This is a genomic window from Xenorhabdus innexi (assembly GCF_002632485.1).
GTDB classification, from domain to species: domain Bacteria; phylum Pseudomonadota; class Gammaproteobacteria; order Enterobacterales; family Enterobacteriaceae; genus Xenorhabdus; species Xenorhabdus innexi.
Genome location: NZ_NIBU01000018.1, coordinates 1 through 57,671 on the forward strand (window position 1 = coordinate 1; position 57,671 = coordinate 57,671).

Below are 57,671 nucleotides of genomic sequence, written 5' to 3' on the forward strand. Positions count from 1 at the left end.
ACTTGTCATTGTTGCGGTCATAAAACGGAAGATATGCCTTTGTCGGTTCGTCAGTGGGATTGTCCATCTTGTGGCACTATGGATATAGACCGCGACTTAAACGCGGCTCTCAATATCCGTGATAAAGGCATTCTGGAATTAAAGGCGGCTGGACGGTCGTTTCTGCTTATGGAAGCTGCGTAAGTCTCGATACTATCGAGCAACGGCTAACGAAATAAGAAGCATCGCCCGATAGGGTGGTGAGAAGTCACATAATAATCTCAACCTTAAACTTATGGATGCTCAGAGTGGGGAGATTATGAATCCTACTGAGTGGAAAAATAACCCGGATATTATAATAATATGAATTCTATATGCCTGCTGAAGATCGAGTTGCATCTAAATTTCATCATTGAACCCCCGATGACATACATAATTATGTCACCGGGGTTACCGTAGGATGAGAGCGGCTATTTAAATTATTTTGCCTTATCCAATGCCTGTGCCAGATCTGCAATAATGTCATCACTGTGTTCGATTCCGATGGATAAGCGGATCAAATCCCGTGCTGCTCCGGCTTTTATCAATTCTTCTTCATTTAATTGGCGATGAGTTGTGGATGCAGGGTGACAGGCCAGTGATTTTGCATCACCAATATTAACCAAACGTGTAATAAGTTGCAGGGCATCAATAAAACATATCGCTGCTTTTTCCCCTCCCTCAATCCCGAAAGACAGGATAGCAGAAGGCTTACCATTCATATAACGAACAGCCAGATCGTACTCAGGGTGTGTCGCTAATCCTGCATATTTAACCCAGGAAACCTGAGGATGTTGCTCCAGATACTGAGCAACTTTCAGGGCATTTTCAGTATGGCGTTCCATACGAAGAGCTAGTGTTTCAAGCCCCTGTAGGATCAAAAAGGTATTAAAAGGGGAAAGTGCCGCACCAGTACTGCGTAGTTGTCCGACTCGGCAGCGCGCAATAAATGCCGCAGCGCCAAAATGTTCGAGATAATTTATACCATGATAAGAAGGGTCTGGTGTATTTAAAACTGTAAAACGATCCTGATGCGCTATCCAGGGAAATTTGCCAGAATCAACCACTATTCCACCAATAGAATTCCCATGACCGCCAATATACTTGGTCAGAGAGTGGATAATAATATCTGCCCCATGTTCAAACGGACGACATAAATAGGGTGTTGCAACTGTATTATCGACAATTAGTGGAATACCATGCCGATGAGCAATATCAGCAACTGCCCGGATATCAACAATATTTCCACTTGGATTGGAGATCGTTTCACAAAAAACAGCTTTGGTTTTTTCATCAATCATCGCTTCAAGAGCAGTAAGATCGTCATGATCAACGAAGCGCACTTCAATCCCGATATTCGGGAAATGATGTGCCATTAAGTTATAAGTTCCACCATACAATTTTGCTACAGAAACAATGTTATCGCCCAGACCGGTAATTGTCTGAATAGCATAGGTGATTGCAGACATACCAGAAGCAACAGCAAGCGCACCCACTCCACCTTCTAGAGCAGCGATACGTTTTTCCAGTACATCATTGGTCGGGTTCATAATGCGGGTGTAAATGTTGCCTTCAACTTTTAAATCAAATAAATCAGCGCCGTGTTGTGAATCATCGAAAGCATAAGACGTTGTCTGATAGATAGGGACTGCAACAGCTTTGGTGGTAGGATCAGGAGAATAACCGGCATGAACGGACAGTGTTTCTAATTTCATTGTCATTTCCTTCATTGAATTACAAAGTAAGGTCATAATGAAATGGACACTTCTCCAGACTGGTTTCAGCACTCTATGATGAATACATCAGCAGAATATAAAGAAGTGCCCCATGGAACAAATTACCGGATTTGTGACAATGCAACTGAAGAAGCCATCAACTCGGACGATTTGCCCATGAAATAAAAAACAAGCAACCCTCAATATGTAGCATCTTTCAGAATAGGGAACAATAACGATAATATAATAATCGCTTATCATTGTGGAAACTGATCGATAGGTGAAAATACGTTAACTATGCCAATATATTATCATTTACATATATATCGCTCTCTACGGCTCGAGCAATAACTTCAGCTATAACCGATGAAGTTTTTAATGCCCTGATTTGCATAAATAACTCATCAGCTTCATTGTATTCTCTGCGTAGATAACCCAGCCATTGCTTAATACGGGCAACATGATATAAACCGGTATCCCCCTGTTTTTCCAAAAGAGTATACTTCAGCAATAACCGGAGCACTCCATGCCACGGCATTTTCGGTTCATTAAATTTAATCACACGGCTTAAATTAGGCACATGCAGTGCACCACGGCCAATCATCACAGCATCACATCCGGTGACTCTGATACATTCCTGTGCACTGTGCCAGTCCCATATTTCACCATTTGCAATAACCGGAATGGTCAGGCGACGGCGGATCTCGCCAATCGCCTGCCAATTTATGCGTTCTGCTTTATAGCCATCTTCTTTGGTACGTCCGTGTACAACCAGCTCAGTTGCACCTGCCTGCTGAACAGCATCTGCAATCTCAAACTGACGGCTGCCGGAATCCCACCCCAGACGGACTTTGACGGTAACCGGTAATTCTGCTGGCACAGCTTCCCGCATGGCTTTGGCTCCACGGTAGATAAGCTCAGGATCTTTCAATAATGTGGCTCCCCCGCCATTACCATTAACGGTTTTAGAAGGACAGCCACAATTTAAATCAATTCCCCACGAACCCAACTCCACCGCTCTGACTGCATTTTCAGCCAGCCATGACGGATCTTGCCCTAAAAGCTGTATCCTGACCGGTGTTCCCGATGGTGTCCTGCTTTGGCGATACAGTTCAGGACACAAGCGATAAAAAGACCTTACTGGCAGTAAACTATCAACTACTCGCAGGAATTCCGTAATACAGAGATCATAATCGTTGACCTCACTCAGCAATTCCCTGACCAGTGAATCCAGAACACCTTCCATCGGAGCCAGCAAAACGCGCATTGATTACTCTCCTGCTACCGCTTTAGCTGGCCTGCGCTGGCGAGGTTTCTGTGATGAGGTATTTTTTGCCCAGACACTCTTATTGTTGCGTGGGTGCCCCTGATTTTGTCGGTTAGCGCCTTGTTTATCGTTGGCACGCTGACCCCGGGGCTGACTACTGCGCCCGTTGCGACCATTCTGAATAGGCTCTGCTTTAATCGAAGGGTCGGGTTCATAGCCGGGTGTAGTGATACGCGGAATTTCCCGTTTCAGCAGGCGTTCAATATCTTTCAATAACTTATGTTCATCAACGCAGACCAGAGATATTGCCTGCCCGGTTGCTTCTGCACGACCGGTACGGCCGATACGATGCACATAATCTTCTGCAACATTCGGTAACTCATAGTTAACAACATGAGGTAGCTGATCGATATCCAACCCACGGGCAGCAATATCCGTTGCAACTAACACCCGTATCTGCCCGCTTTTAAAATCAGCCAATGCACGGGTTCTGGCTCCCTGACTTTTATTGCCATGAATAGCTGCCGCAGTAACACCGTCTTTATTAAGCTGCTCTGCCAAACGGTTTGCACCATGTTTAGTACGGGTAAATACCAGTACCTGCTGCCAGTCCTGACGACCAATCATATAAGAAAGCAATTCTCCTTTGCGTTTCTTATCGACAAAATGAACAGCCTGTTCAATCTGTTCAGAAGCTGAATTGCGGCGGGCAACTTCTACACTGACCGGATCACGCAGCAATTTATTGGCAAGATTTTTGATTTCATCCGAGAATGTTGCTGAAAATAGCAGATTCTGACGTTTGGCAGGCAGTTTATTCAGAACCCGGCGAATATCGTGAATAAAACCCATATCCAACATGCGATCCGCTTCATCCAGAATCAGAATTTCAACGTGAGACAGATCTACGGCATTTTGGTGTTCTAAATCCAGCAAACGCCCCGGTGTAGCAACTAAAATATCGACTCCACCACGCAATTTCATCATTTGCGGATTGATACTGACCCCGCCAAATACCACAAAAGAGCGCAGACGGAGATATTTGCTGTAATTGCGGACATTTTCCCCCACTTGTGCCGCCAGCTCGCGGGTTGGTGTCAGGATTAAAGCCCTGACCGGACGACGCCCTTTAGATTGAATGGGGGATTCACTCAATAACTGTAAGACAGGCAAGGTAAAACCCGCTGTTTTCCCCGTTCCGGTCTGGGCGCTCGCCAACAGATCTTTACCGGACAACACGACAGGAATTGCCTGTTGCTGAATAGGGGTAGGCTCTGCGTATCCCTGTTCTTCAATGGCACGCAAAATATCAGCCTTCAAGCCGAGTGACTCAAAATTCATAAATAAGAAATACTCCAGACTTCACCATTCCTGATATCAATTCAGGGGCAGTTTTATGGGAAGAGAAAAGACGCGATAAACCGCATAGAAATTACATAAACTGCAATGCACCATAGGAGCGGCATTATAACAGATATGTTTTTTCAAACAGCATGCAACGTAGGTAAATTTATGTCATCTTTACATCAGGTTGCTTTAGTTTTAAAGTTAATCACACGATTGATTTATTTATAACCATTTTTTACTGGTTCTTATCACAGGATATTTTCCAATATGGCAGCAAAAACGGCTCAAACTTCACGAGGCGAACAGGCTAAACAGCAACTTCTTGAATCCGGGTTAGAGATCTTTGGTAAATTAGGTCTGGAAGGCGCAACCACCCGCAATATCGCCCAACACGCAAAACAGAACATTGCTGCCATTGCTTATTATTTTGGTTCTAAAGAAGGGTTATACCTTGCAGTCGCACAACATATTGCAGACAGACTGAAAGCCGAATTTTCCCAGTTGATTGAGTCTATTGACCAATTCTTTATCACCATACCTCAACCTTATCCGCAAGATCGAATACTGGCATTTATTCATCAGGGGCTGATTAGCTATAACCATCTTATTTTCGATAAAAGCAGCCTTAATCTCAGCCGCATTATATCACATGAGCAATTAACCCCTACAGAGGCTTATAGCGTTATCCATGAACAGGGGCTTGCTCCGATTTATTCCCGTCTGAATAAACTGATCGCCCATTATATCGGGGCTGATGAAGGCAAAGTTTCCACCCAAATCCACACACATGCCTTATTAGGGGAAATTCTCTCTTTCCGGTTGGCGCGAGAAGCACTATTACGTCAGACCGGTTGGGATAATATCAGTACCAGAGAATACGAGTTAATTAATCAGGTTTTAACTCAGCATATTAATATATTACTGAATGGCCTGAAGGAAAAATAACCCAACGCAGTACGACCTGAAAATTTAATAATGCATAAAGGATAGTAGTATGAACACTAAAAAGTTTGCTCTTGTCCTGTTAGCGATCATCATTATTACTGGTGTCATTGGTATTTACTATTATCAGGAGCGAAATGACAAAGAATTAACCCTGTATGGCAATGTTGATATCAGAACGGTCAACCTTGGGTTTCGGGTCAATGGCAAACTGGAAACCCTGCAAGTGGATGAGGGAGACACCATCACCGAAGGCCAGCTTCTGGGTCAGCTCAATAATTCCCCTTTTATCAACGCACTGAATCAGGCAAAAGCCAATCGCGATGCTGCCAGAGCAAACCTGATCAAAGCAGAAGCGGGTTATCGTTCGGAAGAAATTGCGCAGGTACGCGCTGAAGTCGCCCAGAAAGAGTCAGCATTCCGCTTTGCTGACAGCTTTCTGAAACGCCAGCAGGAATTATGGCAACGCAAAATGATTGCCGCCAACGATCTGGAAAATGCCAGAACAGGGCAACGTCAGGCATTGGCAGCTTATCAGGCAGCGAAAGATAAATTACGTCAGTTTGAAGCCGGAAATCGTAAAGAAGATATAGCATCTGCCAAAGCCCAGTTTGCTCAGGCTGAAGCAGCGGTTGCTCAGGCTGAACTCAATTTACAGGATACTCATCTTATTTCCCCCTCCTCTGGGGTTATTCTTACCAGAGCGATTGAGCCGGGAACTATTCTGGCCGCCGGAAATACTGTTTTTACGCTATCACTGACTCATCCTGTCTGGATCAGGGCGTATATTGATGAGCCTAATCTCAGTCAGGCAACAGCTGGGCGGGATATCCTGATTTATACTGATGGACGAAAAAATCAGCCTTACCACGGCAAAATCGGTTTTGTTTCCCCGACCGCTGAATTTACCCCGAAAAATGTTGAAACTCCCGACTTAAGAACAGACTTGGTTTATCGCCTGCGTATTATTGTCAGTGACCCTGATGCAGGGTTAAAGCAAGGAATGCCCGTTACGTTACGCTTTACTGATTCACGTTTTACAGACACGAAAAAGTAGGCGCTAATATGACCAGTTCAGCCTATACAATAAAACTGAACGGTGTGGAAAAGACGTTCCCGGGATTAGAAATTCCGGCCGTATCGCGGCTAAATGCAGAACTGTTCGGAGGTTCTGTAACCGGGCTTGTCGGCCCGGATGGCGCCGGAAAAACCACACTGATACGAATGTTGGCCGGGTTACTGAAACCGGATAACGGCAATATTGAAATCATGGGGCTAGACCCTATTAAAAACAGTGTCGAGGTTCGTTCTAAACTGGGTTATATGCCACAAAAGTTTGGTCTGTATGAAGACTTAACCGTGCAGGAAAATCTCAATTTATATGCGGATCTACATGGTGTACTTGGCGACGCACGGCAATCCACTTTCCAAAAGCTACTGACTTTCACTGAGTTAACCCGCTTTACCGGCAGATTAGCAGGCAAACTTTCCGGTGGAATGAAACAGAAATTGGGGCTTGCCTGTACATTGGTCGGCAGCCCGCAAGTCTTATTGCTTGATGAACCCGGCGTCGGTGTCGATCCTATTGCCCGGCGGGAATTATGGCAAATGGTGCATGAACTGGCTTCCGATGGAATGCTGATTCTATGGAGCACCTCTTATTTAGATGAGGCTGAACTTTGCCCTGATGTTTTATTAATGAATCAGGGGGAGTTACTTTATCGCGGTCAGCCGCAGCAACTCACTCAAGGCATTGCCGGGCGATCTTTTCTGCTTGATATCGAACCGGATATCCGCCGGAAAACCCTGCAACATGCACTCACCTTGCCACAAGTTACCGATGGCGTGATTCAGGGTCGATATCTTCGCCTGATATTAAAAGCCGATGCTGACCACACTGAGCTACTCCAACAAATAGGAATGCCCGGCATAAATATTCTGGATGCCGAACCGCGTTTTGAAGATGCCTTTATCGATCTCTTGGGTGGCATCCCTTCCCGCCGCTCCGAATTGGCAGAAATCATGCCGCAGATCCCGCCCAATCCGACAGAAACTGTAATAGAAGCCCGTAATCTGACAAAAAAATTCGGCGATTTTGCCGCGACCGATCATGTGAACTTTCAGGTGAAACGTGGTGAAATCTTCGGTTTGCTGGGGCCTAACGGAGCCGGAAAATCGACGACATTCAAAATGATGTGCGGGTTAATGCTCCCGACGCATGGTAATGCGTTAGTGCTGAATATGGATTTAAAAACCGGTTCAGGTCAGGCACGCCAGCATCTTGGTTATATGGCGCAAAAATTCTCACTCTATGGTGATTTAACCGTGGAACAAAACCTGAAATTCTTTTCCGGTGTTTACGGTTTAAATGGTCGTCATCAACAGAAAAAAATGGCAGAAATGATCAGCGCTTTTAGTCTGAAGCCCATTCTGCATCAAACCACCGACAGCCTGCCGCTCGGTTTTAAACAGCGCCTGGCCCTTGCCTGTGCCCTGATGCATGAGCCGGATATTCTGTTTCTGGATGAGCCGACTTCAGGAGTTGATCCTCTGACCCGCCGCGAATTCTGGCTGCATATCAACGGCATGGTGGATAAAGGTGTTACTGTGATGGTCACAACACATTTCATGGATGAAGCAGAGTATTGTGACCGTATCGGGCTGGTTTTTCGAGGAAAATTAATTGCTACAGGTACTCCCGATGAATTGAAAAAACAGATATCAACCACTGACCGCCCTAATCCTTCAATGGAAGATGTTTTTATCGATCTTGTAGTTAATTACGATCCAGTTAACGACGATAAGGAGCCGCAATGAGTCGCAATGAACGAAACAATGCTGATCCTGATCAAATTCATCCGCACCCAAAAGTAGCCGGTTTTTCATGGCTACGCTTAAAAGCACTTTGTATTAAAGAAAGTAAACAGATTATCCGCGATCCCAGCAGTACCTTAATTGCCGTTGTTATTCCTCTTATGCTGCTGTTTATCTTTGGCTATGGCATTAACCTTGATTCCAGCAAACTGCGTCTCGGGATTCTGATGGAGCAACAAAGCAAAGATGCTCAGGAATTGGTTCATGCGTTTACAGGCTCACCTTATATTGATGCCACGATCAGCAATAATCGCCAGCTTTTGATCAATAAAATACAGGCTGGTGAAATTCGCGGCATTATTGTCATACCGGTTAACTTTGATGCGCAGCTTGCCCGAATGGGTGATTATGCTCCCATTCAGGTGATCACAGATGGCAGTGAACCGAATACAGCCAATTTTGTGCAGGGCTACGCTAAGGGCATCTGGCAAATCTGGTTGCAGCAGCGAGGGCAAAATCAGGGCATATCAACAACACCATTGATTGATATGCAGATCCGCTACTGGTTTAACCCGGCAGCAATCAGCCAGCACTTCCTAATTCCCGGTGCGATTTCAATTATTATGACAGTCGTTGGTGCAATCCTTACTTCTCTGGTGGTCGCACGTGAATGGGAGCGGGGAACAATGGAAGCTCTTTTATCCACTCAGGTTACCCGAACCGAATTATTACTTTCCAAATTACTGCCCTATCAGGTGCTCGGTTCTTTCGTGATGGTGCTTTGCATGGTCTTTGCCGTCTTTATTATGGGTATTCCTTACCACGGTTCACTCTGGATACTGGCTTTAATTTCCAGCCTCTATCTCGCCACCGCGTTGGGCATGGGGCTATTTATCTCAACAGTCACCCGCAATCAATTTAATGCCGCCATGATTTCGCTGAATGTTGCTTTTTTACCCGCCATTATGCTCTCTGGTTTTGTCTTTGAAATAAACAGTATGCCGGTTCTGATTCAGATAGTGACTTATATTGTTCCTGCCCGTTATTTTGTCAGTGGCTTACAGACGTTATTTTTAGCAGGTGATATCGGCACTGTTTTAATGGTCAATTTACTGTTTTTAATTGCCAGTGCCATCGTGTTTATTGGCCTGACTGCATGGAAAACCCGCCGACATCTGGATTAAGAAGGAAAGCGCAATGTTTCATCGGCTCTATACACTTGTCATGAAAGAATTACAGTCTCTCCTGCGAGATCCTCAGACACGGGCCACGCTAATCTTACCCGTTCTATTTCAGATGATCCTGTTCCCGTGGGCTGCAACACTGGAAGTTAAAAATGCCACTATTGCGATTTTCGACGAAGATAAAGGACAGGCTTCCATTGAATTGACTCAGCGACTGGCGAAGTCGAAAGCCTTTCCTGAGGTCATTATGCTGAACAATTCGCAAGAGATCCGCCCGACATTGGATAACCGTGATGCGCTGCTGTTGGTTCGTTTTCCGCAAAATTTCAGTGCCCACATTGCCAGCCACACACCGACTTCAATTCAGGTTCTGCTCGACGGACGCAACTCAAACAGTGCGCAAATTGCTGCTAACTATCTTCAACAGATTGTGATGAGCTATCAGAAAGAGCTACAGGGTAATACTCAGGGATTCAATAACAGCGAACTGATCATCCGTAACTGGTATAACGCCAATCTGGATTATAAATGGTTTGTCGTTCCCTCTCTGGTTGCCATGATCACAACTATTGGTGTACTTATTGTTACCGCCCTTTCCGTAGCTCGCGAAAGAGAACAGGGAACACTGGATCAATTGTTGGTTTCCCCTCTGACCACATGGCAGATCTTCATTGGCAAAGCCATTCCTGCATTAGTTGTAGCAACGGTTCAGGCCAGTATTGTTTTGTTAATCGGGATATTGTGTTACCAAATTCCCTTCTCCGGCTCATTACTACTCTTTTATGGTTGTATCCTGATTTATGGGTTGTCGCTGGTCGGGTTTGGTCTGCTTATCTCAGCCATTTGTTCAACTCAACAACAAGCTTTTATTGGTGTTTTTGTCTTTATGATGCCCGCTATTCTGCTCTCTGGTTATATTTCTCCCGTTGAGAATATGCCGGTTTGGTTACAGGATATAACGTGGATCAACCCAATTCGGCACTTTACTGACATCACTAAACAGATTTATTTAAAAGGTGCTGATTTTTCAGTTATCTGGCAGAGCTTATGGCCTTTGCTGGTGATTATTGTCACAACAAGCGGAATTGCTTACCGGTTGTTTCGAAGTAAGATTGCCTGATGGCAAAGAAGCCGCCGAATAACTATTTTTCTACCCTATTAATTGATACGCGGATTTTTCCTTCTACACTAAATAAGAAGGGTGAATATTTTCGTCTTTTTCTTTTATAGCCTTCACCTTTCAGAGCGCCGCTTTATTGGCAGTGATTGCTCACCCTAACCATTGTAGCTTTTATCTATGTCTTCAAAGATTCATGCACTTGTCGTTGCAACATAACTGTTTCCTCAGCTAAGTGACCAATAGCATAAGAATATAATTAAAGAAGATTCATTCATATTTCCATCTGTTATACAAGAAGTTAAAACCAATTTTATTATTACAAATAACAACACCGTAATCTAAGGGGATAGCTTTATGGATAATATTAAAAAAATTTATCAACCTTCTGATTGGCATGGATTAAATAATATTAAAATAGAACTTTTTCACATGAAAGAAGGTAATAGCACTAATATATTTGCTAACTCAAGAAATAGAGTTGCTGTGATTATTCAAGTACAACCAACTGATCATTCAGGAAATCCAATCTCTATTTCGAGAGAATTCATTTCAGAACACATTTACCTTGTTGACTATAATACAGAAGAAAAACTTATTTATAATGCACAAGAAGATGATAACTTTACTTGGTCATATACCAATGAACCCAACGAGTTTACAGTAGTATCAGAAAATTCATCGGGTATTAAACAACAACATGATAAAACAGAAAATAGTGTGATTTTTTATGTATATTGCTCCCCCAGAGCGAAGAATAAAATTAAACAAATAGCTGTATCAGTTAAGACTCCAAAAGGTAAATATACTACAGCTCATCAGGAAAAAGAGGGGGCATTCATCCAATTAACACCGAATAATGAAATACATTATCACATGTCCGATCTAGATATAAATGAAGTACTTGTCGCAACTCATCAAGAATGGGATGACACCTTCTTCTGGAATCAACTCAATACCTATGTATCTCTTAAACCCAATGATCAGCATGGGAAACTGGATATTATAAAATTAGAAAATTTCGGCGGCCCACTCGATTCAGTTCATCAACTCTATCATATAAGCCCTGGATATTTCCGTTATTATGCACATTTTCTTTGGTCATTAGGTGAATATACAACTGTATCTGTGGGCAATACTAAGTGGTTTAATTTAGATATAAAACATCCTATAGATATAGAAATTAGACAAATAGCTAATGCTCTTTGTTTTACCGTCATTTTTATGGGATTCGATTCTATTGGTAAAACACACGATACTTGGTACAACATGTATATAAGTATCTATGACCAATTCGGTAATAATGGCGTGTTTGATGTCGTACCGAATAATGACAACCACCAAGAAAAACTTAAAGTTCACCTTGAAGATCATGGAATATAGAGTAATCATTAACTATTCTTTCTATATTAAGAACAAGATCTGATCGCCAATTTTTTATTCTTATACTAACCTGAATTCTGGATAAGAAATTGGCGTGATACCTGTTCAGCAAGCTACGTTTTGGTGAACACTGAAAACAGCTCGGGAAAAAGAAGATTTAAGACTGCTTGCTTCAAACTAGGTAACAAACTGATTAACGACCAAATATTACTCAGTTTTTCGAATCGGGGGAAATCAGTTCCCACTTGCCAAACAACGTTAAACCCGAAGCGTTTGCCAATGCTAAAGATGCTGAATTATCGACTTGGCATCGGTATTGAGGTTCATATCCCTGCGAATAAGCAAATTTACTGATAGTACGCACCACTTTTCTGGCGTGGCCTTTGCTTCTAATTCACATCCCCTAAATAGATAGGAAAATCAGAGGAAAAATGCTTTTCTGCAATCAGAGTACGTAGAGCGGCGGGAAATAATGGCAGGTTTATAACATCCTCCAAATTGATCCATTGAGCACCTATTTGATCCCTATCTGCATTGATATCCAGGTTATGGATATCAGGATTTTTATCAGCAAGAGAAGAAAGAAAAACTAATTCGGTTTGATGAACATCTTTATCAAACTCAGCAAATTCATGATTGTTTCCTATATATTCTCTAACAAATACCAACCGTTCAGGTTCAATCTCGTATGTTGTCTCTTCAAGACATTCCCTAATCAATGTTTGAGTCAATGTTTCTCCAAACAATTGTCCTCCCCCCGGCAGGGTATACCATTCATCGGAATCCGATTTATATCTGATGAGTAGGATCTGGTTGTCGTGAATAATGATAGCTTTTGCTGAAATACGAATAGTGGCAGTACTGCTTTGATTCACAAATAATACTCCGATAAAAGCGCGTATTTGTGTCCCACACTCATCACACACTTATTCTTTTCCAATGACCTGTTTTTAAGGCCAGTTATTTAAAGTATTAGCTGAAAAATAGGTAAATAAATTTGGCAAAAAGGCCCTGTCTGACAGAGCCTTTGATATATCAGGACAACAAGAAAATTGTTAGTCAGTGATTAACGACGATCGCCCAGAATGCGCAGCAGCATCAGGAACAGGTTGATAAAGTCCAGATACAGTGTTAATGCGCCAGTGATAGAGTATCTGCGCATGTTTTCTTTATCGTTAACATCCAGCTCTGCACCCATTTCTTTCAGTTTTTGAGTGTCATAAGCAGTCAGGCCAGCAAAAACCAGAACACCGATATAGGTAATTGCCCACATCAGCGCCGGACTTTTCAGCCAGATATTGACCAGAGAAGCCAGAACGATACCAATCAGGCCCATAAACAGGAAGCTTCCCATACCACTCAGGCTACGCTTGGTCGTGTAACCATAAACGCTCAGCGCACCAAACATTGCCGCCGAGATGACGAAAGTACTGGCAATAGAACCCGTGGTATAAGCCACAAAAATGCTGGATATCGTCAGGCCGGTCAGCATGGAATAGAGCATAAACAACCCGGTCGCTACTGCTCCACTCATTTTATGCACCAGACCAGACAACACAAACACCAGTGCAAGTTGTGCAATGACCAGACCATAAAACACGATGGAATTACTGAAGATGGCATCTCGTATTTCGGGAGTATTTGCTACATACCAGGCAACAAATGCGGTTAACAACAGACCACAGGTCATCCAGCCATAGACCTGTGCCATATAAGTTTGTATACCTGAGCCAGCTTGCTGGACAATCGAACCATTGGAACGTTGATATCGGTCCATGACGAGTACCTTTTATGACAATGTTGAAGGGGTTAGATTGTTTAATAGTAAACAATCTGTTTCAAGTGCTATACATTAGCATAGAACATGAACAAAACCATCTGCCAATTAATCACAATTTTAGTGATATATTATTTATCTACTCAGTTTTAGATACAGTTCGCAAAAGGCTTTATCACTCTATTTTAAGATGTTATCTCATGAAATTAACCAACGGCCTGCCGCTTCTTGATCGCTATCTCTTGCTTCCACCCACCGTTCGCCATTATTAAGAGATTCTTTTTTCCAGAATGGAGCCTGAGTCTTTAAATAATCCATCAGAAATTCGGCGGCAGTAAAAGCCGCACTACGATGAGCACCTGTTACGCCAACAAAGACAATTTCGTCTCCCGGATATAACTTCCCGATACGGTGAATGATGCTGACTTGTTGTAATGGCCAGCGCTGGCGGGCTTCATCAACGATTTTATGCAACATGTTTTCTGTCATCCCCGGATAATGTTCCAGAGTCAGAGCCTGAACGTTATCCCCCAAATTGTGATTACGAACTTTACCCGTAAAAGTCACAATTGCGCCATCTTCATCAGATTGCGCCAGCCATTGGTATTCCTCACCGACGTTAAATACCGCTTGCTGGATACAGATTCGTGTCTTTTCCATATTTATCCTCCGGTGACCGGCGGAAAAAATGCTACTTCATCACCATCATTCAGCGGGTGATCTGTATGAACAAAGGATTGGTTCACGGCTGCCAGCAATTTGCCATCCTCCAATGCCAGTTTCCAGCGCTCACCTTTTTCAAGTAATGACCTGCGAAGGTGAGCCACTGTCGGATAGTCATTCGGTAATTCAAGAGAATCTGTGCCTACCAATTCCCGTACCTGAGCGAAAAACAGAACTTTTATCATTCTTTCACCTTGCTTACTCTTCTGCCTTAAAGTGCCCTGATTTTCCGCCGCTTTTTTCCAGCAGACGTACCGGCCCGATAACCATATCTTTTTGCACTGCTTTGCACATATCATAAATAGTCAGTGCAGCAACGGAGGCGGCTGTCAGCGCTTCCATTTCTACTCCGGTCTTCCCTGTCAGGCGGCAGCAGGATTCAATTCTGACCCGATTGTGTTCAGTTTGTGCTTCTAATTGAACTTCGACTTTGCTGAGTAATAACGGGTGGCACAGTGGTATTAATTCCCAAGTCCGTTTTGCGGCCTGAATTCCGGCAATACGCGCGGTTGCAAAAACATCCCCTTTATGATGATCGCCGGAAACAATCATCGCCAGTGTTTCAGCCTGCATTTGGACAAAGGCTTCTGCTCTGGCCTCCCGTATAGTTTCCGCTTTGACAGAAATATCCACCATATGGGCTTCGCCCGATGTATTGATATGCGTTAATTGAGACATTTTCACTCCTGAAAAATATACCCTCAGTCTTTCAAGTTTCCGTGATGTGACTCGAAACCCATTGGGTATTAATTATGCTTTAACCACCAATGAAAGAAAGATTAGGGGTAATACCACTATCCCCCTGATGCAAAAAGTGAGTTTCACGCTTATGCCTCAACCCACCCTGAATACGTAATTTCAAATCGTTGAGAGATGCGTCATCAAACAACAAATCACGCAATGGAATGCCCTGTTCACCAAACAAACATAGATGAAGATTACCAATGGCAGAGACACGCAGGCGATTGCAGCTTTGGCAGAAATTCTTTTCATACGGCATGATCAGGCCAATTTCACCCTGATAATCCGCATGTCTGAAAACCTGAGCCGGGCCGTCACTACGTTCCCGTTGTTGTAGTTGCCAGCCCTGCTGAAGTAAGCGCGTGCGTATTACATCACCGGAAAGATGATAGCGCCGAAAGTGTTCACTACCTTCTCCGGTTTCCATCAGCTCAATAAAGCGCAATTGAATCGGGCGGTGTTTTATCCAGTCAAGGAACGCTGGCAGGCTGGTATCATTAATATTTTTCATCAGTACCGCATTCACTTTGACGGTGCTGAAACCTGCTTCCAAGGCGGCATCAATGCCACGCATAATCTGAAAGAATTTATCCTGCCCGGTAATAGCATAAAACTGACGAGGGTCAAGACTATCCACACTCACATTAAGCGCTGTAAGCCCGGCCTCTTTCCAGCGGGTAACATCGCGCTCCATCCGATAGCCGTTGGTCGTAACAGCAATTTTTTTAATCTGCGGATTTTCATGCACTGCGGCTATAATGTCGCAAAAATCACGACGCATAGTAGGTTCTCCGCCCGTCAGACGTATTTTTTCTGTGCCTAATTCCGCAAAAGCACGGCTAACCCGGCGGATCTCGGGCAAGGTGAGAAATGATTTATTAGATTGATTGCTGTCAGGCTGGTAGCCGTTGGGCAGACAGTATGTGCAACGAAAGTTGCATACATCAGTAACCGATAACCTCAAGTAATAAAACTTGCGGGAAAATGTATCGATAAGTTGTTCCACTATAACACCTTCCAATCATGGGGGATGCGGGCATTTCTGCCTTGCACCCTGGTGACTCGGGAGCCACGGCCAAAGCATCATATCGATATGGTATTAATTTGATAGAACTCTATTTATAGAATCAATTAATAAAAATTTATACAACAAAGACTTAGATGCAGAGGCTAGGGGTTGGTTTCAAATTTGATCATCATATTAATCACGACATATATGACCAAACCTGATTGTGGATTCTACCCCTTAAATTAAAAAAAAGCTAACGACAACCCCGATATATATTTTACTATACAAAGGGTTACAAAAATTCATCAATATCAGCCTGTGTCACTATTCACACTGCTTACATTCTGAAATACCTGATAAAAATCGCATAAAATCATGACGATTGCTAAAATAATCATATTTTATGGTAGATTACATAAAATTTATTCAAGTACATTTAATTCAGTAACAGGAATCCTATGCGAAACCGAACATTAGCCGATTTGGATCGTGTGGTTGCCCTTGGTGGTGGTCACGGACTCGGGCGTGTCATGTCTTCTCTCTCCTCTCTTGGTGCCCGCCTGACTGGTATTGTCACAACAACGGATAATGGAGGCTCGACCGGAAGAATAAGGCGCTCAGAAGGCGGGATCGCCTGGGGTGATACCCGAAATTGCCTTAATCAGCTGATCACTGAGCCGACTATTGCTTCAGCTATGTTCGAATATCGATTCGGTGGTAGTGGCGAGTTGGCCGGGCATAATCTGGGCAACTTAATGTTAAAGGCGTTAGACCATTTAAGCGTCCGCCCGCTTGAGGCAATTAACCTGCTCCGCAATCTGCTGAAAGTAAATGCGCATTTGATCCCGATGTCCGAACAGGCTGTTGACTTAATGGCGGTGGATGCTCAGGGCAATGAAGTGTATGGAGAAGTGAATATCGATAAGCTGGATTGTGTTCCCAAAAAGCTAATGCTTTATCCTCATGTTAATGCCACCAAAGAAGCACTGGAAGCGATTGAACAGGCTGATTTGATCCTGATAGGCCCGGGCAGTTTCTTTACCAGCCTGATGCCATTATTGTTACTGGAAGATTTAACCCAGTCCCTGCGACGCAGTAATGCCAATATGATTTATATTGGTAATTTAGGCAAAGAACTCAGCCATGCTGCGGCAGACCTTTCGTTGAAAGAAAAACTGGAGATGATAGAAAATACCATCGGCCGCAAAATGATCAGTGCCATTATTGTTGGCCCACGCACGGATATCAGCCAGCTAGATGATCGGATTGTTACACAGCAGATTTTGGAAGCACAGGATATTCCTTATCGCCATGATCGTGAATTATTACGGCAGGCAATAGAAGATACGCTGCAAAAACTGGGTTAATAATAGTTTATTGATTAGCACTGTTATTATTATTCAAAGCTATTTCACCAATGGAGAGTATGTTATTTCACTCTCCATTCCAGTTAACTATTGGTCATTATCTCAGGAATTAGCGATAAACTGTGTTCTCAAGGCCTGAACCTGATCGCGCATATTAGCTGCCTGTTCAAATTCAAGATCACGGGCATACTGATACATTCTTTCTTCCAATTCGCGGATTTTATTCTCCAGTTCTTTTGCAGATAATTTATGAAAATCATCAGCCGCCAAGTCAGATTTACTTCTATTTTTGGTTCTGCTTTTTCCTTTACCGTTAATCGGCTGACCAAGTTGCAGGATATCGCCAATTTTTTTATTCAACCCTTTTGGTACGATACCGTTTTCTTCATTAAATGCCTGCTGTTTAGCCCGGCGACGCTCGGTTTCATCAATGGCTTTTGCCATAGAAGCAGTAATTTTGTCACCATACAGAATCGCTTTACCATGCAAATTACGGGCTGCACGCCCAATTGTCTGAATGAGGGAGCGTTCTGAACGAAGAAAGCCCTCTTTATCAGCATCCAGAATTGCCACCAAAGAGACTTCCGGCATATCCAGACCTTCACGCAGCAAGTTGATACCCACCAACACATCAAACTCACCGAGACGCAGATCCCGAATAATTTCTACCCGCTCAACAGTGTCAATATCAGAGTGAAGGTAACGCACCCGCTCCCCGTGTTCTTCCAGATATTCCGTTAAATCCTCAGCCATACGCTTCGTCAGCGTGGTGACTAATACCCGTTCATTTTTAGCGGCCCGGATACGGATTTCAGACAGCAGATCATCCACCTGAGTTGCGACCGGACGAACTTCAACTTCAGGATCAATCAGACCGGTTGGGCGCACCACCTGTTCAATCACTTCATTACCAGATTTTTCCAGTTCATAGTTGCCGGGTGTGGCTGATATATAAATGGTTTGTGGTGCGAGTGCCTCAAACTCTTCAAAGCGCATCGGACGGTTATCCAGTGCTGATGGCAACCGAAAACCATATTCCACCAGCGTTTCTTTGCGGGAACGGTCTCCCCGGTACATACCACCAAGCTGTGGGATAGTGACATGGGATTCATCTACCACCAGCAAACCATCCGCAGGCAGATAGTCAAATAAAGTCGGAGGGGGTTCACCCGGTGCACGACCGGATAAATAGCGGGAATAGTTTTCAATCCCGGAGCAATACCCCAGTTCATTCATCATTTCGAGATCAAATTGCGTCCTCTGAGTGATGCGCTGCTCCTCCAGTAACTTATCTGAAGCCAGAAGAACTTTACGCCTGTCATCCAGCTCAATTTTGATCTCTTCTATTGCCTGAAGAATACGCTCACGAGGTGTGACATAGTGTGTTTTCGGGTAGACCGTATAACGGGGAACGTTGTACTGAACCTGACCCGTCAGGGGGTCAAACAGGGAAAGACGTTCAACTTCATCATCAAACAGTTCAACACGCAACGCATGTTCATCAGATTCTGCCGGGAAAATATCAATGACTTCACCACGCACACGGAATGTTCCCCGCTGGAACGCCTGATCATTGCGCGTATATTGCAGTTCAGCCAGACGACGCAGGATAGAACGCTGATCGATCAACATGCCATTTGTCAGATGAAGCATCATTTTCAGGTAGCTATCAGGGTCACCCAACCCATAAATAGCGGAAACAGAGGCCACCACAACCACATCTCTTCGCTCCAGCAGAGCTTTGGTTGCAGACAAACGCATCTGTTCAATATGTTCGTTTACAGAGGCATCTTTTTCGATAAAAGTATCGGAGCTGGGAACATAGGCTTCAGGTTGGTAATAATCGTAATAAGAAACGAAGTATTCGACAGAATTCTCTGGAAAGAACTCCTTCATTTCGCTATAGAGCTGGGCTGCCAGTGTTTTATTGGGTGCCAGAACCATGGTTGGCCGGTTCATATTTGCGATGACATTGGCTATGGTGAACGTTTTCCCTGAACCCGTGACCCCTAATAATGTCTGATGGGCAAGACCGTCCTCCAGCCCATCCTGTAATTTGCGGATGGCTTCTGGCTGGTCACCACCAGGTTCGAAGTCAGAATGCAACCTGAATACTTTATTCGTTTCTTTACTCATCTTCCACCCGATAACATTGCACGGCTTTATCCTTTCTCTCTCAGGTTATATACCCTTCGTCTTTCAAACTATTTCTTTGTTGGCTGCATTCACTCACCCCAGTCACATAGTTATCTATGCTCCCGGGGATTCATTCCCTTGCCGCCGCGATGCAACTTGAAATTCATTGGTTATAGCCCGAAAACACACAGGATATATAGGCTAACCAAAACGCCCTTATAATACTGGATAAAAAAACAGCTTCAAGTGGATGAGCAAAATAATCTTGCCGCTCCGCTCAAAAAACAGCATCTGACAAAAAACAACCAATAATACATATCACGCAAAGTTATATTAACTCTTCGGTAACATTATATAAGTCTATTTTTATCCCCAGATAGCCGTTTTGTTTTTTTTATTTTCGTATTAGTTACTGAAATGATAATGCAAAGAATGACAAAGAAATACTGAAAGGAATTGATTTTATATAACCATTTAATTTTGAATGAAAAAAAATCAAAGTAGAGAATAACAGCAAATCTTGCGCAAGCCGCGTATTATCTTGTGTCAGGCCACTTGTCTAAACCTAATACACAAGGTTATCCACAGGAACAGTGGATAACTCAACAAATCCTATTAACTATACGAAGTTGCGGAGTTATCCCCTATTGTGAATTTTCTCAATAATGGCGTGTTTTCATGCTATTTTAGAATTGATTTACGTTATTTTTTGTTCAAAAACAGGACAAAAATTACCAAAAAAGAGTAGATTCTATACTAATATTTCAGTTAGCTTACTAATCCCTAAAGGAATTTTAACTAACATTATTCAAACAGCTAGTTAACCAATAAATCAATGTTTATATATTTCCCTATATTACTGCCTATTCCATGACATTCAGCCTCGATGCCACTCATATGGGGGATAACGCCAAGTAGGTGAGCTGGGATCATTCTCTTCAATGTTGCCAGATATTCAGCCTGCCGACTGCCGGGCAGTTCAATTTCATTAGCAACCCAACCGGCTAATTTCAGCCCTGAATCCTGTATTGCTTTTGCTGTCAACAAAGCATGATTAATACAGCCTAATTTTATGCCTACCGTCAATATTACGGGCAGTTCCTCCTGAATCACCCAGTCGGCAAAAGTACTGTTCTCTGATAGCGGTGTATACCAGCCTCCGGCTCCCTCAATTAACACCCAGTTTGCTTTTGCTGATAATGTAGTCAGCCCCTGAGACATGACAGAAAACTCAATAGGCTGATTAAGTTCAGCGCTGACGATGTGAGGAGATGTCGGTTCAATAAAGGCTAGCCGATTCACCTCCTGATAAGTGAGAGGGACTGAACTGTTATGCAATAAAGCCAGCGCATCCCCGTTACGTATACCTTCGGCAGTGAGTTCACTACCTGATGCCACTGGTTTATAACCCGCAGTCTGATAACCTTTTTCATGAGCTGCCTGTAATAATGCACAACTGACAACCGTTTTACCCACTTCAGTATCAGTTCCGGTAAGAAAGTATTTACTTGTCACAATAAATGACTCCAAAAACAATTTGATAGCTTAATAGATAATCCCCATTATTTTTGGGATATGCTGCTGAAAGCGCACTCATGCGTTTTCTTGTCATCAGCCCTTGCTGCCGTCCATGATGAAGGTGCGTAGCACCAATGCCTTTTAGCGAATTTAATAAAGGCAATAATTGCGGATAACGCTGATTATATTGCTGATGTCTGATTTGATGCCGATAAGGCTGACATGCGTCTGCAATGGTCTGCAAAGGCAGAAACTGGTTAATGTGCCGGTAATCATCAATATGTTTCCATGCTGTTTCCAGCTCCCATAGCGATCCTTGTGCCAGAGTGGAAAATAGGATCAGCCCACCGGGGCGGGTTACTCGATGAAATTCCTGCAATACCCGGGGCAGTTCATTGCACCATTGCACCGCTAAATTGCTGAAACAGACATCAACACTGTTATCAGCCAGCCCCAGATTTTCGATATCCCCTTGCAGATAATAATCAGCAGCCTGTAACCCTTTGGCATGGCTTAACATTCCGGCTGCCAAATCCAGCGCAATAACCCGTTTACCCTTCTGTTTCCAGCGTTTACTGAAAAAACCTGTCCCACAGCCAGCATCCAATATCCGGTTACCGATATCTTCTGACTGTACCATTTTCATCAGATATTCACCGGTTTGTTGCTGTAGTTTTGCCACAGCATCATAGCGGGCAGCCGCTTTACCAAAAGCACCTGCGATTGCCTGTTTGTCAACTCGACTCTTATCAATTCTGTTTTTATCAACATCGCTAACTGTCAGATCCACGCAGTGCCTCCAGTAATACATCAATATCCCGTTGGGTGTGATTCGCAGTCAGCGTGATACGTAAGCGGGCACTGTCCGGCGCTACTGTCGGTGGCAGTATTGCTTTTACCCATAGGTTCTGTTGCTTGAGTCTCTCGGATAATGTGATGCACCGTTCATTACTACCGATGATCACGGGTTGAATAGCGGTTTCAGAATCCGTCAGCACAAAAGAGAGGTTTTGTGCTTCACGACGAAAATAACGGATATTATTTTGCAGACGCTGGCGCAATTCATCTCCCTCACGAATTTGGCGCATGGCTGCGGAAAGCGCAACCGCCTGAGCCGGTGGCATAGAAGTGCTGTAAATCAAGTGCCGGGAATATTGGAGAAAGTATTCTGCGGACGTTGCATCACACAGTACCGCCGCACCACTCAAACCAAATGCCTTACCAAAAGTAACGATTAAAATCTCCGGCTTAACATTCTGCGACCAACAGCTTCCTCTTCCCTCATCACCATAAATTCCGATACCGTGGGCATCATCAACCATCAGCCAACAGTTTGCAGATTGCGCCTGTCGGGCAATTTCACCCAGTGGTGCACAATCCCCATCCATACTAAAAACACCTTCTGTCACTACCAGTGTTTTGCCTGTACACGATTTTTCCAAATACTGTTTCAGAGAATCCGGATTATTATGCAGAAAGCGCCTGAGCTGCGCTGGTGAATGTATGGCTGCTTCCATCAGAGACGCATGGCTCAGGCGGTCGGCAATAATGCGATCTTCTTTTTCCATCAGAGCCGTTATCACCCCCTGATTAGCTGAATAGCCGGAAATAAACAGTAAAGCTCGGGAATAGCCAAGCCACTCCGCCAGTTGCTGTTCCAGTGTATGATGAGCTGAGGTATATCCCGTTACATGCCCCGAACCACCACTACCAACACCATACTGTTCAGCACCTTGTTGCCACGCAGCAATAATCTCTGGATGTTGACTCAACCCAAGATAATCATTGCTGGAAAAGTTCAGATATTGTTGTCCGTCAGAAGCGTACAAAAACCGCCCGTTTGAGCATTGATGAATTTGCCTGCTGCGCCATAAGGATGTGCCCCGACGTTCGGCCAGCCGTCGGGAAAGAGAATCTGACCAGTTCATCATATTGCCGCATTATAGAATTGTTCGTTGTCAGTATTATTGATGATGGCTTCTGTCAGATGCTGTTGCTGCTGTTTGTCACCAAATGCGGTTTTTGTCTGCTGAGGGTTGATGCCTAACCGACGGAACAGTTGTAAATCTTTGTCTTCGCCCGGATTCGGCGTTGTCAGTAATTTGCAGCCATAAAAAATAGAGTTAGCGCCTGCCATAAAGCACATGGCCTGTGTCTGTTCATTCATCTGCTCACGCCCCGCCGATAAGCGGACATACGATTTCGGCATCATAATACGCGCCACGGCAATAGTGCGGATAAAGTCAAATGGATCGACTTCTTCATTATTCTCCAGCGGAGTCCCTTTCACTTTTACCAGCATATTAATGGGGACACTTTCCGGCGGCATCGGCAGGTTTGCCAGTTGCACCAACAGCGCAGCACGGTCACGAATTTCCTCTCCCAATCCGACAATACCGCCTGAACACACTTTAATACCTGCGTCTCTGACATTTTCCAACGTATCAAGTCTGTCCTGATAACTGCGCGTAGTAATGATGTTGCCGTAAAATTCCGGTGAGGTATCCAGATTATGGTTATAATAATCCAGCCCAGCTTCAGCCAGACGCTCTGCCTGAGACGGGTTCAGCATTCCCAGTGTCATGCAGGTTTCCATACCCAGTGACTTCACTTCTTTAACCATTTTTTCCAGATAAGGCATATCCCGTTCATGTGGGTTTTTCCATGCTGCTCCCATACAAAAGCGAGTCGAGCCTGCCTTTTTAGCTTTATGGGCAGATTCGATAACTTTCTCCACTTCCATCAGGCGCTCTTTTTCCAGACCGGTTTTATAACGGGAACTCTGTGGACAATATTTACAATCTTCCGGGCAGGCTCCCGTTTTTATTGAAAGGAGTGTACTGACCTGAACCTGCTGCGGATCAAAGTGCTCACGATGTACCTGTTGTGCCTGAAACAGTAATTCAAAAAAAGGCTGATCAAACAGAGCCTGAGCCTGCTTGAGACTCCATTGCTGACGTTCACTCACAATAACTTCTCCAGTACGAACTAGTAAAAAATAGTACGAAATAAAAGTTGTCAGTTTAAATAACGCCGCTATCATGTCAACTAAAACAAGAGTTAAAAGGTTTACAATAGATTTATGATGAATCCTTCAGATATTGAATTTGACCTGCGCCATATCTGGCATCCATACACATCAATGAGCCATCCGCTCCCCACTTATCCGGTTGTTTCTGCCAGTGGCGTTGAGCTTGAGCTGTCTGATGGACGCCAATTAATTGACGGTATGTCTTCATGGTGGGCGGCAATTCACGGCTACAACCATCCTACCCTTAATGAAGCCGCAAAATCGCAAATCGATAAAATGTCGCATGTGATGTTTGGCGGTATTACCCATCCACCAGCGATAGAGCTGTGTAAGCAACTGGTAGCAATGACTCCGGCCTCACTGGAATGTGTTTTTCTGGCTGACTCCGGATCGGTCGCGGTAGAAGTTGCCATGAAAATGGCCCTGCAATACTGGCAGGCCAGAGAGCAGCAACAGCAGAAAAAACGTCAGAAATTCCTGACACTGAGGCATGGTTATCATGGTGATACTTTCGGAGCCATGTCAGTCTGTGATCCCGAAAATTCTATGCACAGTCTTTATCAAGGCTATCTGCCCGATCATCTGTTTGCTGATGCGCCGAAATCCCGCTTTGATGGTGAATGGCAACCGGAAGATATCACTTCTTTCCGGCAACTTTTGTTACAGCATCACGATGAAATCGCCGCCGTTATTCTGGAACCCATTGTTCAGGGGGCGGGTGGAATGCGGATTTACCATCCTGAATACCTGCGTCAGGTGCGCCATCTTTGTAATGAATATCAGATTCTGTTGATCGCTGATGAAATCGCTACCGGCTTCGGGCGCACAGGTAAATTATTTGCCTGTGAACATGCAGACATAGAGCCGGATATTTTGTGCTTAGGCAAAGCATTAACGGGCGGTTATATGACCTTATCCGCAACGCTGACTACCCGCCATGTTGCCGAAACCATTAGTCAGGGTGAAGCTGGCTGTTTTATGCATGGCCCGACATTTATGGGTAATCCTCTGGCCTGCGCGGTTGCCAGCGCCAGCCTGAAATTACTGACAGAAAGCCCGTGGCAACAGCGCATTCAGTCAATTGAATCTCACTTAAAAACAGAGCTGCTGCCGCTGAAATTTCATGATTCAGTTGAAGACGTCCGGGTATTAGGTGCTATTGGTGTGGTTGAAATGAAACAGGCTGTTGATGTGGCTTCACTCCAGCGCCGTTTTGTCCAGCAGGGTGCCTGGATCAGGCCGTTCGGACGTTTAGTTTATTTAATGCCTCCTTATATTATTCAGTCTGAGCAATTGTTAAAACTGACAAACTCAATTACTGACGCAATAATTTAATTATTAATGGCAGCATTGGTAATAATGCTGCCTCTGTTATTTATTATCAAAAAATAACAGATAATTCATTTATTATTAAAAGTCAATTATTGATAAATATTGGCAATCAATTAAACAGATTCTTTCTCATCTAAAGAAAATATTCTTGCTATATTCCACTCACTCCTATTTATGCACAATGAATTTTAACATGCATCGCGGCGGCAAGGGAGTAAATCCCCGGTCACATAGATAACTATGTGACCGGAGTGAGCGAGCGTAGCCAACAAAGAGGCAGCTTGAAAGGCGAAGTGTATATTTTAACCAGAGAGGAATACACCATGAATCAGGAAAAACTGTCTGTACCGTCTAATGAAGAAATGGAAGCTGTATTTAAACAATCTCAAAATATATATGAACAAGAGCAATCACACTATGAGGCGATAGCAAAAGAGAAACCTGAACTTGCTCCTTTATTCGGAATCACTCCTGAAATACACCCATTGCCTTATCCAGTCCCTGTCGTTAGAACAACAGAGTATGTGAGTGGATATTTTAATATCAATACATATCATCAAATCGGAAGCTATCCATTCATTCAAGTATCGTCTTATCCTGTATTAATTGGCAATAATCCTTATCCCAGAAGAAATGCTAATTTTAACGGATATATTTATGGTGGCTATAACATGCCACAAATAAATTTCAACAATATTTACCTTAGTGGTGTTATTCATCACACTAATACCATTATAAATACACCACTTAATTTCCAGCTTTTCATTTACCCACAGAAAATCCATTTACGTTTATTTAAAGGAAACGTTTATCTGGGTGATTTAATTTCTGTACATCAACATAATATATTGGTTACATACCCGATTGTTTTCTCAGGAGTAGGGAATTTTAATTTCGTCTAAAATAATTTTTTAAATATTTATTTTCACTATATTTCAGAGAAATATTAATTGCCGCGCTAAAAATCTGCGCGGCTTCTTTCAAAGAGAGATAACCTAAAAGCTCATGGTCATTAGTTCAACGCCAATACCGTTACCCACATCGGGCCTTTACTAACCGGATAACGGGCTAGTCGGGTGAGCTTTCCGGTATATTTATCAATAGCGGATACTGAAATGTGATCTGATTTCTGACCGGAAGCAATTAAGAAATTACCGTTGTAATCAATAGCAAAACCACGGGGTTGGCTTTCTGTCGGATAATGCCCTGCCAGTGTCAGATGATAGCCATCTTCTGACACCACAAAGTGGCTGATAATACTTTCAGAACGCTCACTGGTGTAGAGATGGCGGCCATCTGGCGTGATATGAATATCCGCAGACCAGCGGGTGCTGGAGAAATCAGTCGGTAATGAGTCTACTGATTGTACTATCCGGTATTTTTCCCATTTACGCAGTACATCAACAGTTGAATCCAGTTCATTAACGCAATAAATCGCCGGTTTTTCAGGATGGAAAGCCATATGACGCGGGCCAGCTCCTGCTTCTGTCGTAATTTCATCCGCGTGACGTTCAGTCAGATAACCGTGGTCATTCAGATCAAAAATACGGATGTGATCTTCTTTCAGGCACGGAACCAGTAATTGCTGATTTTTCTTATCAATATTGGCTGAATGCGGCGCTTTCAACCCTTCTACAATTTGGATGGGAGCTTTAGCAACGCCATTTTCATCAATAGGATGGACACTTAAATTATTGAAGCTATAGGAAGCAGAAAATAAAAAACGCCCTTCTCTGTCCGTTGAAATATGCGTCGGGCTTCCCGGTAACGGGGCAACAGACTGCTGCTCTAAACGACCGTCAGCACTGATTTTATAAGTTACAACGCTGAATTGAGGGCGAATCCCGACATATAAGTGTTTGCCATCAGGATGGATTACCATTGGCTGTACTTCGCCCGGTACGCTGACTGTCTGGAGCAGTGAAAGCTCTCCGGCAATATTCAAAGACCAGACGTGAATCTGACGGCTATTCGGGCTTGCTGTATAAACTACTTGTTTCATTTTCTCTCCTTAAAGCTCCATCACTATTTTATTGATCTGCAATGATTCCTGAAAAAATATGTCTGTTAAACTAAATATATATACACAATGGATTTCAAGATGCGTCGCGGCGGCAAGGGAGTAAATTCCCAGGAGCATAGATAACTATGTGACTGGGGTGAGCGAGCGTAGCCAACAAAGAGGCAGCTTGAAAGACGAAGTGTATATCAGTTTAACCATTTTTCATTAACATATACTGTCTGCTCAAATCATCAACAAGTCTAGAGGCTAATTCATGTCATACCGCGTTATCGCACTGGATCTGGATGGGACGCTGCTTGATCCACAAAAAAATATTCTGCCAGAATCGCTCGCGGCTCTGAATGAGGCTCGTCAGGCTGGCATTAAGGTTTTGATCGCCACTGGCCGCCATCATGTTGCCATTCATCCTTTCTATCAGGCACTCAAGCTCGACACACCAGCAATTTGCTGTAACGGAGCTTATTCATATGATTATCAGGCTAAAAAAGTTCTGACTGCTAATCCTCTCTCGATTCAGGAAGCCTCTCAAGCACTTTCTTATCTACAGGGAACTGAAATCGATCATCTGATGTATGTTGATGAGGCTATTTTATATGAATCTCCACACACCGTTACCCGCACCCTTGCATGGTCAGATTCTCTGCCTGAGCATCAGCGCCCTACTCTCCGCCATATCAGCGATTTTCAGGAAGCCCTGCATAATGTCAGTTTCATCTGGAAATTAGCCACGATGTCCACTGATTTAACGAAATTGCGTGAGGTCAGTGAAAAAATCAGAGAAGAAATCGATCTGGAATGTGAATGGTCATGGGTTGATCAGGTCGATATCACCAAAAAAGGCAACAGTAAAGGGCTGTGCTTACAGCAATGGGTTGAATCACAAGGGATGAGCATGAGAGATGTTATTGCTTTTGGCGATAATTTTAATGATATCAGTATGCTGGAATCCGCAGGTTTGGGGGTTGCAATGGGGAATGCTGTTGATGATGTCAAAGCACGGGCTGATCTTGTCACTAAAAATAATGTTCAGCCCGGTATTGCTGAGGTCATCCGAAAATATGTGCTTTAAGGGTTTTAAGGAGTTAAGGTAGCGTTAGGAGCATAAGTTCATCATGCTCCCTCCAATCCACTAAGCTCAGTTTACAGGTGGCGATTTAACGCAATACTTTTAATTTGGGCATATAACCACTGCCCTTCTCGCAGATTAAGTGCTTCCCGTGCCCACGGAGTGATCCTTGCCCACAGATAATGGTCACTCAGGGCAAGTTTGACATCTACCTGCCCCCCATTTTCGAAAAATTCAATCACTTTTACCTGTAAGGTATTACGAATACTGCTGCCTCTTGGCGGCTCTAATACTAATGAAACATCCGAAGCATCAATGCGGATACGCAGATCAGTTCCTTCCGTTACAGCAATTTCCGGTAACCAGAGAGCCTTATCAGCTACCGCGACTGCAGTCATATGATAACGCTGATGATGTTCCATTACTGTCACCGTCAATATACTGCTCAGGTTCTCTTTTTGCAGCCACGGACGCAGTATGCTGTTTGCCCACACCTCTTCCAGTGTGCCTGATACTCTGATTTTTCCCTGATCCATCACAACTACGTTGTCAGCCAGATGGATAATTTCATCCAGATTGTGGCTGACATACAGGATCGGTATTTTGATATCTTCAGACAGTTTTTCCAGATACGGTAATAATTCACGTTTACGTGGCAGATCCAGTGAGGCCATTGGCTCATCCATCAGCAATAACTCAGGCCCTGTCAGTAATGCCCGCCCGATCGCAACCCGCTGTTTTTCTCCACCGGATAAGGTTATCGGAAAACGTGATAACAGATGCTCAATGCCAAGCAACTCGACAATTTTGCCAAAATACGGCTGCATATCCGGTAACATACCATATTGTAAATTCCCTTTAACCCGATAATGCGGAAAAAGCCGGGCATCCTGAAAAACATAGCCGATTCGACGTTTTTCCGGGGGCAGGAATATTTTGTTTTCTGTATCGACCAGAATGCGTTCATTTAAGATAATCCGGCCTTTCTGCGGTCGGGTCAGACCAGCAATCGCATTGATTAGCGACGTTTTTCCGGCGCCGGAAAGCCCGAAAATGGCTGTAATGCTTTCCCCCTGTAAAGTGGTATCAACCTGCATATGCAGATCACCCAGACGCTGTTCGAAATTTAGTTCTAACATGCTGCCCCCAACCGCTTTCTTCCCCAGCGGGTCAGCCATTCGGACAGCAATAATGACACCAGAGCCAAAATCACTGCAATCACACATAAACGCGCAGCCGCGGTTTCTGCTCCGGGCATTTCAATCAATGTATACATGGCAAGGGGGATGGTTCGTGTCTCACCGGGAATATTTGACACAAAAGTAATCGTTGCACCAAATTCCCCCAGCGAACGGGCAAAAGCCAGCACAGAGCCAACAATAATTCCCGGCAATGAAAGTGGTAACGTAATCGTGAAAAAGACCTTAAGTGAACTGGCTCCTAATGTGCGCGCTGCCTGTTCCAGACGAAGATCTATCGCCTCCAGCGCCAGACGGATTGCCCTGACCATGAGTGGAAAGGCAACTACTGCCGAAGCCAGTGCCGCACCTGTCCAGTTGAATGCGAAGCTGACACCAAACCAGTCATAGAGAAATTCGCCGAATAGGCCGCGCCGCCCCATACTGATTAGCAACAGATAACCCACAACAACCGGAGGCAATACCAGTGGTAAATGGATCACACTATCAAGCAGGGATTTGCCAAAAAACTGACAACGCGCCAGAACCCATGCCATCAAAATCCCTAATGGCAAACTGAACAACACGGCAATCCCTGAGATTTTCAGACTCAGTAAAATTGCCTGCCATTCATATTCACTTAACATCTCCAAAAGAATAGTTCCTACAGTGGACTAAAGCCGTAACGAGTGAAAACTTCAACGGCTTCAGGGGTTTTAAGATAATCATAAAAATCCCGTACCGCCTGATTTTCATGACCTTTAATAATTGCGATCGGATATTCCACCGGTTTATGGCTCTCTTGCGGGAATATACCCACAACTTTCACTTTTTTGCTGGCTACAGCGTCAGAACCATAAACAATTCCCAGTGGTACTTCTTCCCGCTCAACCAGAACCATACCACTACGTACATTGTTAGTACGGGCCAGCAATGGTTCAACTGAATCCCATGATCCCAGATATTGCAGGGATTCTTTAGCATAAATACCAACAGGAACATGGTCAGGATCACCAACCGCCAGACGCCCTCCGGCCAGTAAAGAGTGCCATTTTGTTTCCCGGTTGATATCAACTTTATTCAGCTTACTCTCTTTAGGCGCAATCAGAACCAGTTGATTCCCCAACAAAGTATGACGACTGTTTTTGATAATCAGCTTCTTGCCGGAAAGGTAATTCATCCATTGCTGATCAGCAGAAACAAACAGATCAGCGGGTGCTCCCTGCTCTATCTGACGCGCCAGTGTGGAAGATGATGCGTAAGAGGCAACAATTTCTCCCCGGTTGTCTTTTTTATACTGCTCAGCAATATCGTTAAGCGCATTCGTCAATGATGCAGCAGCAAAAACAGTCACTTTTTCCGCAGCCCAGCTATTCCCAACAAGAGAAAAAAAGACTACAGCCCCTGCCAGTAACTGATAAGAACGCTTTATCACTCGCTTTTTCATATTGTATTCCACTTATGGTAACCAAGACGGTGCGCTGTATATAACAAGATACAACGTTAAATGAAAATACTATTCTGTGATTAATCGGCAAGTTGTGAGCCAGTTTTAGCTTTTATACTAATTTGATGTAAAGATTACTCAGAAAACAGAAGCCATCTTCAGTATTTTTGATAGTGATACGCAGGAATAGTGATACGGAGAAAAAAGTGATATATGCCGTGATAAAAAAATAAACCCCGTTTTAAATAACAGGGTTTATCAACAAGATGCGATCAAAATGGCATATCTGCAAGAAAGAGAATTGCAGAGGCGCTGACAGCCAAATTAAGCCAGACTAGCGCTCAATACCTTTTGTTTCATTTTTAGAAATAACGTTAAACAATTCACCCAACACGTAAATCAACCCAAGAATGGTGACCATGACAACAGGAACCATGACCAGTTCAAACGCTATACTTTTAATCAGTTCAAACATGTATACCTCATATCATGAATGACTATAATCCAGCCGTACAATAAAAGCCGTACCTTATTCAGCTTCATTTTCATCCGGCAGTGAACAGCCCGCTAATGAGGCGAAATGCTGTACTGCACAGACAATAATTGCACTATTCTAGACAATAAAAAGGTAACAGTAACCGACGAAACGTGCGATTCTTACGGTTATTCTGTAAAAACTTTCAAATAGTTGCCTGAAATGAATCACTATGCAAGCCGAAATATTATTAACTCTTAAATTACAGCATCGGGTTTTCGCCGATCCCCGGCGAATTGAATTACTGAAGCAGATAAAAATCACCGGCTCTATCAGTCAGGGAGCCAGACAGGCTGGTATCAGCTACAAAAGTGCCTGGGATGCTATCAATGAGATGAACCATCTTGCAGATGAATTATTGGTTGAACGTGCAACAGGCGGCAAAGGAGGTGGCGGTGCTCAAGTGACGTCTTACGGCGAACGCCTGATACAACTTTATGGCTTGTTAGAAAAAATTCAGCAAAAAGCATTTGATGTTCTTAAAGATGATTCACTGCCTCTGGATAGTCTATTGGCAGCCATTTCCCGTTTTTCTTTGCAGTCCAGTGCCAGAAATCAGTTTTTCGGTACAGTCATTGAGCGTGATAATGAGAGTATTCAGCAAAATATCGGTATTTTGTTGGCGGACGGTAAAACCACTATCCACGCATCTGTCACAGAACAAAGTGCTGAACGATTAGGTTTGGTAAAAGGAAAAGAGGTGATCGCACTGATTAAAGCATCGTGGATTACCTTATGTAGAGGTTCTGGCTCTACAGCTTCCGGCAACACAGCCATGGTCGAAAATAAGTTATCAGGCCAAATCAGCCAAATTGAAGCAGGATCACAATACAGTGAAATTATTGTGAGTCTGAATGGAGGAGAATCGCTCTGCGCTACATTATCCAATCAGGAAATAACAAGTTTAGCGCTTCAGCCGGATGATATTGTCACCGCCTTTTTTAGTGCTGATAAAGTGATTATTACCGCATTATGTTAGGCGTATTTAGGGAAGGCCGAATATTCCCTCTAACAATTAATATTCCCCTATCCCAAAATAGCAATCCATAACGAATAACAGACGACTACTCATTGACATTGAGCATTATTCCGCTTATTTCTGTGATCCTTTAGTTGATGTTGCTTAAAAAGGAAGAAAAATGTCTGAATTGCAAGTATCGCAAGGTAGTTTCCGTTTAAGTGACACTCGTATCCTGACGATACCGTCACTAAAAATCATCGCTGGGGAAAGCTGGGCATTTGTCGGGTCAAATGGCAGTGGAAAGTCCGCTCTGGCCTGTGTTTTATCGAATGAATTAACTCAACTTACAGGTGAAATACATTGCTCTTTCCATACTCCGGTGCGCCTCTCTTTCGAGCTGCTTCAGCAACTGGTTGATGAAGAGTGGCAACGCAATAATACAGACCTGCTCAGTGAGCATGAAAATGATACCGGTCGCACTGCCGCAGAGATAATTCAGCTCCATCATAAAGATAATGAATTGTGCCTTGAGCTATCGGCATATTTTGGCATTAAGGATTTGCTTTCACGCCGATTCAAATATCTCTCTACCGGGGAAGTGCGAAAGGTATTGCTTTGTCAGGCATTAATGGCTGATCCAGACCTTCTTATTCTTGATGAGCCGTTTGACGGACTAGATACTTATGCCCGCGAGCAATTATCTCAGCTATTAGCAACACTGGCCGAAAAAGGCATCACACTGATTTTCCTTCTGAACAGGTTTAACCAGATCCCTGATTTTATTAAGAGAGTTGGTGTACTTGCCGATTGTCAACTGGTGCTCTACGGAGAAAAAATGCATGTTTTAGCTGAATCTCTGGTTGCACAATTAGCGCACAGTGAAGAACTGAAAAATATCCGGCTACCGGAAACAGATGAATGCAGGACTGATAAGCAGTTTCTGTCAGAGCAGCCGCTGGTATCAATGCACGATATTGTTGTTAAATATAATGATAAACCGATATTACATAATCTGAGCTGGCAGGTTAATCCCGGTGAACACTGGCAGATTGTGGGTGAGAATGGTGCGGGAAAATCCACGCTTCTCAGCCTGATTACCGGCGATCATCCTCAGGGGTACAGCAATCAGTTGGTTCTGTTCGGTCGTCAGCGGGGAAGCGGAGAAACTATCTGGGATATTAAACGCCATATTGGTTATGTCAGTAATAGTATTCACCTTGATTATCGTGTCAGTACCAGCGTTCGCAATGTCATTCTCTCCGGTTTCTTCGACTCCATCGGGCTTTATCAGGCCGTTTCCGATCGCCAGCGGCAGTTGGCAAATGAGTGGCTGGCATTATTAGGTTTATCCGAGACAACGGCAAACAGCCCATTTCACAGCCTGTCATGGGGGCAACAACGCCTTGTCTTAATTGCCCGTGCCTTAGTGAAACATCCGGCCCTATTAATACTTGATGAACCATTGCAAGGGCTTGATTCACTTAACCGACAGCTAGTTCTGCGCTTCATTGATATCATGATTAAAAGTGGCGATACCCAACTTCTGTTTGTCTCCCATCATCAGGAAGATGCGCCGGAGTGCATCACTCATCGGCTGAAATTTATTCCTGATGGCGGTATTTACCGATATGAAACGAAGCTGATTTCTGCCCCTCTTTTATGATTAATTTCATTATCCTCCCTCTCAAATGTGACTGAGAGGGAGAATGTGCAAAATGATATGCAGACACTTTTTTGATAATTTTTATTATTTTTTTTGAATTTTTCGTCTCTTGCTATAAAATCTCGGCCTATTTTTAGACTATTTACCTATTTTTTCAAAAATAACCGAGAGTTGTATGGGTTGGACTTTACTTGCCGCTTCGCTGGCACTGTTAGATATTCGCCAAAAAATCGCCTTTTTCATTGCATTCTTAGCTATTGCTGTAGGGATCAGTACTCATATACTGGGTTCCCCCGCAATAATCTCATTATTAATGATAAGTGTGTTAGGTCTGGCACATGTCTATTTCAAGACCAAAGGGCACATCATCGGTAAAAGTATTACCGAAGCCATGTTGGTTATGGTTAGTGTGTTGTTATTTATACATTTAATCCCCGGATTTCATAACCTGAAATATCTGGACAAAGTGCAGGCTGGGCCACTCAGCACACCTTTTTCCATGTATTTCAATTTTGACAAGGCTCTGATTCCGTTTATTTTACTCTGCTGCATGCCGAGCTTATTCCGTTCTACTCCGGCAGTTAATGCGCCAGCCCACGGTTGGGCATTTTTAATCGCCGCAGTCCCCTTATTATTAGGACTTGCAACCGCTCTTGGCGGGCTGGCGGTTGAACTCCATCTTCCCGGTTGGTTCCCTGCATTCGTTATTGCCAATATTTTATTCGTATCATTGGCAGAAGAAGCCCTATTCCGTGGCTATATTCAGCAAAAATTGAATCAGTGGATGAACCCCTATTCTGCGTTGACCATTACTTCTCTGCTATTTGGTGCTGCCCACTTCGCCGGTGGTGGACTCATGATGGCTTTCGCAACATTGGCCGGGCTGATTTATGGTATAGCATGGATGTGGAGTGGTCGTTTATGGGTAGCCGTCGGATTCCACTTTACACTTAATATGTTACATCTGCTGTTTTACACTTACCCGGTTAAAGCAATAATCAGCTAATTCCCTCTATCCGACCAATTTCAAGTTGCAGCGGGTAAAGCTGCAACTTTCCCCAGATAAACCACCCGATCGATTTTAAAAGACGATGGTTATAAACATGATTTAAGACAGGAGTTCTGAGACTATTGTTTGCTGTTTCGGTCTGCCGCGCCATATAATGCCCGCAGCGAGCATTTCATTTTGTATTAAAAAGTAATGATAGGAGTTTAAGCTATGGCTGTAACTAAGCTGGTTCTTGTAAGGCATGGTGAGAGTGAGTGGAACAAAGAGAACCGTTTTACCGGTTGGACTGATGTTGAACTGTCCGATAAAGGCCGCAATGAAGCACAACAGGCTGGTCAATTGCTGAAACAGGAAGGTTTTGCTTTTGATTTTGCCTATACCTCTGTTTTGAAACGCGCCATTCATACATTATGGAATATTCTGGATCAAGTCGATCAACAATGGCTGCCGGTTGAAAAAAGCTGGAAACTGAACGAACGCCATTATGGTGCCCTGCAAGGTCTGGATAAAGCAGAAACTGCGGCTAAGTATGGTGATGATCAGGTTAAATTGTGGCGTCGTGGTTTTGCCATCACTCCTCCTGATCTGACCAAAGACGATGAACGTTATCCCGGTCATGACCCTCGCTATGCAAACCTGAGACCCGAAGAACTTCCTGTCACTGAAAGTTTGGCGACAACTATTGAACGTGTTGTTCCTTACTGGGAAGAAGTGATTAAACCTCGCGTTGCAAACGGTGAAAAAGTGATTATTGCCGCTCACGGTAATTCTCTGCGCGCACTGGTGAAGTATCTGGATAATATGGGTGAAGACGAAATTCTTGAGTTGAATATTCCAACGGCTGTGCCACTGGTTTATGAATTCGACGAGAATATGAAACCCATTAAACACTATTATCTGGGTAATGCTGATGAGATCGCGGCAAAAGCTGCTGCCGTCGCAAATCAGGGTAAAGCGAAATAATTCAGAAAAATACAAAAAGCCGGAAATTACTCCGGCTTTTTTCATGCAGAATCATCCTCGGCGCGTTCTGACAGCCTGAGACAACTGCTGTAATAACGTTTCAGTGTCATCCCAGCCAATACAGGCATCTGTCACGCTTTTTCCATAAACGAGCGGCTCATCATCATCCAGACTTTGGTTGCCTTCAACCAGATGGCTTTCAACCATCACACCGATAATGGCACTATCTCCAGCAGAAATCTGGCCACAAACATCTGTTCCTACATCCATCTGTCTTTTGAACTGCTTCAAACTGTTCGCATGGCTAAAATCAATCATTACCCGTGGTGCCAGACCTGCTTTTAATAAACCTTCTTTAACCGCACTGACATGCTCAGAGCTGTAATTCGGCTCTTTGCCACCCCGCAGAATAATATGGCAATCCTGATTACCCGCCGTATTAACAATGGCAGAATGCCCCCACTTCGTTACTGACAGGAAGCAGTGCGATGAACCGGCAGCATTAATAGCATCAATCGCTACTTTTATTGTGCCGTCAGTTCCATTTTTAAAACCAACCGGACAGGACAGCCCTGATGCCAATTCACGATGAACCTGAGATTCCGTTGTACGCGCCCCTATCGCTCCCCAGCTCATAAGATCTGCAAGGTACTGAGGAGTAATCATATCAAGGAATTCTCCTGCTGCCGGAAGTCCAATATCGTTAATATCGAGCAGAAGTTTACGTGCTGTCCGTAATCCATCGTTAATATCAAAACTACAATCCATTCTCGGGTCATTGATTAACCCCTTCCAGCCGACTGTAGTACGCGGTTTTTCAAAATAAACCCGCATCACGATTTCTAAATCTGCTTTCAATTCCTGACGTAATTTATTCAGACGTTCTGCATATTCCAGAGCTGCCTTTGTGTCATGAATTGAGCATGGTCCAATTATTACTAGTAGACGATCATCTGCACCAGCTAAAATATTATGAATGGATTCACGAGCTTCACGAACAGTAGTAATAGTATCTTTTGTTGCAGGGTATTTTTCCAGCAATGCAACTGGTGGTAATAATTCTGTTATTTTTCTTATCCTTACATCGTCATTCTGGTAATTCATCGACCTTTCACCTAATGTGTTTACAGTTATTTAAAATAATTTTGTGATCTCAATCTAACTGTTAGACGAAGTGCTGTAAATAATCTTTGTGAGTAAATAAGCTGACTTTTTACAGAAGGGAAAGGATATATATACCCAATAAAATCTCAGAAACACAGGTAACTGCATGTTTATAAAAACGATAAATTGAGTGAGCGAATGCAGCTTAAAAAGAGGCAATTAGAAAAATAACGGATATAAATGAAACATCAATAAACAGGCCATAAGTCATTATGGCCTGTGGCGGGTTAGTTATTAATTTGCATTCTCTGTGGATGCGTTGTCTGTAGGTGATTCATCATGGTTATTTTTAGCAACTTTAATCCACAGGCGGGCACCATTCAGAGCAATCCCTGTCAGAATAATATACTGCAAGGACATTGCTAATACCTCTTGGTGGAAGTAAATAACGACGCTGATAACATTAATAAGTACCCATATCAGCCAGTTTTCCACATGCTTACGGGTCATTAGAATCATGGCTACGATTGACAATACTGTCATGACAGAATCCCAGAATGGGAAGGCATCCGGCTGCAAATCAGGCATGGTGACCCCAAAGCCAATTCCCTGCAAAATAACAATAAAGGTTTTTGCCATATAACCAAATATTTGGTCAATATTAAATGTCATGATCAGGATAAAGATGAGAGAAACAGCGGCAACACTGAGCATCTGTTTAGGGTTAAGCCAGCGGATTTTTAATTCTTTCTGTTGCTGCTCATCGACTTTGCTCCAGGCATACCAACCATAAATGTTAGCTGCAAAGAAGAAGATTTGTAGCATAAGACTGGCATAGAGCTGAATTTGAAAAAATATTACTGCGAATAAGGAAACATTAATTAAACCAAATAAATAGTTAATAATCCTTTCCTGACTGGCAAGCCAGATACATAATAAACCTGCAATTGTACCAACAGCTTCGATATATGAAGGTTGGTAACCAAGTATCTCCACAGGAAGAGTGTTATTTATACTGAAAAATCTGCTGAGAAAATCCATGCTTTCTTATCCTTACCGTAATTAATGTTTAGTATATCAATAACAAAGACATAAAATCAGGCTAAAAAACGAACCGTAAGTCGATTTTTGTTTTATATACTAAACAAGATAGCTAATTCTTAAGTGAAAGTCTTTAAGTATTTTAAAAATCTTAATGCGAATCACAGCTACTGACATTATAAATATAAAAATAAATTATTAATAACCAGTAAATAATAACTCGATAAAAGTAGTTAGTAACACTGTCAAAAAAAGAAATATATTGATTGGAAACCCTGCATTCACATAATAAGCGCAACACCGTTATGAACGAAAATTAAACCATATAATCAGGGATGTTTGCTTGGCACAATAAAGGGGTTAACTAACCTTTATTATAGGTGACGAGCAGAGGCGTTTATCAGGTATTAAAAGCTCTATTTAAAATCATCCTTATCAGTATATGACTACGGTACATCTGTATAAGAAAATGAGCTTCAAAATGTAAACGGATGGAAGTGGCCTTTCCGGCAAAGTGAAAGTGAATGGCAATGTACTGACAAACTGGGCGAAGACTCTTTATCCGCTCTTGGCATCACAACTGGCGAAACTACCTTTCGAGATCAATAATCCTGCAAGCGCCCGCCCGTTTTTTGCTAAGGCAACACTTAATATCTATACTCCTAAAGACATGTATATTGATATGTCCTCATGGAGGACTGTCTACGTTTTAGTGAACGAACACAACCTCGGTCGTTATTGGACATTAGCAGGCTCTCAGACGTGGCTATATCGCCCAGGAGTTTGGTTAAACCTCGGCAGTAATACGATTATAATTTTCGGATTTGATCAGGCGACTGCTGGTACGTTTAGCTTTTATGATTCGAGCAACTTACCATATAGCAATGAATAGAATGTGTTTTTGATAATATCGGAAACGATACATTTAGATGGTGAATCGTGCAGGATGATTCGGCCTCCGGCCTCACCCTTCGGGCCAACGCTTATGCGTTGTTGTCTTGCTTTGTTCGGCTCAAACCTACACCAATCGATTAAAAGTCAACTTTTTTATCGACTGAGATAATGGATGATTTGTAAATTTCTGGATTGAAACTTTAGATGGTGGGTCGTGCAGGATTCGAACCTGCGACCAATTGATTAAAAGTCAACTGCTCTACCGACTGAGCTAACGACCCATCTGGGATATGGCTGAATTGTGGATTTAAATGGTGGGTCGTGCAGGATTCGAACCTGCGACCAATTGATTAAAAGTCAACTGCTCTACCGACTGAGCTAACGACCCATTTAAATCTTGTTTAGCAACACTATTGCGTGCCAACGGCGGCATATATTACTGATTTCTCGGCTGGGCGCAACATTTATTTTATTAAAACCCGTTCAAACGATTATTAATCACCCAACCATCCCCAAAAAGACCGATATATAACCTTTTGGGGATGATTATTACATTCCAGAAATCTTTTTAGCGGCCATTTTTGCTGCACTCGTGCCGGGATATTGCTTAACTACCTGCTGATAAACTGCCTTAGCTTTATCCTTTTGCCCTTTCTCCTGCATAATCAGACCAACTTTATACAGGGAATCGCTGCTTTTTGACGACTTAGGATAATTTTTCACCACAGTCGCAAAATAATAAGCCGCATCGTCCTTTTTGCCTTTGTTATAATTCAGCTGACCTAACCAATAGTTAGCATTCGATAGGTATTTCGACTTAGGATAGGCTTTGACAAAACTCTGAAAAGCTACAATTGCCTTATCATATTCCTTGGTATTGATAGCCAAAGCCACAGCGGCATCGTAGTCTCCCTTCTCACTTCCTGTACTTGTGATAGATGCCTGTGGATTCTCAGAGCCTTTCTCTGCTGATGAAGCAGCATTACCAGTTTCGGCATCTGAAGGATTTGTTATTTTACCTAACTGCTGATAAATGTCCTTCTGGCGCTCAATGACCTGATTTAATTGGTACTGATTTTCCTGAATCTGACCACGTAGCGTATCAATATCACGTTGGGAGTCAGCAAGTTGCTGCTGAAGTTGGGTTAATAACTGGCTGTGAGCGTCAGAAACACGCTCTAACTGGGAAAGGCGCTCATCGGTGGAGCCTGAGCCGACATTACTGATTGGCGCTCGGGCGGTAGCGGCCCAGGGAGCCGCTACGCCAACCAATAACGACAGACCCAATACAAAATGTCTGAAGTTACTGTTCATGCATTACTCTTAGTATACGATTACAGCGCGACGGTTTTTAGCGTATGCTGCTTCGTCATGACCCAGTACTGCTGGTTTTTCTTTACCGTAAGAAACAACAGCCAGCTGGTCAGCTGAAACGCCTTTGCCTTGCAGATACATTTTAACTGCATTTGCACGGCGCTCACCCAGAGCGATATTGTACTCAGGAGTACCACGCTCATCCGCATGACCTTCGATAGTCACTCTAACAGATGGGTTGCTACGCAGGAATGCTGCGTGTGCATCCAGCATCTGAGCAAAGTCATTGTTGATGTCGTATTTGTCGAAACCGAAGTATACGATGTTGTGGTTTTGCAGTTCCTGCATTTGCTGACGTGCTAATTCTTCAGCAGACAGACCTGCTTTAGAAGAATTATCAACAGTGCCTACGCCTGATTGATCAGTGTTACCATTTTTGTTGGTGTTGCTACACGCTGCTACGGCCATGATTGGTAAAGCTAACATCAGCCCTTTTAGCACTTTGTTCAATTGCATCTCTTTGATCCTTTTATAGTTTGCCATACATACTTGTTATGCATCACAGATACGGCGACCAGGCAGGAGATTTCACCTGTCCATCAGTGGCCGGAAGACGCGCTTTGAAACGTCCGTCAGTCGAAACTAGCTGCAATACAGTCCCCAACCCTTGGGTGGAGCTATAAATAACCATAGTGCCGTTAGGTGCGATACTCGGCGTTTCATCCAGAAACGTATCTGTCAAAACCTGAACAGATCCCGTTGCCAGATCCTGTTTGGCGATGTGCTGACTGCCATTCGCTGTGCTGACCATAACGATAAAAGTACCGTCTGGACTCACATCAGCGTCTTGGTTCTGTGAACCTTCCCAAGTCAGTCGTTGTGGAGCACCGCCATTAATATTAATTTTATATAACTGTGGGCGACCGCCCTGGTCCGAAGTATAGACCAGTGTCTGATTATCCGGCATCCAGCTTGGTTCAGTATTATTACTGCGACCATCTGTTACCTGACTCATTTGCCCTGAAGCTAAATCCATCACATATAAATTCAGACTACCTGTTTTAGATAGCGCAAAAGCGAGCTTAGTCCCGTCAGGGGAAAATGCCGGAGCCCCGTTGTGGCGGGGAAACGATGCTATCTGGCGTACTGCTCCTGTTGCCAGTGTCTGAACCACCAAAGAAGTGTGACCACCTTCAAATGTCACATAGGCCAGTTGAGAACTGTCTGGCGACCATGCCGGGGACATTAATGGTGCTGGTGAACGATGTACGGTATTTTCGTTATAGCCGTCATAGTCGGCAACACGCAGTTCATACGGATATTTATCCGTTACGGTTTTCGTAACGACATAAGCTATGCGAGTTGCAAATGCGCCTTTGATACCTGTCAGTTTTTCAAATACTTCATTACTGACCGTATGCCCGGCATAGCGAAGCCATTTTTTATCAACCTGAAATTGATTTTGTGCCAATACTGAGCCGGGTGTACCAACCGCATCAACTAACTGATAGGAAACTAAATATTTACCATCAGCAGCAGGCTGGATCTGCCCGACAACCACCGAATCAATCCCGAGAGCAGACCATGCAGCCGGAGTGACTTCTGATGCCGTTGTAGGTTGTTGTGGCATGCGATCCGGCGTGATGGGATTAAATTTCCCACTGTTTCTCAAATCCGCTGCAACAATAGAACCAATTGCTTCCGGTGGATTCTCTGCCCCAGTCCATTTGAACGGTACAACACCAATAGGACGGGCTGAATCAACACCTTTCGTAATTTCAATATAGACTTCTGCATGAGCAAAGGTTGCCCATAGCAGCAGAAAACCTAATAACGCGTTAAACGTCAGTTTAAAAGTTTGCTTCATCATCTCTCCCATATCGCGATCACTATGCCCGCAATAATCCGCCGGATTCTAACAAACGCCAACAAACAAAACCAGATACCTAAATAAAATCTGATAATTTTGTTTACATAGATAAATTATCCGCACTTTTACCTAATAAAGACTTCAATGTAGCCAGATAGTTATCTTATTGCGGTTTAAAGCCTAGTGTGAAATCCTTAACACGTTCATAAACTTCGTTACTTGGTGGACGGGGCATTTGTTTAGCTTGGTTTGCCGCAGTAATAGCCGCGTTGCACAGTGCCGTGTCACCTCCAACCTTCTGAATGCTGATTAAAAAACCATCTGGCGCTAGTTTTATGCGTAAATAACAGGTACGCCCTAAATACGAATTGTAATCATAAAAATTCTTCTGAATTGCAGCACGAATCTGCCCTTCGTAGTTGCTAATATCCACATCCGAGGCACCACTTTTTTTACCTCCGCCCTTACCCGCTGCAGATGCTCCTCCCTGTTTAGGTGCACTGGAAGTTAACCCTCCGATAAGATCATCTACGGTCTGTTCTTGTTTGGCTTCAGCTTTCGCTTTTGCTTTTGCCTCTGCTTTGGCTTTAGCCGCTGCTTCAGCTTTAGCTTTCTCTTCAGCAGCCGCTTTAGCCTTCGCTTCTGCTTCCGCTTTAGCTTTTGCCTCGGCTTCTGCTTTGGCCTTTGCTTCCGCTTCGGCTTTACGTTTCGCCGCTTCTTCAGCTTCTTTTCTGGCCTGAGCCTCTGCCTTTTGTCGGGCTTCTTCCTGCTCTTTCAGAATTCTGTCCTGCTCTGCTTTTGCTTTAGCTGCGGCTTCTTCTGCAATTTTCTGCTCTTGCCGAGCCTTAGCTGCGGCTGCATCAGCCTGCTTTCTCTGCTCTTCAGCAACCTGCTGCGCTTTTATCCGCTCTTCTTCCGCAGCTTTCAGACGCTCTTGTTCTTCGGCCTGTTTAGCCCGCAGTTCAGCAGCTTGTTGTTCGGCTTTTTTCTTCCGCTGCTGCTCAGCTAATTTTGCATTAGCCTGTTGCTGTTGTTGCTGGTTATATTGCTGGACTACGGCATTTGGATCGATCATCACCGCATCAATAACTGTCCCACCAGCTCCACCACCACCCATCTCAGTTTTTTGTTCCAAAGAGCCCCAAATCAGAAACCCGAACAGGATAATATGAAAAATAACCGAAATAATAATGGCGCGATTTAGCCTGCTGTTTTGCTTATTTGTCTTTCCCACGCTCGACATCCAGAAACTTTAAGTGATAGCTGCCATTCAGGCACCGATAGGCTGAGTCATCAAACCAACTGATTTCACCCCCGCCTGACGAAGCATATTCAGAGCCTTGATGACTTCATCATAAGGGACTTCTTTTGAACCCCCAATCAAGAAAATTGTCTTCGGATTGGCTTTTATCAGAGTTTGAGCTTCAGCAATAATTTGTTGCTCAGGCAGAAGCTCCAGACGTTCCTGATTAACAACCATGTTGTACCGCCCTACCCCGGAAACTTCTACAATGACTGGTGGATTATCCGTACTGGAAACTGTTTTGGAATCCACTGAGTCAGGTAGATCAACTTCTACGCTTTGCGTAATAATGGGGGCAGTTGCCATAAAAATCAGCAGTAAAACCAGCAACACGTCCAGCAAGGGAACGATATTGATCTCGGATTTGAGTTCACGTCTGCGGCTACGAGTGCGCGCCATTCGCTTTTCCCCTTACTCTTTATTACGACTTATTAGTATTAGAAACAAAAGCCTGACGATGTAATATCGCCAGAAATTCTTCCATAAAATTGTCGTAAGTTTGTTCCAGTTTATTAACACGCTGATTCAGACGGTTATAAGCCATAACTGCAGGAATTGCTGCAAACAGACCGATTGCTGTTGCAATCAGAGCTTCTGCTATACCGGGCGCAACCATCTGTAAGGTGGCCTGCTTCACTGCGCCCAGCGCAATAAAGGCGTGCATAATTCCCCAGACTGTTCCGAATAAACCAATATAAGGGCTGATAGAACCGACCGTTCCCAAAAACGGAATATGATTTTCCAGTGTTTCCAATTCACGGTTCATGGAAATTCGCATAGCACGGGAAGCACCGGTCAGAACAGCTTCAGGTGCATGGCTGTTTGCCTGATGCAAACGAGAGAATTCTTTAAAGCCGGAATAGAAAATTTGTTCAGTGCCGCTTAATAAATCACGATGTGACTGGCTCTCCTTATAAAGACGAGATAATTCAATCCCAGACCAGAATTTATCTTCAAACGCTTCTGCTTCTCGAGTCGCTGCATTCAAGATCCTTGTTCTTTGAATGATAATCGCCCAAGAGACGACAGAGAAACCAATCAGAATTAACATGATCAGCTGTACTAAAAAGCCTGCCTTCAGGAATAAATCTAGGATGTTCATGTCAGTCACTGCTTAAACTCCGCGACAATAGACTTTGGAAGCGCGATAGGCTTCATTTGAGATGAATTTACGCAGACAACCAGACATTCTGCGTTACTGATAACGATATTATTGCAATCAATTATTCGTTGGGTAAATGTCAGTGAAGCACCGCGGATATTGGTCACCTCGCATTCCACAACCAACTGGTCATCCAGTCTGGCAGGCTTACGGTAGTCAACAGTCATGCGACTGACAACAAAACCAATTTGTTCATCCAACATATACTTTTGGTGGAAGCCCTTATCACGTAACATTTCTGTGCGGGCTCTTTCATAAAAAGCCAGATATTGCGCGTGATAGACCACACCACTAGCATCTGTGTCTTCGTAATAAACACGGATAGGCCAACGGAACAACATATTACTCACACATAATCCTAATCAGACTAATTGACGCTGCCACTATACTTAAGACAGTAGCGCTTTGGAATGACTTGTTATTAAACCAGTCAAAAAAAATTTATGAGCCAGTATCCTATAAAATTATAAATAGTTTACTTAAAGAAATGATATAAGCCAAAAATAAGGATTAAAAATGCAGGTAAAGGATGAAATAAGAGACGCCAGACAAAATGTTCAGGATTAAACCCAACCCCGAAAATAACCCCGGAGCAAATAGCCCAAATAAGTAAAATACCTTGCCAGACCATCAACGAACTGGTATTTGATGCAAATATTGTCGGCTCCCACAAGATACATAAAGCAAGCCCCAAAGCCATAATGAGGATAAGGGCCCTCAACAGGCCCTTATTCATTAGCTGATAAAACCTATCAACCAACATTATTTTTTGTCACTCTCAGTTACTTTTTCTGATTCACTGTGCTCAAGAGCCAAAGCTGCAATAACGGCAAAACTACAGGCTAAGAGCGTTCCGAGAATCCAGGCAAAATACCACATGCGCTATGCTCCTTTAGTACAGTGAATGTTTGTTGTTCTCAATGTAGCTCTTATCCAGACGCCCGAAGGTTTTGTAGTAACACCAGATGGTGTATGACAAAACAATCGGAACGAAGATAAGTGCAACAACGAACATAATTTGCAGTGTCCACTGACTGGATGTCGCATCCCACATGGTCAGGCTGACATTCGGGTCAAGGCTTGACGGCATGACAAACGGGAACATAGATATCCCTGCGGTCAAAATAATACAGGCAACCGTTAATGATGAGCACAGGAAAGCCCAAGCGCCCTTATCCAGTCGTGTGGCCAGCATAGTCAGCAGAGGGAAAACCACACCCAACGCCGGGATTGCCCACAATATCGGCTGCTTATTAAAGTTGATCAACCATGCCCCTGCCTGCTGCGCCACTTCTTTATGTAATGGGTTAGATGGGCCATTCACATCCAGACCACCAGTGACAACATATCCATCAATACCATAAACCAGCCAAATACCAGCCAATAGGAATGCAACCGCAGTAATCAGCGCACAGACATTAGTTGCCGTACGAGCGCGTAAGTGCAATTCACCGTATGTCCGCATTTGCAGATAAGTCGCGCCTTGTGTCACGATCATCATCAGGCTGATAACACCTGCCAGAAGGCCATACGGATTCAGTAACCCAAAGAATGAACCTTCATAGAAGACACGCTGATCAGTATCTATCATCAATGGTACACCTTGCAGCAGGTTACCAAATGCAACACCGATGACCAGAGGTGGTACAAAACTACCGATCAGGATCCCCCAATCCCACATGTTACGCCATTTTTTATCTTCCAGTTTTGAACGGTAATCAAAACCGATCGGACGGAAAAAGAGTGCCGCCAAAACTAGGATCATAGCAATATAGAAACCGGAGAAAGCAGCAGCATATACCGCTGGCCAGGCAGCAAATAACGCGCCTCCCGCTGTAATCAGCCAAACCTGATTGCCATCCCAGTGTGGTGCAATGGAGTTAATCATAATACGGCGTTCAGTGTCATTTTTACCGATAATCCGCAACAGAATACCAACACCCATGTCAAAACCATCGGTCACTGCAAACCCGATTAGCAACACACCAATCAGCAGCCACCATATAAATCGTAATACGTCATAATCAAGCATAAGTGGACTCCCGCTTACTCAATACTGTTCACTGAAGAACTGGACACTGAAGAACCGCTCGCTGAAGAAACCGCTTTTTGTTCAAAATGATAACGTCCGGTTTTGAGGCTGCTTGGGCCAAGACGGGCAAATTTGAACATCAGGAACATTTCAGCAATCAAGAACAGGGTATACAGACCGCAAATCAGTGCCATTGAGAAGATCAGATCCCCGACACTGCGTGTCGAAGCAGCAACTGCGGTTGGTAATACTTCACCGATTGCCCACGGCTGGCGGCCATATTCCGCAACAAACCAACCCGCTTCAACAGCAATCCACGGCAATGGAATACTGAGCAGGGCAGCACGCAGCAACCATTTCTGCTGACCGATACGATTACGGATAACACTGAAGAATGCCAGGCCAATAACCAACAGCATAACGAAGCCACAGGCAACCATAATACGGAAGGCAAAATAGAGCGGAGCTACACGTGGAATAGAGTCTTTTGCAGCAGCTTTGATCTGTTCCTCTGTCGCGTTTGTTACCTCTGGAGTGTAACGTTTGACGAGCATGCCGTAGCCAAGATCTTTCTTACTTTTATTGAATGCACTGCGTACCGCCGGATCTGTATTGCCTGCCCGCAATTCTTCCAGTAATTCATAGGCTTTAAGACCGTTACGGATGCGCTGCTCGTGCTGACTCATCAAATCACGCAGACCAATGACCGGAGTATCAGTAGAGCGGGTAGCGATAAGACCTAATACATAAGGGATCTGGATGGAGTATTTATTTTCCATGTTATCCTGATCGGGAAGGCCAATCAGTGTGAATGCAGCCGGAGGGGCCTGAGTTTCCCATTCCGCTTCAATAGCAGCCAGTTTAGTTTTCTGCACGTCCCCCATTTCGTATCCAGATTCATCACCCAGTACAATGACTGACAATACGGCGGCAATCCCGAAGCTTGATGCAATGGCAAAAGAACGCTTGGCAAACGGAATATCGCGCCCTTTAAGCAGATAGTAGGAGCTTATCCCCAAGACGAAAACCGCGCCTGTCACATAACCAGCAGCAACAGTATGAACGAATTTCACCTGAGCAACAGGGTTCAGCACAAGCTCACTAAAGCTCACCATTTCCATGCGCATGGTTTCAAAATTGAAATCAGATGCAATCGGGTTTTGCATCCAGCCATTCGCAATCAGAATCCATAAAGCAGAGAAATTAGAACCCAGAGCAACCAGCCATGTTACCGCCAGATGCTGTTTCTTGCTGAGACGATCCCAACCGAAAAAGAATAAACCAACAAATGTGGATTCAAGGAAGAAGGCCATCAGCCCTTCAATGGCTAATGGTGCACCGAAAATATCACCAACGTAATGTGAGAAATATGACCAGTTTGTTCCGAACTGGAACTCCATAGTCAGACCTGTTGCAACACCCAGAGCAAAGTTAATACCAAATAACTTACCCCAGAATTTCGTCATATCTTTATAGATTTGCTTGCCAGACAGAACGTATACCGTTTCCATTATCGCAAGCAAAAACGCCATGCCAAGCGTCAGTGGTACGAATAGAAAATGGTACATAGCAGTTAAGGCAAACTGTAATCGTGACAGTTCGACAATATCAAACATCTTGACTCCTTGCTCCTAGCAGGAAGACACCGACTTGCGGCAACCCGACTTCATAAAATGAAAGTCTCGTAACTACCAGCAATAAATGCCTCAAACACAACAACAAATTATTCAGTAAATCAAAACCCAGTATAGACCCTAATAATATTACGCCTATATTCACACACAATAAATAACTTTTACGTGACTCAGCCTATAATTCTGAATACAGGTTAATAGTGCAGTTCATTCATGAGGTAATATCTATTTATTCTAGTTCAATTAAATCAATTTTAGCGAACGGATTCCACAGTAATAAATTGATTTTAGTCAATTTTTTATTTTCTTTGTTAAGCGTTGCAGCTATTATTTCATTACAGTTGATTTAGTGTTAATTATTTGTTGTCAATAATGACTGTTAATATATTTTTTGCTGTAAAAAGCATTATAAAATTAACTTTTCGTTTTCATTATTAGAAAAATATATTTTTTTGAAATTTATAATTAAATTAATCGATTAAATAGAATCTTTTAAAAAGCAGTTAAATTTAATTTAAAAATGCTTCTTTGTATAAAAAGACTAACCTGCTGTTTATGTTATAAATAAAAAGAAAAGGCTGCGTTTAAGCAGCCTTTTTCTATAAAAATAGCTTATTTTGAGACTATTTCCCTGCTAATAAACCTTTTACTGCATCTCCGATGTCAGCAAGGCTACGAACAGTCTTCACGCCTGCGGCTTCCAGAGCTGCGAATTTCTCATCCGCAGTCCCTTTACCACCCGCGATAATCGCGCCTGCATGCCCCATACGCTTACCTTTAGGTGCTGTCACACCAGCAATGTAAGCAACAACAGGTTTAGTAACATGCTCTTTGATGTATGCCGCAGCTTCTTCTTCTGCTGATCCACCAATCTCACCGATCATAACGATAGCTTCAGTCTGAGGGTCCTGCTGGAATAATTTCAGGATATCAATGAAGTTTGAACCCGGAATCGGATCACCACCGATACCAACACAGCTCGACTGACCTAAGCCTGCATCAGTCGTCTGCTTCACTGCTTCATAAGTCAAAGTTCCCGAACGGGAGACAATACCCACTTTACCCGCTTTATGAATATGACCGGGCATAATACCAATCTTACATTCATCTGGAGTGATCACTCCCGGGCAGTTAGGGCCGATCATACGGACACCGGCTTCATCCAGTTTTACCTTAACAGTCAGCATATCCAGTGTTGGAATACCTTCAGTAATGGTAATAATCAGTTTAATGCCAGCTTCGATAGCTTCCAGAATGGAATCTTTACAGAATGGTGCCGGTACATAAATAACAGAAGCAGTTGCGCCTGTTGCTTCAACCGCTTCGCGAACGGTATTAAACACAGGCAGGCCGAGGTGTTGAGTGCCGCCTTTACCCGGAGTTACGCCACCCACCATCTGAGTACCGTACGCAATCGCCTGTTCTGAGTGGAAAGTGCCCTGACTGCCAGTAAAACCCTGACAAATCACTTTGGTGTTTTTATCGATTAAAATAGACATTATTTATTCTCCGCTGCTGCAACTGCCTGTTTAGCTGCGTCTGTCAAGCTGGTTGCTGCGATAATATTCAAGCCACTGTCAGCCAGTTTTTTTGCACCCAGTTCAGCATTGTTTCCTTCCAGACGAACAACTACCGGTACGTGAACACCCACTTCTTCCACTGCACCAATAATACCGTCAGCAATCAGGTCACAACGGACGATTCCACCAAAGATATTTACCAAGACTGCTTTCACATTCTCATCTGACAGGATGATTTTAAATGCCTCAGTAACACGCTCTTTTGTTGCACCACCACCTACATCAAGGAAGTTAGCCGGTGCACCACCGTGCAGTTTGACAATGTCCATCGTGCCCATTGCCAGACCTGCACCATTTACCATACAGCCAATGCTGCCATCCAGTGCAACATAATTCAGTTCCCATTGTGCAGCCTGAGCTTCACGTGGATCTTCCTGTGAAGGGTCGTGCATTTCACGCAGTTCGGCCTGACGGAACATCGCGTTACCATCTGCACCCAACTTCCCATCCAAACAGATAAGATCACCTTCAGTTGTAATAACCAACGGGTTAATTTCGACTAGAGCCAGGTCACGCTCAAGGAAAAGGTTTGCCAATCCCATAAAAATCTTGGTGAATTGACCGACTTGTTTACCAGTCAAACCTAGCTTGAACGCCAGTTCACGGCCTTGATAGGGCATAGGGCCAGCCAGTGGGTCGATGATTGCTTTATGAATCAGTTCGGGCGTTTCTTCCGCCACTTTTTCTATTTCGACACCACCTTCGGTAGAGGCCATGAACACTACACGACGTGTACCACGGTCAACAACAGCCCCGAGATACAGCTCCTTCGCAATATCAGTCGCTCCTTCTACCAGAATCTGATGGACAGGTTGACCCTGTGCGTCAGTCTGATAGGTTACCAGCCGTTTACCCAGCCATTGTTCAGCAAAAGCACGAATATCTTCCTTGCTATTGACGACTTTCACGCCACCAGCCTTACCGCGACCGCCTGCATGAACCTGACATTTAACGACCCAAGGACCTGAACCAATCTTGGATGCTGCTTCTTCTGCTTCGCGCGGCGTTGTGCAGGCATAACCAGCTGGCGCTGGTAAACCATACCGTGCAAAAAGTTGTTTTGCCTGATACTCGTGTAAATTCATGATGTTCTATCCATAATTTAATCTAAGAAAGGTAATTAACCTTCTATACCTGCGTCCTAGAAGCTACAGCCTTATTCACTGCATTTCGAAATTCACAGGGTATATTTTGTTGCTCGGATATGACCAGCCCAAAGGCTGGTCGCATGGTTTGTTACATCAACACTTTTTACATCAACATCGTATACTTCAGACCGGGCGGAATTTAACACCCTCCGCCCTGATGGTGATGCTATACATCCAGCAACAAACGTGTTGGATCTTCCAGCATTTCCTTGATGGTAACCAGGAAGCCTACAGACTCACGTCCGTCGATCAGACGATGGTCATAAGACAGCGCCAGATACATCATTGGAAGGATCTCAACCTGACCATTTACTGCCATCGGGCGATCTTTAATGGCATGCATGCCCAGAATCGCACTTTGTGGTGGGTTAATGATCGGAGTGGACATCAGAGAGCCGAAAACACCGCCATTGGTAATGGTGAAGTTACCGCCGGTGAGTTCATCAACAGTCAGCTTACCGTCACGGCCTTTAATAGCCAGCTCTTTGATAGTTTTCTCGAGATCAGCCATGCTTAAGGCATCTGCATCACGTAATACTGGTGTTACCAGACCACGCGGTGTCGATACCGCAATGCTGATATCAAAATAGTTGTGGTAAACCACGTCAGTGCCATCAATTGAAGCATTCACTTCTGGATAGCGTTTCAGTGCTTCAACAACAGCTTTAACATAGAAGGACATGAAGCCCAGACGAACGCCATGACGCTTTTCAAACGCATCGCCGTATTGTTTACGCAGTTCCTGAATTGGTTTCATGTTGACTTCGTTAAAAGTCGTCAACATTGCCGTATTATTTTTCGCTTCGAGCAGACGCTCTGCAACACGCTTACGTAAACGTGTCATTGGGACACGTTTTTCACTGCGGTGTGGCAACTGAGACTGCTGAGCAGTTGGCGCAGATTCAGCAGGTTTGCTTTCTTTTTTATTGGCAGCGATATATTTTTCTACGTCTTCACGCACAATACGACCACCTACACCACTGCCTTTAATCGCAGCCGGATCTAAATCGTGCTCTGCAATCAGGCGGCGGACTGCCGGGCTAAGAGCATCGTTACTTTCATCTTCCAAAGAAGCAGTCTGACGCTGCGCCGGGGTTGATTCAGTTGTTTCTTTAACCGCAGCAGGCATGCCAGCACTGTTACTCAGACTGATACGGCCAAGCAGTTGCTTAGACAGTACAGTGGCACCCTCTTCTTCCAAAATAGCTTCCAGAACACCAGCTTCACTTGCTGGTACTTCTAAAATTACTTTGTCAGTCTCAATTTCAACCAGAATGTCATCTCGCTCTACCGCATCACCCGGTTTTTTGTGCCATGTTGCAACAGTGGCATCCGCAACAGATTCAGGAAGGTCTGGAACCAGAATTTCTACGCTACTCATTTTCTATCCTTAATTTATTCAACGTTCAGTGCGTCATTAACCAGAGCTTGCTGTTGCTTCTGGTGAACAGACGTATAGCCTACAGCCGGGGAAGCAGAAGCCGGACGCCCTGCATAACGTAAAGAAGCCCCAAACGGGATTGCTTCACGGAAATTATGTTGACTGCAATACCAAGCCCCTTGGTTCAGAGGTTCTTCCTGACACCAGACGAAATCATGAACATGAGCATACTGCTCAAACTGATTTTGCAGGTCTTGACGAGGGAATGGATACAGCTGCTCAATACGAACAATGGCAACATCACTCTGTTCATTCTTGCGACGCTGCTCCAGCAGATCGTAATAAACTTTACCCGAACAAAGTACAACGCGTTTCACACCTTTCGGATCCAAAGCATCAACTTCGCCAATCACAGTTTCAAATTTGCCGTCAGCCAGTTCATCCAGACTGGATACTGCCAATGGATGGCGTAACAGTGACTTAGGTGACATAACGATCAGAGGACGACGCATACCACGCAGAGCCTGACGACGCAGCATGTGATATACCTGAGCCGGAGTTGATGGCACACAAACCTGCATGTTCTGTTCTGCACACAATTGCAGATAACGTTCCAGACGTGCTGATGAGTGCTCAGGGCCTTGTCCTTCATAACCATGCGGTAACAGCATGACCAGACCACACATACGACCCCATTTCTGTTCACCAGAGCTGATGAACTGGTCAATAACGACCTGTGCTACGTTAGCAAAATCGCCAAACTGCGCTTCCCAGATGGTCAGTGCGCGTGGTTCTGTTGTTGCATAACCGTATTCAAACGCTAGTACCGCTTCTTCAGACAGCACGGAATCCCATACGTTAAACACACCCTGACCATTGTGAACATTTGCCAGAGGAACATAGACAGAAGCATCAGTCTGATTATGGATAACCGCATGACGGTGGAAGAATGTGCCACGGCCAGCATCTTCACCGGACAGACGCACCGGAACACCTTCATCAACCAGAGTTGCATACGCCAGTGTTTCTGCTGCACCCCAGTCGAATAATTTGTTCCCGTTAGCCATTTCTGCACGGTCAGCGTAGATTTTTGCAACGCGGGAATGCATTTCTACTTCAGCCGGAATAGTGCTGATACGTTTGCCAAGATCCTGCAAACGCTTCATATCCACCTGATGAGGATAATCTGCATCCCATTCGTGGTTCAGGTAAGGTTCCCATGTGAAGGAATGCAACCCCATCGGACGCCATTCGTCCACGACACAATCACCGTGATCTAATGCATCACGATATAAGTTCGACATTTCAGTCACATCATTCGGTGACAGCAGATTTTCTGCAATCAGTTTATCTGCATAGATCTTACGTGGCGTTGGGTGTTTCTTGATTTTCTGATACATCAGAGGCTGAGTTGCACTTGGCTCATCAGCTTCGTTATGCCCGTGACGACGGTAACAGACCAAATCAATCATCACGTCACGTTTAAAGGTATTACGGAAATCCAGAGCCAGACGGGTGACAAAAGCAACGGCTTCCGGATCATCTGCATTAACGTGGAAGATAGGTGCCTGAACCATCTTCACAATGTCAGTACAATATTCTGTTGAACGGGTATCTTTAGGATTAGAAGTTGTGAAACCAATCTGGTTGTTAACCACAATTCGAACTGTACCACCAACTTCATAGCCACGCGCCTGAGACATGTTCAGTGTTTCCTGAACAATCCCCTGCCCTGTTACTGCGGAGTCACCATGAATGGTAATTGGCAGAACCATATTACTGCGGCCTTCATCGAGACGGTCACGGCGGGCACGGACAGAACCAATAACGACAGGGCTGACAATTTCAAGGTGAGATGGGTTAAATGCCAGCGCCAGATGCACCGGACCACCTTCAGTTGCGAAGTCAGAAGAAAAACCCTGATGGTATTTCACGTCACCTGTGCCGAGGTGTTCTTTATGCTTACCGGCAAATTCGTCAAACAGATCCGCCGGTTTTTTACCGAATAAATTGACCAGAACGTTGAGGCGCCCACGGTGAGCCATGCCCAGTACAACTTCACGAGTATCTTGTTTTCCTGCGTGACGGATAAGTTCTTTTAGCATTGGAATCAGTGCATCACCGCCTTCAAGGGAGAAACGTTTCGCCCCCGGGAACTTAGCACCTAAATAGCGTTCCAAACCTTCTGCTGCCGTCAGCTCCGCCAGAAAACGATGTTTTTCTTCTTTACTGAACTGTGAATCTACCGTTACAGATTCCAGACGCTGTTGAAGCCAGCGTTTTTCCTCTGTGTTGGTGATATGCATATATTCTGCACCAATAGAACCACAATAAATGCGCTTCAGGGCATCATATAAATCAGCCAGTTTCATCGTCTCTTTGCCGCTAGCAAATGAGCCTACGTTAAATGTTTCTTCAAAATCTGCTTTGGTTAAATTATGGAAAGCAGGATCGAGATCTGGTACCGGTTCCTGTTTCCATAATCCCAATGGATCAAGGTTCGCATTTTGATGGCCGCGGAAGCGGAATGCGTTGATAAGCTGCAAAACCTTAACTTGTTTTGCATCCATTGCTGGATCGCTGACTGAAGTGTGGTAACGAGTGGCATCCTTTGCCAGACGACGGAAGTAATCACGTGTCTGCGAGTGAAGTTGTTCTCCATGAAATCCTGCATCCGGTAGTTGTTGGAATATTTCTCTCCAACCTGCATCAACAGAATTAGGATCGGTTATATAGTCTTCATAGATTTGCTCTATGTAAGACTGGTTTGCACCAGCCAGAAAGCTTGAATCCAGCCAGTCCTTCATTGCACCGTTCTGCATTGTGATCCCTTAAGCTTCAAAAGCTTTAGTTTTCGCCGTGGTTAACAAATTCCGCTTTATTAAGCGGTGTTGATAAAAGGTTCATTTGGACGTGCTTAATGCATGTTCTTTATTTGGGTTATCCTACCCTTCAAGGAACCTTTAAAAACTGAGTGTCAGTTTTTAAAGGTTCCTTATTTTACTGAAACATGCGCCGTCATTAGCAGCAGGCAATTTATCATCTTTCATTCTTTATGCCCTCCACCAGATTGATATTTATTTCAAAATTGTGGAGAGCAACCTTATATGCATTATTTGCACACAATTTATGTGTTATTTATGCACTATATTTTTTGTTTTTCAAGCCGCCTCTTTTTGTTATCCGAGATGCGGCCTGAAATCCAATTAGATATATATCTCGACCTATCAATAATATTTAATTAAGCACTGTGACTTAACAACATAGACTTAATATGGCCAATCGCTTTTGTTGGGTTCAAACCTTTAGGACATACGCTAACGCAGTTCATAATTCCATGACAACGGAACACACTGAAAGCATCATTAAGCCCGTCAAGCCGGGATGAAGTTTCAGTATCACGGCTATCAATCAGAAAACGATATGCAGCTAAAAGCCCTGCTGGCCCAATAAATTTATCCGGATTCCACCAGAATGACGGACAAGACGTCGAACAACAGGCACACAGGATACACTCGTAAAGACCATCCAGTTTTTCACGCTGTTCTGGTGATTGCAGGTGCTCGCGCGCAGGAGGATTTTTACCGTCATTGATTAAATAAGGACGGATTTTCTCATATTGCGCGTAAAATTGCCCCATATCAACGACTAAATCACGGACAACCGGCAAACCCGGCAGAGGGCGGATAACAATCTTTTTGTTTCCACGGCGCAGGGCTGAAATGGATGTGATACAAGCCAACCCATTCTTACCATTCATGTTCAGACCATCTGAACCACATACACCTTCACGGCATGAACGACGGAATGACAGGGTTGGGTCCTGCTCTTTCAACTGGATTAGGGCATCCAGCAGCATCATGTCACGCCCTTCTTCGGCTTCCAGCGTGTAATCCTGCATACGGGGTGCGTTGTCTACATCCGGATTATAACGATAAATTGAGAATTCAAGTTTCATAATCTATTTCTCCGCAACTGAAACATCGGCAACGCAATTAGTAAGAACGCACTTTCGGCGGGAAGGCTTCACGCAATTTTGGCTGCATGTTAACTTCACGGCGGGTCATGCTCTCAGTCTGCGGTAAATACAGGCTATGGCACAGCCAATTTGCATCGTCACGCTCTGGATAATCGAAACGGCTGTGTGCTCCACGGCTTTCTGTACGATAGTTCGCGGCAACAGCAGTCGAATAAGCCGTTTCCATCAGGTTATCCAGTTCCAGACATTCGATACGCTGCGTATTGAATTCTGATGATGTATCATCCAGACGCGCATTTTGCAGACGTTCACGGATAACTTTCAGTTCATCCAGCCCTCTTGCCATTGCATCGCCTTCACGGAATACAGAGAAGTTGTGCTGCATACAGGCCTGTAGTGCCTTGCGGATTTCAACCGGATCTTCGCCAGAACGGGTGTTATTCCAACGGTTCAGACGCTGAAGAGCTACATCAACATCAGACTCACTGGCATCACGGCTGGTTCCCTGCTCCAGCAGACACTCTTTCAGGTGCAGGCCAGCAGAACGACCAAAGACCACCAGATCCAGTAAGGAGTTACCACCCAGACGGTTTGCACCATGCACGGATACACAGGCAATTTCACCTACGGCAAACAGACCCGGAATAACAACATCTTCGCCTTTTTCATTGATAGCCAGTGCCTGACCGGTAATCTTGGTCGGAATTCCGCCCATCATATAGTGACAGGTTGGGATCACCGGAATCGGTTCTTTTACAGGATCGACATGGGCAAAAGTACGGGACAGTTCAAGAATACCCGGCAGACGGGATTCCAGAACATCTTTACCCAGATGATCCAGTTTCAGTTTCACGTGAGGTCCCCACGGGCCTTCACAACCACGACCTTCACGAATTTCGATCATCATAGATCGAGCAACGACATCACGACCAGCCAGATCTTTAGCATTTGGTGCGTAACGCT

54 protein-coding genes, 2 tRNA genes, 1 other RNA gene, 1 pseudogene and 1 riboswitch (1 of these 59 running past the window's edge) are annotated in these 57,671 nt (G+C 44.0%); of the genes and pseudogenes, 17 read left to right on the forward strand and 41 right to left on the reverse strand.

What is annotated here, in order from left to right:
• Nucleotides 1–218 (forward strand): annotated as a pseudogene (locus Xinn_RS09305) (zinc ribbon domain-containing protein); the annotation flags it as partial.
• Between the two features lie 240 nt (nucleotides 219–458).
• On the opposite strand, the gene Xinn_RS09310 reads toward Xinn_RS09305, so the two are convergent.
• A complete protein-coding gene (locus Xinn_RS09310) occupies nucleotides 459–1,733 on the reverse strand; it encodes a bifunctional O-acetylhomoserine aminocarboxypropyltransferase/cysteine synthase (protein ID WP_086953714.1) in 1,275 nt (424 codons plus the stop codon).
• A 42-nt stretch (nucleotides 1,734–1,775) separates the two neighbouring features.
• Between Xinn_RS09310 and Xinn_RS21985 the strand changes: the two genes are divergently transcribed.
• A complete protein-coding gene (locus tag Xinn_RS21985) occupies nucleotides 1,776–1,919 on the forward strand; it encodes a hypothetical protein (RefSeq protein ID WP_169923559.1) in 144 nt (47 codons plus the stop codon).
• A gap of 109 nt (nucleotides 1,920–2,028) precedes the next feature.
• Here the strand turns inward: Xinn_RS21985 and dusC are convergent, their stop codons facing one another.
• Nucleotides 2,029–3,000 carry a tRNA dihydrouridine(16) synthase DusC gene (gene dusC, locus Xinn_RS09315; protein ID WP_086953715.1) on the reverse strand — a complete coding sequence of 324 codons (972 nt, stop codon included), beginning with the start codon at nucleotides 2,998–3,000 and terminating at the stop codon, nucleotides 2,029–2,031.
• A gap of 3 nt (nucleotides 3,001–3,003) precedes the next feature.
• Nucleotides 3,004–4,341: an ATP-dependent RNA helicase RhlE gene (gene rhlE / locus Xinn_RS09320; protein WP_086953716.1), complete on the reverse strand. Its 1,338-nt coding sequence runs from the start codon at nucleotides 4,339–4,341 to the stop codon at nucleotides 3,004–3,006.
• 273 nt (nucleotides 4,342–4,614) lie between these two features.
• On the opposite strand from rhlE, the gene Xinn_RS09325 reads away from it, so the two are divergent.
• The 6 genes from Xinn_RS09325 to Xinn_RS09350 all read left to right on the forward strand — a co-directional run bounded on the left by Xinn_RS09325 (nucleotide 4,615) and on the right by Xinn_RS09350 (nucleotide 11,787).
• Nucleotides 4,615–5,292: a CerR family C-terminal domain-containing protein gene (locus Xinn_RS09325; RefSeq protein WP_086953717.1), complete on the forward strand. Its 678-nt coding sequence runs from the start codon at nucleotides 4,615–4,617 to the stop codon at nucleotides 5,290–5,292.
• A 49-nt stretch (nucleotides 5,293–5,341) separates the two neighbouring features.
• Nucleotides 5,342–6,346 (forward strand): secretion protein HlyD, encoded by a 1,005-nt coding sequence (gene hlyD / locus Xinn_RS09330; protein ID WP_086953718.1) that lies wholly within the window; start codon nucleotides 5,342–5,344, stop codon nucleotides 6,344–6,346.
• An 8-nt stretch (nucleotides 6,347–6,354) separates the two neighbouring features.
• Nucleotides 6,355–8,106 (forward strand): ATP-binding cassette domain-containing protein, encoded by a 1,752-nt coding sequence (locus Xinn_RS09335; RefSeq protein WP_086953719.1) that lies wholly within the window; start codon nucleotides 6,355–6,357, stop codon nucleotides 8,104–8,106.
• Nucleotides 8,103–9,287: an ABC transporter permease gene (locus tag Xinn_RS09340; RefSeq protein WP_086953720.1), complete on the forward strand. Its 1,185-nt coding sequence runs from the start codon at nucleotides 8,103–8,105 to the stop codon at nucleotides 9,285–9,287. Before Xinn_RS09335 ends, Xinn_RS09340 begins: the two co-directional genes overlap by 4 nt.
• Nucleotides 9,288–9,300: 13 nt before the next feature.
• Nucleotides 9,301–10,407: an ABC transporter permease gene (locus tag Xinn_RS09345; RefSeq protein ID WP_086953721.1), complete on the forward strand. Its 1,107-nt coding sequence runs from the start codon at nucleotides 9,301–9,303 to the stop codon at nucleotides 10,405–10,407.
• A 354-nt stretch (nucleotides 10,408–10,761) separates the two neighbouring features.
• Nucleotides 10,762–11,787 (forward strand): hypothetical protein, encoded by a 1,026-nt coding sequence (locus Xinn_RS09350; RefSeq protein WP_086953722.1) that lies wholly within the window; start codon nucleotides 10,762–10,764, stop codon nucleotides 11,785–11,787.
• A gap of 389 nt (nucleotides 11,788–12,176) precedes the next feature.
• Here the strand turns inward: Xinn_RS09350 and Xinn_RS09360 are convergent, their stop codons facing one another.
• From Xinn_RS09360 to moaA, 6 genes are all read right to left on the reverse strand, one after another.
• Nucleotides 12,177–12,662 (reverse strand): NUDIX domain-containing protein, encoded by a 486-nt coding sequence (locus Xinn_RS09360; RefSeq protein ID WP_086956456.1) that lies wholly within the window; start codon nucleotides 12,660–12,662, stop codon nucleotides 12,177–12,179.
• 191 nt (nucleotides 12,663–12,853) lie between these two features.
• Entirely contained in the window at nucleotides 12,854–13,564 is a 711-nt protein-coding gene (locus tag Xinn_RS09365) for a Bax inhibitor-1/YccA family protein (protein WP_086953723.1), read from the reverse strand.
• A gap of 198 nt (nucleotides 13,565–13,762) precedes the next feature.
• On the reverse strand, nucleotides 13,763–14,224 hold the full coding sequence (moaE, locus tag Xinn_RS09370) for a molybdopterin synthase catalytic subunit MoaE (RefSeq protein ID WP_086953724.1): 462 nt from the start codon (nucleotides 14,222–14,224) through the stop codon (nucleotides 13,763–13,765).
• Nucleotides 14,225–14,226: 2 nt separating this feature from the next.
• The gene (moaD, locus tag Xinn_RS09375) at nucleotides 14,227–14,472 is read right to left on the reverse strand and encodes a molybdopterin synthase sulfur carrier subunit (protein WP_086953725.1); all 246 of its coding nucleotides are present in this window, start codon (nucleotides 14,470–14,472) and stop codon (nucleotides 14,227–14,229) included.
• Between the two features lie 13 nt (nucleotides 14,473–14,485).
• Entirely contained in the window at nucleotides 14,486–14,965 is a 480-nt protein-coding gene (moaC, locus tag Xinn_RS09380; protein WP_086953726.1) for a cyclic pyranopterin monophosphate synthase MoaC, read from the reverse strand.
• A 79-nt stretch (nucleotides 14,966–15,044) separates the two neighbouring features.
• Nucleotides 15,045–16,037 (reverse strand): GTP 3',8-cyclase MoaA, encoded by a 993-nt coding sequence (moaA, locus tag Xinn_RS09385; RefSeq protein ID WP_186435689.1) that lies wholly within the window; start codon nucleotides 16,035–16,037, stop codon nucleotides 15,045–15,047.
• A riboswitch (molybdenum cofactor riboswitch) is annotated at nucleotides 16,024–16,217 on the reverse strand. (Overlaps the previous gene by 14 nt.)
• Before the next feature lie 278 nt (nucleotides 16,218–16,495).
• On the opposite strand from moaA, the gene Xinn_RS09390 reads away from it, so the two are divergent.
• Nucleotides 16,496–17,404 carry a gluconeogenesis factor YvcK family protein gene (locus tag Xinn_RS09390; protein ID WP_086953728.1) on the forward strand — a complete coding sequence of 303 codons (909 nt, stop codon included), beginning with the start codon at nucleotides 16,496–16,498 and terminating at the stop codon, nucleotides 17,402–17,404.
• A gap of 102 nt (nucleotides 17,405–17,506) precedes the next feature.
• Here Xinn_RS09390 and uvrB read toward each other — a convergent pair whose 3' ends face one another.
• The 5 genes from uvrB to bioB form a co-directional block, all read right to left on the reverse strand.
• Nucleotides 17,507–19,540, reverse strand: coding sequence for an excinuclease ABC subunit UvrB (uvrB, locus tag Xinn_RS09395; protein WP_086953729.1), 2,034 nt, complete (start codon nucleotides 19,538–19,540; stop codon nucleotides 17,507–17,509).
• Nucleotides 19,541–20,356: 816 nt separating this feature from the next.
• Nucleotides 20,357–21,055: a dethiobiotin synthase gene (gene bioD / locus Xinn_RS09400; RefSeq protein ID WP_086953730.1), complete on the reverse strand. Its 699-nt coding sequence runs from the start codon at nucleotides 21,053–21,055 to the stop codon at nucleotides 20,357–20,359.
• A complete protein-coding gene (gene bioC / locus Xinn_RS09405) occupies nucleotides 21,045–21,848 on the reverse strand; it encodes a malonyl-ACP O-methyltransferase BioC (RefSeq protein WP_244590177.1) in 804 nt (267 codons plus the stop codon). The genes bioD and bioC overlap by 11 nt, the downstream gene beginning before the upstream one ends.
• Nucleotides 21,832–22,986 (reverse strand): 8-amino-7-oxononanoate synthase, encoded by a 1,155-nt coding sequence (gene bioF / locus Xinn_RS09410; protein ID WP_086953732.1) that lies wholly within the window; start codon nucleotides 22,984–22,986, stop codon nucleotides 21,832–21,834. The genes bioC and bioF overlap by 17 nt, the downstream gene beginning before the upstream one ends.
• Entirely contained in the window at nucleotides 22,986–24,026 is a 1,041-nt protein-coding gene (bioB, locus tag Xinn_RS09415; protein WP_086953733.1) for a biotin synthase BioB, read from the reverse strand. Before bioB ends, bioF begins: the two co-directional genes overlap by 1 nt.
• 117 nt (nucleotides 24,027–24,143) lie before the next feature.
• Here bioB and bioA point away from each other — a divergent pair, with 117 nt between their 5' ends.
• Both bioA and Xinn_RS09425 read left to right on the forward strand, forming a co-directional pair.
• Nucleotides 24,144–25,424 (forward strand): adenosylmethionine--8-amino-7-oxononanoate transaminase, encoded by a 1,281-nt coding sequence (gene bioA, locus Xinn_RS09420; protein ID WP_086956457.1) that lies wholly within the window; start codon nucleotides 24,144–24,146, stop codon nucleotides 25,422–25,424.
• Between the two features lie 248 nt (nucleotides 25,425–25,672).
• Nucleotides 25,673–26,323, forward strand: a complete 651-nt coding sequence (locus tag Xinn_RS09425; protein ID WP_244590178.1) for a hypothetical protein — start codon at nucleotides 25,673–25,675, stop codon at nucleotides 26,321–26,323.
• A 110-nt stretch (nucleotides 26,324–26,433) separates the two neighbouring features.
• Here the strand turns inward: Xinn_RS09425 and pgl are convergent, their stop codons facing one another.
• Nucleotides 26,434–27,423, reverse strand: coding sequence for a 6-phosphogluconolactonase (pgl, locus tag Xinn_RS09430; RefSeq protein ID WP_086953735.1), 990 nt, complete (start codon nucleotides 27,421–27,423; stop codon nucleotides 26,434–26,436).
• 274 nt (nucleotides 27,424–27,697) lie between these two features.
• Here pgl and Xinn_RS09435 point away from each other — a divergent pair, with 274 nt between their 5' ends.
• Complete coding sequence (locus Xinn_RS09435; RefSeq protein WP_086953736.1) at nucleotides 27,698–28,513, forward strand: pyridoxal phosphatase; 816 nt, start codon at nucleotides 27,698–27,700, stop codon at nucleotides 28,511–28,513.
• 71 nt (nucleotides 28,514–28,584) lie between these two features.
• On the opposite strand, the gene modC is transcribed toward Xinn_RS09435, so the two are convergent.
• The 4 genes from modC to Xinn_RS09455 all read right to left on the reverse strand — a co-directional run bounded on the left by modC (nucleotide 28,585) and on the right by Xinn_RS09455 (nucleotide 31,610).
• On the reverse strand, nucleotides 28,585–29,649 hold the full coding sequence (modC, locus tag Xinn_RS09440; protein ID WP_169923561.1) for a molybdenum ABC transporter ATP-binding protein ModC: 1,065 nt from the start codon (nucleotides 29,647–29,649) through the stop codon (nucleotides 28,585–28,587).
• Entirely contained in the window at nucleotides 29,643–30,335 is a 693-nt protein-coding gene (gene modB, locus Xinn_RS09445) for a molybdate ABC transporter permease subunit (RefSeq protein ID WP_086953738.1), read from the reverse strand. The genes modC and modB overlap by 7 nt, the downstream gene beginning before the upstream one ends.
• Before the next feature lie 17 nt (nucleotides 30,336–30,352).
• Nucleotides 30,353–31,135 (reverse strand): molybdate ABC transporter substrate-binding protein, encoded by a 783-nt coding sequence (modA, locus tag Xinn_RS09450; protein ID WP_086953739.1) that lies wholly within the window; start codon nucleotides 31,133–31,135, stop codon nucleotides 30,353–30,355.
• Nucleotides 31,136–31,469: 334 nt separating this feature from the next.
• On the reverse strand, nucleotides 31,470–31,610 hold the full coding sequence (locus Xinn_RS09455; protein WP_086953740.1) for an AcrZ family multidrug efflux pump-associated protein: 141 nt from the start codon (nucleotides 31,608–31,610) through the stop codon (nucleotides 31,470–31,472).
• 232 nt (nucleotides 31,611–31,842) lie between these two features.
• Between Xinn_RS09455 and modE the strand changes: the two genes are divergently transcribed.
• The 4 genes from modE to gpmA all read left to right on the forward strand — a co-directional run bounded on the left by modE (nucleotide 31,843) and on the right by gpmA (nucleotide 36,266).
• A complete protein-coding gene (gene modE, locus Xinn_RS09460) occupies nucleotides 31,843–32,649 on the forward strand; it encodes a molybdenum-dependent transcriptional regulator (protein WP_086953741.1) in 807 nt (268 codons plus the stop codon).
• Between the two features lie 160 nt (nucleotides 32,650–32,809).
• Nucleotides 32,810–34,294, forward strand: a complete 1,485-nt coding sequence (modF, locus tag Xinn_RS09465) for a molybdate ABC transporter ATP-binding protein ModF (RefSeq protein ID WP_086953742.1) — start codon at nucleotides 32,810–32,812, stop codon at nucleotides 34,292–34,294.
• 175 nt (nucleotides 34,295–34,469) lie between these two features.
• Complete coding sequence (locus Xinn_RS09470) at nucleotides 34,470–35,300, forward strand: CPBP family intramembrane glutamic endopeptidase (RefSeq protein ID WP_086953743.1); 831 nt, start codon at nucleotides 34,470–34,472, stop codon at nucleotides 35,298–35,300.
• A 213-nt stretch (nucleotides 35,301–35,513) separates the two neighbouring features.
• Nucleotides 35,514–36,266, forward strand: a complete 753-nt coding sequence (gene gpmA / locus Xinn_RS09475) for a 2,3-diphosphoglycerate-dependent phosphoglycerate mutase (RefSeq protein ID WP_086953744.1) — start codon at nucleotides 35,514–35,516, stop codon at nucleotides 36,264–36,266.
• Between the two features lie 51 nt (nucleotides 36,267–36,317).
• On the opposite strand, the gene aroG is transcribed toward gpmA, so the two are convergent.
• A complete protein-coding gene (gene aroG, locus Xinn_RS09480) occupies nucleotides 36,318–37,370 on the reverse strand; it encodes a 3-deoxy-7-phosphoheptulonate synthase AroG (RefSeq protein ID WP_086953745.1) in 1,053 nt (350 codons plus the stop codon).
• 294 nt (nucleotides 37,371–37,664) lie between these two features.
• Nucleotides 37,665–38,411, reverse strand: a complete 747-nt coding sequence (gene pnuC, locus Xinn_RS09485) for a nicotinamide riboside transporter PnuC (protein ID WP_086953746.1) — start codon at nucleotides 38,409–38,411, stop codon at nucleotides 37,665–37,667.
• 520 nt (nucleotides 38,412–38,931) lie between these two features.
• Between pnuC and Xinn_RS09490 the strand changes: the two genes are divergently transcribed.
• Complete coding sequence (locus tag Xinn_RS09490; RefSeq protein WP_143706510.1) at nucleotides 38,932–39,303, forward strand: hypothetical protein; 372 nt, start codon at nucleotides 38,932–38,934, stop codon at nucleotides 39,301–39,303.
• A gap of 38 nt (nucleotides 39,304–39,341) precedes the next feature.
• On the opposite strand, the gene Xinn_RS09495 is transcribed toward Xinn_RS09490, so the two are convergent.
• The 20 genes from Xinn_RS09495 to sdhA form a co-directional block, all read right to left on the reverse strand.
• A non-coding RNA gene (locus Xinn_RS09495) (RtT sRNA) lies at nucleotides 39,342–39,470 on the reverse strand.
• A 40-nt stretch (nucleotides 39,471–39,510) separates the two neighbouring features.
• Nucleotides 39,511–39,586: transfer RNA gene (locus Xinn_RS09500), tRNA-Lys, on the reverse strand.
• Between the two features lie 31 nt (nucleotides 39,587–39,617).
• A tRNA-Lys gene (locus Xinn_RS09505) sits at nucleotides 39,618–39,693 on the reverse strand.
• Between the two features lie 161 nt (nucleotides 39,694–39,854).
• Nucleotides 39,855–40,619 (reverse strand): cell division protein CpoB, encoded by a 765-nt coding sequence (gene cpoB / locus Xinn_RS09510; RefSeq protein ID WP_086953748.1) that lies wholly within the window; start codon nucleotides 40,617–40,619, stop codon nucleotides 39,855–39,857.
• A 9-nt stretch (nucleotides 40,620–40,628) separates the two neighbouring features.
• A complete protein-coding gene (pal, locus tag Xinn_RS09515; protein WP_086953749.1) occupies nucleotides 40,629–41,135 on the reverse strand; it encodes a peptidoglycan-associated lipoprotein Pal in 507 nt (168 codons plus the stop codon).
• Between the two features lie 43 nt (nucleotides 41,136–41,178).
• The gene (gene tolB, locus Xinn_RS09520) at nucleotides 41,179–42,486 is read right to left on the reverse strand and encodes a Tol-Pal system beta propeller repeat protein TolB (RefSeq protein WP_086953750.1); all 1,308 of its coding nucleotides are present in this window, start codon (nucleotides 42,484–42,486) and stop codon (nucleotides 41,179–41,181) included.
• Between the two features lie 166 nt (nucleotides 42,487–42,652).
• Nucleotides 42,653–43,723, reverse strand: coding sequence for a cell envelope integrity protein TolA (gene tolA / locus Xinn_RS09525; protein ID WP_169923560.1), 1,071 nt, complete (start codon nucleotides 43,721–43,723; stop codon nucleotides 42,653–42,655).
• 36 nt (nucleotides 43,724–43,759) lie between these two features.
• Nucleotides 43,760–44,191 (reverse strand): colicin uptake protein TolR, encoded by a 432-nt coding sequence (gene tolR / locus Xinn_RS09530; RefSeq protein ID WP_086953752.1) that lies wholly within the window; start codon nucleotides 44,189–44,191, stop codon nucleotides 43,760–43,762.
• 22 nt (nucleotides 44,192–44,213) lie between these two features.
• Nucleotides 44,214–44,903 (reverse strand): Tol-Pal system protein TolQ, encoded by a 690-nt coding sequence (gene tolQ / locus Xinn_RS09535; RefSeq protein WP_086953753.1) that lies wholly within the window; start codon nucleotides 44,901–44,903, stop codon nucleotides 44,214–44,216.
• Complete coding sequence (ybgC, locus tag Xinn_RS09540; protein WP_086953754.1) at nucleotides 44,900–45,304, reverse strand: tol-pal system-associated acyl-CoA thioesterase; 405 nt, start codon at nucleotides 45,302–45,304, stop codon at nucleotides 44,900–44,902. The genes tolQ and ybgC overlap by 4 nt, the downstream gene beginning before the upstream one ends.
• Before the next feature lie 125 nt (nucleotides 45,305–45,429).
• Nucleotides 45,430–45,717: a cyd operon protein YbgE gene (ybgE, locus tag Xinn_RS09545; protein ID WP_086953755.1), complete on the reverse strand. Its 288-nt coding sequence runs from the start codon at nucleotides 45,715–45,717 to the stop codon at nucleotides 45,430–45,432.
• Entirely contained in the window at nucleotides 45,717–45,833 is a 117-nt protein-coding gene (gene cydX, locus Xinn_RS09550; protein ID WP_086953756.1) for a cytochrome bd-I oxidase subunit CydX, read from the reverse strand. Before cydX ends, ybgE begins: the two co-directional genes overlap by 1 nt.
• 13 nt (nucleotides 45,834–45,846) lie before the next feature.
• Nucleotides 45,847–46,986, reverse strand: coding sequence for a cytochrome d ubiquinol oxidase subunit II (gene cydB, locus Xinn_RS09555; RefSeq protein ID WP_086953757.1), 1,140 nt, complete (start codon nucleotides 46,984–46,986; stop codon nucleotides 45,847–45,849).
• Between the two features lie 14 nt (nucleotides 46,987–47,000).
• On the reverse strand, nucleotides 47,001–48,602 hold the full coding sequence (gene cydA / locus Xinn_RS09560; RefSeq protein WP_086953758.1) for a cytochrome ubiquinol oxidase subunit I: 1,602 nt from the start codon (nucleotides 48,600–48,602) through the stop codon (nucleotides 47,001–47,003).
• 641 nt (nucleotides 48,603–49,243) lie between these two features.
• Nucleotides 49,244–50,119 carry a succinate--CoA ligase subunit alpha gene (gene sucD / locus Xinn_RS09565; protein ID WP_086953759.1) on the reverse strand — a complete coding sequence of 292 codons (876 nt, stop codon included), beginning with the start codon at nucleotides 50,117–50,119 and terminating at the stop codon, nucleotides 49,244–49,246.
• Complete coding sequence (gene sucC / locus Xinn_RS09570) at nucleotides 50,119–51,285, reverse strand: ADP-forming succinate--CoA ligase subunit beta (RefSeq protein ID WP_086953760.1); 1,167 nt, start codon at nucleotides 51,283–51,285, stop codon at nucleotides 50,119–50,121. The genes sucD and sucC overlap by 1 nt, the downstream gene beginning before the upstream one ends.
• A gap of 229 nt (nucleotides 51,286–51,514) precedes the next feature.
• Nucleotides 51,515–52,729 (reverse strand): 2-oxoglutarate dehydrogenase complex dihydrolipoyllysine-residue succinyltransferase, encoded by a 1,215-nt coding sequence (gene odhB, locus Xinn_RS09575; protein ID WP_086953761.1) that lies wholly within the window; start codon nucleotides 52,727–52,729, stop codon nucleotides 51,515–51,517.
• Nucleotides 52,730–52,743: 14 nt separating this feature from the next.
• On the reverse strand, nucleotides 52,744–55,551 hold the full coding sequence (sucA, locus tag Xinn_RS09580) for a 2-oxoglutarate dehydrogenase E1 component (RefSeq protein WP_086953762.1): 2,808 nt from the start codon (nucleotides 55,549–55,551) through the stop codon (nucleotides 52,744–52,746).
• Nucleotides 55,552–55,970: 419 nt separating this feature from the next.
• The gene (locus tag Xinn_RS09585) at nucleotides 55,971–56,687 is read right to left on the reverse strand and encodes a succinate dehydrogenase iron-sulfur subunit (protein ID WP_086953763.1); all 717 of its coding nucleotides are present in this window, start codon (nucleotides 56,685–56,687) and stop codon (nucleotides 55,971–55,973) included.
• Nucleotides 56,688–56,724: 37 nt separating this feature from the next.
• Nucleotides 56,725–57,671: the 3' portion of a succinate dehydrogenase flavoprotein subunit gene (gene sdhA / locus Xinn_RS09590; protein WP_086953764.1), read on the reverse strand. 820 nt of this gene lie beyond the right edge of the window; the window shows 947 of its 1,767 coding nt (coding positions 821–1,767); its start codon lies off the right edge, out of view — the gene reads right to left on this strand; its stop codon occupies nucleotides 56,725–56,727.

Excerpts from the sequence above, each read along its gene's own strand:
- Xinn_RS09310 (WP_086953714.1), bottom strand. The coding sequence starts at position 1,733 with ATGAAATTAGAAACACTGTCCGTTCATGCCGGTTATTCTCCTGATCCT.
- Xinn_RS21985 (WP_169923559.1), top strand. The coding sequence starts at position 1,776 with ATGGACACTTCTCCAGACTGGTTTCAGCACTCTATGATGAATACATCA.
- dusC (WP_086953715.1), bottom strand. The coding sequence starts at position 3,000 with ATGCGCGTTTTGCTGGCTCCGATGGAAGGTGTTCTGGATTCACTGGTC.
- rhlE (WP_086953716.1), bottom strand. The coding sequence starts at position 4,341 with ATGAATTTTGAGTCACTCGGCTTGAAGGCTGATATTTTGCGTGCCATT.
- Xinn_RS09325 (WP_086953717.1), top strand. The coding sequence starts at position 4,615 with ATGGCAGCAAAAACGGCTCAAACTTCACGAGGCGAACAGGCTAAACAG.
- hlyD (WP_086953718.1), top strand. The coding sequence starts at position 5,342 with ATGAACACTAAAAAGTTTGCTCTTGTCCTGTTAGCGATCATCATTATT.
- Xinn_RS09335 (WP_086953719.1), top strand. The coding sequence starts at position 6,355 with ATGACCAGTTCAGCCTATACAATAAAACTGAACGGTGTGGAAAAGACG.
- Xinn_RS09340 (WP_086953720.1), top strand. The coding sequence starts at position 8,103 with ATGAGTCGCAATGAACGAAACAATGCTGATCCTGATCAAATTCATCCG.
- Xinn_RS09345 (WP_086953721.1), top strand. The coding sequence starts at position 9,301 with ATGTTTCATCGGCTCTATACACTTGTCATGAAAGAATTACAGTCTCTC.
- Xinn_RS09350 (WP_086953722.1), top strand. The coding sequence starts at position 10,762 with ATGGATAATATTAAAAAAATTTATCAACCTTCTGATTGGCATGGATTA.
- Xinn_RS09365 (WP_086953723.1), bottom strand. The coding sequence starts at position 13,564 with ATGGACCGATATCAACGTTCCAATGGTTCGATTGTCCAGCAAGCTGGC.
- moaE (WP_086953724.1), bottom strand. The coding sequence starts at position 14,224 with ATGGAAAAGACACGAATCTGTATCCAGCAAGCGGTATTTAACGTCGGT.
- moaD (WP_086953725.1), bottom strand. The coding sequence starts at position 14,472 with ATGATAAAAGTTCTGTTTTTCGCTCAGGTACGGGAATTGGTAGGCACA.
- moaC (WP_086953726.1), bottom strand. The coding sequence starts at position 14,965 with ATGTCTCAATTAACGCATATCAATACATCGGGCGAAGCCCATATGGTG.
- Xinn_RS09390 (WP_086953728.1), top strand. The coding sequence starts at position 16,496 with ATGCGAAACCGAACATTAGCCGATTTGGATCGTGTGGTTGCCCTTGGT.
- uvrB (WP_086953729.1), bottom strand. The coding sequence starts at position 19,540 with ATGAGTAAAGAAACGAATAAAGTATTCAGGTTGCATTCTGACTTCGAA.
- bioF (WP_086953732.1), bottom strand. The coding sequence starts at position 22,986 with ATGAACTGGTCAGATTCTCTTTCCCGACGGCTGGCCGAACGTCGGGGC.
- bioA (WP_086956457.1), top strand. The coding sequence starts at position 24,144 with ATGAATCCTTCAGATATTGAATTTGACCTGCGCCATATCTGGCATCCA.
- pgl (WP_086953735.1), bottom strand. The coding sequence starts at position 27,423 with ATGAAACAAGTAGTTTATACAGCAAGCCCGAATAGCCGTCAGATTCAC.
- Xinn_RS09435 (WP_086953736.1), top strand. The coding sequence starts at position 27,698 with ATGTCATACCGCGTTATCGCACTGGATCTGGATGGGACGCTGCTTGAT.
- modC (WP_169923561.1), bottom strand. The coding sequence starts at position 29,649 with ATGTTAGAACTAAATTTCGAACAGCGTCTGGGTGATCTGCATATGCAG.
- modB (WP_086953738.1), bottom strand. The coding sequence starts at position 30,335 with ATGTTAAGTGAATATGAATGGCAGGCAATTTTACTGAGTCTGAAAATC.
- modA (WP_086953739.1), bottom strand. The coding sequence starts at position 31,135 with ATGAAAAAGCGAGTGATAAAGCGTTCTTATCAGTTACTGGCAGGGGCT.
- Xinn_RS09455 (WP_086953740.1), bottom strand. The coding sequence starts at position 31,610 with ATGTTTGAACTGATTAAAAGTATAGCGTTTGAACTGGTCATGGTTCCT.
- modE (WP_086953741.1), top strand. The coding sequence starts at position 31,843 with ATGCAAGCCGAAATATTATTAACTCTTAAATTACAGCATCGGGTTTTC.
- modF (WP_086953742.1), top strand. The coding sequence starts at position 32,810 with ATGTCTGAATTGCAAGTATCGCAAGGTAGTTTCCGTTTAAGTGACACT.
- Xinn_RS09470 (WP_086953743.1), top strand. The coding sequence starts at position 34,470 with ATGGGTTGGACTTTACTTGCCGCTTCGCTGGCACTGTTAGATATTCGC.
- gpmA (WP_086953744.1), top strand. The coding sequence starts at position 35,514 with ATGGCTGTAACTAAGCTGGTTCTTGTAAGGCATGGTGAGAGTGAGTGG.
- aroG (WP_086953745.1), bottom strand. The coding sequence starts at position 37,370 with ATGAATTACCAGAATGACGATGTAAGGATAAGAAAAATAACAGAATTA.
- pnuC (WP_086953746.1), bottom strand. The coding sequence starts at position 38,411 with ATGGATTTTCTCAGCAGATTTTTCAGTATAAATAACACTCTTCCTGTG.
- cpoB (WP_086953748.1), bottom strand. The coding sequence starts at position 40,619 with ATGAACAGTAACTTCAGACATTTTGTATTGGGTCTGTCGTTATTGGTT.
- pal (WP_086953749.1), bottom strand. The coding sequence starts at position 41,135 with ATGCAATTGAACAAAGTGCTAAAAGGGCTGATGTTAGCTTTACCAATC.
- tolB (WP_086953750.1), bottom strand. The coding sequence starts at position 42,486 with ATGAAGCAAACTTTTAAACTGACGTTTAACGCGTTATTAGGTTTTCTG.
- tolR (WP_086953752.1), bottom strand. The coding sequence starts at position 44,191 with ATGGCGCGCACTCGTAGCCGCAGACGTGAACTCAAATCCGAGATCAAT.
- ybgE (WP_086953755.1), bottom strand. The coding sequence starts at position 45,717 with ATGTTGGTTGATAGGTTTTATCAGCTAATGAATAAGGGCCTGTTGAGG.
- cydX (WP_086953756.1), bottom strand. The coding sequence starts at position 45,833 with ATGTGGTATTTTGCCTGGATTCTCGGAACGCTCTTAGCCTGTAGTTTT.
- cydB (WP_086953757.1), bottom strand. The coding sequence starts at position 46,986 with ATGCTTGATTATGACGTATTACGATTTATATGGTGGCTGCTGATTGGT.
- cydA (WP_086953758.1), bottom strand. The coding sequence starts at position 48,602 with ATGTTTGATATTGTCGAACTGTCACGATTACAGTTTGCCTTAACTGCT.
- sucD (WP_086953759.1), bottom strand. The coding sequence starts at position 50,119 with ATGTCTATTTTAATCGATAAAAACACCAAAGTGATTTGTCAGGGTTTT.
- sucC (WP_086953760.1), bottom strand. The coding sequence starts at position 51,285 with ATGAATTTACACGAGTATCAGGCAAAACAACTTTTTGCACGGTATGGT.
- odhB (WP_086953761.1), bottom strand. The coding sequence starts at position 52,729 with ATGAGTAGCGTAGAAATTCTGGTTCCAGACCTTCCTGAATCTGTTGCG.
- sucA (WP_086953762.1), bottom strand. The coding sequence starts at position 55,551 with ATGCAGAACGGTGCAATGAAGGACTGGCTGGATTCAAGCTTTCTGGCT.
- Xinn_RS09585 (WP_086953763.1), bottom strand. The coding sequence starts at position 56,687 with ATGAAACTTGAATTCTCAATTTATCGTTATAATCCGGATGTAGACAAC.